The following is a 57,671-nucleotide window of genomic DNA, read 5'->3' on the forward strand; positions in this document are numbered from 1 at the left end:
CATCCGCCCGTTTTGAGGCTGATGATGCCCTCGACCTCGACCTCCGGTCCGCACCAGCGGAGCCGCACATCGTGCGCGAGCTCGAGCAGTTGCTCGAGCCGGTCGTCGCCGAGACGCAGTACCGCGAGGGTCTGATCCCGGGAGAGCCCGACGCCGCGATCGAGCACCTGCTCCCGCGCGTCGGTGAGTACATCGCTGGCGGCCGGCGTGGCGGCGGTCTCGACGGATGCCCGGTTCACTGGCTTATCCCCTTCGTCGTGACTGTGTTGCTGGTCCCGGACTCCCGGATCCCAGAACTTGAACGGTGTTCAGGACAGGCTAGCGCCCGGGATTGAACAGCGTTCAGGCCGGTGTAGCGTCTGAGGCGAGCAGCAGCGCCGGCGGGAGGATCGAATCGTGCAGTTACACCGGGACGACGTCGTGGACGGCGCCCTCGCCATCCTCGACCAGTACGGTCTCGCCGACCTCACCATGCGCCGCCTGGCCGGCACGCTGAGCGTTCAGCCCGGCGCGCTGTACTGGCACTTCCCCAACAAGCAGGCACTGCTCGGCGCGGTGGCCGACCGGATCCTGGCGCCGATGGACCGGCCCGTGGTCGCCACGGACTGGTCGGGTGCGCTCACCGAACTGGCCCACCGCCTGCGCGACTGCCTGCTGACCTATCGCGACGGCGCGGAACTGGTCTCGTCCACCTACGCCTCCCGCCTCACCACGAACAAGGGCCGCGAGCGTTTCAGCAGTGCCGTGATCCGCGCCGGAATGCCGCGCGACCAGGCCGAACTCGCTGCTTACACACTGCTCTACTACGTACTCGGCCACACCGTGGACGAACAGTCCCGGATGCAGATGGACTCCGCCGGGGCCCTGGCCGACCCGGCCGGCGAACCCGCGGACGCCACCGACCCGACGGCCCGGTTCGATTTCGGCCTGCAGCTGTTCACCGCCGGTATCCGTCACCGCCTGGGCGCCGACGCACACTGAGACCGCTCGGCGCGGGATTCCACCTTGAACGGTGTTCAAGTATGGTGCCCTCGTGACCTCCGATCCCCTGGCCTGGCTCGACGAACGTGCTGCCGCGCGGGAAACCGCCGGACTACGGCGCCGGTTGCGCCCACGCACGGCGGACTCATCGCTGCTGGACCTGGCATCGAACGACTACCTCGGGCTGACCCGCCATCCCGAGGTCGTCGCCGGGGCCGTGGAGGCGGTGCGCCGCTGGGGTGCCGGCTCGACCGGCTCCCGGCTGGTCACCGGGACCACAGCCGATCACGAACTCCTCGAAACCGAATTGGCCGAGTTCACCGGGTTCGCCGCGGGGCTGGTCTTCGCCTCCGGTTACGCCGCCAATCTGGGCGCGGTCACCGCCCTCGCCGGGCGGGGCGCGCTGATCGTCTCCGACGCCGGATGCCACGCCTCCCTGGTCGACGCCTGCCGGCTCTCCCGGGCCCGGGTCGCCGTCGCGCCGCATCGCGATACCGCCGCGGTGGCCCGCCTGCTGGGTGAACGAACCGAAGAGCGCGCTCTGGTGCTCACCGATTCGGTCTTCAGCGCCGACGGCGATCTCGCCCCGCTGGCCGAACTGCACCGCGTCACCCGGGCGCACGGTGCGGTTCTGCTGGTCGACGAGGCACACGGACTCGGCGTCCGGGGCGCCGGCGGCCGCGGGCTGGTCCACGAGCTGGGATTGTCCGGTGAACCCGACCTGGTGGTCACCGCGACCCTGTCCAAGGCGCTGGCCGCCCAGGGCGGTGTCGTACTGGGCGCCGAACGGGTTCGCGCCCACCTGGTCGACAGCGCGCGCACCCTGATCTTCGATACCGGATTGGCGCCCGCCGCGGTCGGCGCGGCCCGCGCCGCCTTGCGCGTGCTGCGCCGCGACCCCGGGCTCGCCGGTCGCGTGCTCGGAAATGCCGCCGGGATCGCCCGTATCGCCGGGGTGCCCGCCCCCGAATCGGCGGTGGTCCCGGTGGTACTCGGCGACCCCGCGATCGCCTACGCGACAGCGGAGGCCTGCCGCTCGCACGGTGTGCGGGTGGGCTGTTTCCGCCCGCCCTCGGTGCCCGAGGGCACCTCCCGGCTGCGGCTCACCGCGCGCGCCGACCTGTCCCCCGCCGATCTCGGCACCCTGGCGGCGGTGCTACGCCCGCTGCTGGTCCGGGCCCGGGACACCGTGGCGGCGCCGGTATGATGCCGCTGCTGATCACCGGAACCTCCACCGAGGTCGGCAAAACCGTGGTCACCGCCGCCCTGGCCGCCACCGCGCGCGCGGCCGGACGCACCGTCGCGGTATGCAAACCCGCCCAGACCGGGGTCGCGGCGGGAGAACCGGGCGATCTCGAAGTGATCGCCCGGCTCGCCGGGGTGACCCGGACCGTGGAACCGGCCCGCTACCCCGACCCGCTGGCACCCGATACCGCGGCCCGCCGGTGCGGCGCCCCGCTGCTCACTCTGGCCGAGACCACCGCCGCCCTGGCCGGTCTCGCGGACGCCGAGGTGGTGCTGGTGGAGGGCGCCGGCGGACTGCTGGTGCGGCTCGGCGAATTCACACTGCTGGATCTCGCCCGCGAACTGGCAGCCCCGGTGCTGGTGGTCACCGCCCCCGGCCTCGGGACGCTCAACCACACCGAACTCACCACCCGCGAACTGGATCGGGCCGGGGTGCGATGCGCGGGCCTGGTGGTGGGTGCGTGGCCCGAACAACCGGATCTGGCAGCGCGTACCAATCGCACCAACCTGCCGCGCGTTACCGGCGCCGACCTGATCGGCGCCGTCCCGGCGGGTGCCGGGTCCTGGCACCCGGGCCGGTTCGCGGCGGCGGCGCCGGGCTGGTTCGCACCGGGTTGGACGCGCCGGTATCTGGGCGCGGGCGATACCGATCACCGCGTTCCTCCGGTGACCGCCCGCGCCACTGCCTAGAGTTCGGCTATGGGCTCGCGACTTTCGGCCGACCGGCCGGCCCGGCCCGATCCGGCCGATGCCGCCACCGCCCCGCTGTGGCGGGCGGTCCAGGCATTCCGGCTGGTCACCCTGCTCTACGCGGTGGGCCAGCAGGCCGCGTCGGTGCAGTACTACCAGAATCAGCGGCTCAGCTGGCTGTTCATCGCGCTCATGGTGGTCTGGTCGGGCCTGTCGGCGCTGCTGCTGGCCCGGTGGCCCACTCCCGATACCGCCCGGATCCGGACCCTCGTCGTGCTGGGCGACCATATCGTGGTCGTCGGCCTCATCGCCGCGACCCCGCTGGTCGCCGATTTCGACTGGTATCACGGACATCAGCCGCTACCCACCACGATGTGGTCGGCGAACGCGGTGATCTCCGCGGCGATCCTGCGCGGACCGGTCGCGGGTGTCGCGTCGGGCCTGCTGATCGCGGCGGCGATCGTCACCATGCGGCAGCAGTGGGGTCAGGACCTCTGGGCCGACGCGACCGCGCCGGTCCTGGTCTCGGTGGGGCTGGCGCTGGGGCTGGCCGCGAGCACCGCACGCCGCGCCCAGGAACAGCTCCAGCACGCCGTCCGGCTCACCGCCGCCACCGAAGAGCGCGAACGGCTGGCCCGGCAGGTGCACGACGGGGTGCTGCAGATCCTCGCCTACATCAAACGCCGCGGCACCGAAATAGGTGGCCCGGCAGCGGAACTGGCGCAACGGGCCGGCGAACAGGAGGTCGCGCTGCGGCGGCTGATCTCCGAACAGGACGGCGGTGCGGATACCGGCGAGACCACCGTCGATCTGCGGCCGCTGCTCACCGCGCACGCCACCCCGGGGGTGGTCGTCTCGACACCCGGCGAACCGGTGCAGATCGGCCGGTGGCGGGCCCAGGAGATCGCCGCGGCGGTCGCCGCCGCCCTCACCAATGTGGAACTGCACGCCGGAACCGGGGCACGCGCCTACGTACTACTCGAGGACACCGGCACCGAACTCATCGTGAGCGTCCGCGACGACGGCATCGGGATACCTCCCGGCCGGCTGGCCGAGGCCGAGAACGAGGGCCGGATGGGTGTGTCGCGCTCCATCACGGGCCGGATCGCCGCGCTGGAGGGCCGGGCGGATCTGCTCACCGCCGGCGTCGTCGGAGAGGGGACGGAATGGGAGTTCCGAATCCCGCGACGGTGAGGTTCGCATGAGACGCCCGTCGGTGAAGTTCGCACGGGACGCCCGTCGGTGGCGATCGGGCGTGTCGCGCCGGCACCCGCACCCGGACCGGCCGCCCATGAGACAGCCGCTCTGGCACGATGGGAGCAACGCCTGATCCGGAAGGAGCGGCCACGGTGACCGAGGAACCGGCGGAAACGATTTCGGTGATGGTGGTCGACGACCACCCCATCTGGCGCGAGGGGGTCTCCCGGGACCTCGGCGAAGCCGGGTTCGTAGTCGCCGCCACCGCGGAGAACGCCGCCGCCGCGGTTCGCCGCGCCGCCGCGACCCGTCCCCGGGTGGTCCTGATGGATATGCAACTGCCCGATGGCAACGGCGCCGGAGCCACCGCCGACGTCCTGCGGGTTTCGCCGGAGAGCCGGGTGCTGGTGCTCTCCGCCTCCGGCGAGCGAGACGATGTGCTCGAGGCGGTGAAAGCCGGTGCCTCCGGATATCTGGTGAAAAGCGCGTCGGCCGACGAACTCATCGCCGCGGTCCGCGCCACCGCCGCCGGACAGGCGGTGTTCACCCCGGGGCTGGCGGGCCTGGTGCTGGGCGAATACCGCCGGATGGCCGCGGCGCCCGCCGATCCCGCCGCCCCGCACCGCCCCGCCCTGACCGACCGGGAGACCGAGGTCCTGCGTCTGGTGGCGAAGGGTTTGTCCGCGCGGCAGATCGCCACCAGGCTCGACCTCAGCCACCGGACGGTCGAGAACCACGTCCAGGCGACCCTGCGCAAACTGCAGCTCGCCAACCGTGTCGAACTCACCCGCTACGTGATCGAACAGGGCCTGGAGAGCTAGTCCGGGAGTAGTGGCCACCCCGACGAATCGGGTATATCCCGGCGGCGCAACCGGGTAGTCCTACTCATCTCTTCCGGACCCCGGCGGCAGACCATCGAGGTATGACGCCTTCGATCGACCCGGCGCTGATCGCCCGCCTCTCCGGCGCGCTGACCACCGCCGCCGGTGAATTCACTACTCTCGGCGACCGGTTGAGCCTCCTGGGCCGCGATCTGGAATCGCTGCGAGAACAGGTCACGGCCGACGACCGGACGCCCTCGGCCGCCGCCGGAGCCCCGGCGCGCGGCGCCTCGGACGCGGCCGCACACCGGGCGACACCGGACGAGACCGGCAGCGCCGATCGGCCGGAGCGGACCACGGCCTCGCCCACCGGCACCGCGCCGGATGCGACGCCGTCGCCCGGTGTGCGCGTCGGCGGGGTGCACACACCGGGTGCCCCGGGTGCGGCCGTACCGGATTCCGGAGCGGCCGCACCCGGGCAACCCACCCATGGCACCGACCCGCCGGCACCGCCCCCCGCCCCGACCCGGCCCACCACAGTGCCGTGGGGAGTGCCACCCGCGCCGGCGCAACCCGGCCCACCGTCGCCCGCTTCCACCCAGTTCTCCGGCATCGCCGGACGCCCCCATCCGCAACCCCGCCCGCCGCTCCCGTCGCGGGCACGTTATGAGGCCGCCATGACCACTCCACCGATCCCGTCCCGCACCTCTGCTCCCGGAAACGATCCCGGCGGACCGCCACCGACTCCGTGGTGGCAGCGGGAAGGAGTGATCAGCCGGATTCTCGCGGTCGCCGGAGTGGGCGTCACCCTCATCGGGGTGGTGATGCTGCTGGTGCTGGCCGCCCAGGCCGGTATCTTCGGGCCGATTCCCCGCGTCGTGGCGGGCGGTGTTCTCGCTGCCGCGCTGGTGGGCGCCGGTATGCGGGTTTATCACCGCGCAGGCGGACGGGTCGGCGGAATCGCCCTCGCGGCCACGGGATTCGCCGGCGCCTACCTCGATGTCATCGCGATGACCACGATCTACGATTGGCTGGCACCGGTTCCGGGTTTCGTCGCCGCCCTCGGAATCGCGGCGGCGGGGGTCGGCCTGGCGATGCAGTGGCGTTCGCAGGCGCTGGCCGTGCTGGTGGTCACGGGCGCGGCAGTGCTGGCGCCGATCGTCACCGTGGAACTGGCCCTGCCGGCCTTCCTGATCGTGCTCCAACTCGCCTGCGTCCCGGTGCAGTACCGGTTCGACTGGTCTTTCCTGCACGTCGTCCGCACCGTACCCGCGGTGCTCGCCACCCATATCGCCATCGTCGCCGCGGTTGTCGACTCTCCCGGCCGGGACCGTGCCGGATCGGTACTCGCCGCCGCCGTGGCGGTCGCGGCGGTCGGGCTGGTGGGCGCCATCGTGGTCGGGCGGCGTCGGCCCGGCGATATCGTGTCGGCGACGGCCTTCGCGCTGGCCACCACACCGCTGCTCTCCGCGCCCGCACTGTTCGATCGTCCGGCCTCCGTGGTGATCTCCGCGGCCTACGCGGCGGTACTCCTGACCGTCACCGCTGCCGCCCTGCTCCCCCGGATCCGGGAGATCGTGCGGATTCCGGGCCAGGTCACGGCCGTCGCCGCGATCGCCGGTTCCTTCGCGCTGCTGCAGACCTGCCTGACCGTCACCTCCGAATCGACGCTGCCGCTGGCACTGTTCCCGGTGGCGGCCTGCTGCCTGGCGATCGCCGGGCAGACCGGTCACAAGATCGCCGCGATAATCGGCGCGTGCTTCGCGATTCCGGGCGGGCTCGCCTTCCTCGCGATCGCCGGGCCGTACACCCTGACCACCGAATCGTCGGCGGTCCGGCAGCTGGGCTCCGGGACGGCGGCGTCCGCGATCGCCGGGCTCGGGCTCGTCGCGGTGGCGCTGTGGGCGTTGCTGCGGCCGTTCGCCGGGCGGCGCGGCGGCGATTCCGCCACCACACTGTCGTGGATCGTATTCGGGGTCGCCGGGCTGTACCTGGTCACCACGGCCGCGGTATCGGCCGGCGTCGCGGCCCGAGCCGCCGACGGGTTCCGCATCGGGCACGGCGTCGCCACCATCGCCTGGATGGCCACCGCCCTGGCCGCGCTCCTGTTCGGACTCCGTGCGATGAACGGTGATTCGGCGCAGACCGCCAAGGCCGCCCTGGCATCGGGCCTGCTGCTCACCGCGGCGGCCCTCGCCAAATTGTTCCTGTTCGATCTGGCCACCCTCGGTGGTGTGGTCCGGGTCGCGGCCTTCCTGGTGGTCGGCATCCTGCTGCTGGTCGCCGGAACCCGCTACGCCCGGGCCTTCGCCGAATACGGCTCCCACGACGACGAGCTCCGCTCCCCGGTCCCCCACTGACCCCGCCGACGTGACCCGGTAGCCGTCCCCTCCGGCGGCTACCGGGTCACGTCTGCCGCATGCGCCGGGTCCGCGCCGGTACGGGCCGCGGCCACCATCGCCCGGGTGATGGTGGCGATATCGGCGGTATCGGCGACGAACGGCGGCATGGCGTAGATCAACTCGCGGAACGGCCGTAACCAGGCGCCCGCCGTGATCGCCGCGTCCGTGGCGGCGCGCATATCCACCGGACGCGTCAACTGGATCACTCCGATGGCACCCAGCACCCGGACGTCGGCCACTCCGGGCAGATCGCGCGCCGGAGTCAGGCCCGCGCGCAGTTCCGTTTCGATGCGGCGCACCTCGCCCCGCCAGTCGCGCGACAGCAGCAGCTCCACGGAGGCCACCGCCACCGCGCAGGCCAGGGGGTTGCCCATGAAGGTCGGGCCGTGCATGAGTCCGCCGTGCGCGGCGCTCACGGTCGCGGCGATCCAGTCGGTGCACAGTGTCGCGGCAAGTGTCATATAGCCACCGGTGAGGGCCTTGCCCACGCACAGCACATCCGGCGCCACCTCGGCGTGCTCGGCCGCGAAAAGCGTTCCGGTGCGGCCGAATCCGGTGGCGATCTCGTCGAATATCAGCAGGACCCCGTATTCGTCGCACAGCCGGCGCAGCTCGGCCAGATACCGGGGGTCGTGCCAGCGCATCCCGCCCGCGCCCTGGACCACCGGTTCCACCACGATCGCCGCCAGTTCGGCCGCGTGCCGGGCCACCGCCGATTCCAGTTCGCGCACGTAGTCGTCGCGGTATTCCTCCGGCGGCGCGGAGACGAAGAGCTGTTCGGCCAGCACATCGGTCCACAGCGCGTGCATACCGCCCTCGGGGTCACACACGCTCATGGGCGTGAAGGTGTCGCCGTGATACCCGCCGCGCCAGGTGAGCAGCCGGCGCTTACCCGGCCGGCCCCTCGCACGCCAGTACTGCACGCACATCTTCACCGCGACCTCCACCGATACCGACCCGGAGTCGCAGAGGAACACCTTCTCCAGTCCGGCCGGGGTGTGCCGCACCAGCAGCTCGCACAGCCGCACCGCGGGTTCGTGGGTGAGCCCGCCGAACATCACATGGCTCATCCGTCCCGCCTGCGCCAGCAATGCCGCGTCGAGCACCGGATGCCGGTATCCGTGGATCGCCGCCCACCAGGAGCTCATACCGTCCACGAGTTCCCGGCCGTCGGCCAGGGTGAGCCGGGTTCCGGACGCCGCGGCCACGACGAGCGGTTCGGTGGTGGCCGGGAACCCCCCATAGGGATGCCAGACGTGCCGAGCGTCGAGCGCGGAGATCCGCGCGGCGGTAAGGGGTGCGGGGACTGCGGTCACCGGTGCTCCTCCACATCGCGGGCCGCGCGGGGAGCACGGCGTATTGAACAGTGTTCAAGTTACCCATTCCGCGACTCTCCCCTACACACCGGGGCCTGGCGCCCGGACCGGATCACCCACTCATCGCGTCATCGGACCCGTCGAGTACGGCGACCACCCCGGCCAGCAGCTCGCGCAGTCGCGCCACCCCGTCCGCGCCCACATCGGCGCGCACCCGCTCCTCGATTCCCGCGAGCCGGACCCCGGCCAGGCGCAGGGCGGCGTCTCCGGCCGGCGTACACACCACCCGCCGCGCCCGCCGGTCGCCGGGGTCCACCTCCCGGCGCACCAGCCCGGCCGCCTCGAGCCGGCCGACGAGTTCCCCCATGGACTGCTGGGTCATCCCGGCGGCGTCCGCCAGGTCCCCGACCCGCGAACCGGCCGGATCCAGATAACGGAAGACGGCGTAGTGCGCCGGGCGCAGATCGCCCGGCAACCGCGCACGCAATTCGGCATTCAGCTCGTCCTCCACCGCCCGGGTGGCCAGGACCAGCAATTTCAGCAGCGAGGGCATGGTTGACATTTTATGAAGGTTACCTTTCTAATTGAAGCATGACAGCCCGGGTCCTCACGTTCCGCAACGGCCACCGCATCACGGTGCTCGCTCGAGGCACCGACGAGGAGGGCCCCTATCTGAGGCTGCGGCACGAATTGCCCACGCCCGGCCGGCAGGCCGGTCCGCACTGGCATCCGGTGCTCGCCGAACGGTGGACGGTCCGGCAGGGCGCGCTGCGGTTCCGGATCGACGGACGCGATATCGAGGCCCACTCCGGCGATACCGTGCATGCCCCGGCCCGCGCCGTGCACGAATTCTGGAACCTGGCGACCGATACGGTCCTCGACCACGAGATCCGGCCGCCGCTGCGGCACTGGCAGATGTTCACCCTGTGGAGCGCCCTCGACGAATCGGGAGCAACGCTGGGTAGCGGGATACCACGCAACCCGCTGGCACTGGGCCTGCTCTGGGAACTCCAGGACGGCTACCTGGCCGGAATCCCCGCCGTGCTGCAGCGATGGATCCTGGGCGGTCTGGCGGCAATCGCCCGGCGAACCGGGTACGCACGCCGGTGGATCGCATAGTTCCGGGTGAACTGAACATCTGACCAACAGCCCCTGACCGATCGGCGCCGGAATCGCGCTAGGGTCATGTCCATGCACGCGTCCGATCCACTGCCCGAGGAAGCGGCACCGCCGAGAATCGCACCGGCCCGCGCCCGGCAACCGGACCCTGCCCGGTACCCACCCCGACTGCGGTAGTCCCGTACCCGGCCCGCCCTACCGGGCACTCACCTCCCCGCCGCGCCACCTCAGGACCCCACCGAGAAACCGTATGCCCGCAGACCCGCCGAGCCTTCGCCGCCCACCGCGCGCCACTCCGGTCCGCAGCACCTACCGGCTACAGCTGCGACCCGACGGACTCCCGTTCGCCCAGGCCGCCGCCATCGCGGAATACCTTCAGCAACTGGGTGTCTCACACCTGTACCTCTCCCCGGTCATGACGGCCGCGCGCGGCTCCGCGCACGGCTACGACGTCACCGACCCCACCACCGTCTCCCCTGCGCTCGGTGGCCCGCTGGGGCTGAAATCCCTGGCCGACGAAGTCCGCAATCGCGGCATGGGACTGATCATGGATCTGGTCCCCAACCATGTGGGAGTCGCCGATCCGCAGCAGAATCTGTGGTGGTGGCATGTCCTGCAGTACGGCCGCAAATCCCAGTTCGCCTCGTTCTTCGATATCGACTGGAGCCCCGGCAACGGCGTCGGCGGACGGCTGGCCCTGCCGGTGTTGCGCAGTGAGAACGACCCCGCCGCCCTCACCGTGGACCGATCCGGCCCCGAACCCCGGCTCGCCCTGCACGACCTGCGCTTCCCGATCGCCCCGGGTACCGACGGCGACAACGCGCTGCGTATCCACGACAAACAGCATTACCGGCTGGTGAGCTGGCGCTCCGGAATCTGCGGATACCGCCGTTTCCTGGCGGTCAACGGCCTCGCCGCACTGCGTCAGGAGGAGCCGCAGGTCTTCGAGGCCACCCACCGGGAACTGGCCGCCTGGTGCGAACACGATCTGATCGACGGTGTCCGGGTCGACCATCCCGACGGCCTGACCGACCCGGCCGGCTACCTCCAGCGGCTGCGCCAGCTGATCGGCCCCAATCGGCTGCTACTGGTGGAGAAGACCCTGGCCAACCGCGAACCCCTGGATCCGACCCTGCCCATCGACGGCACCACCGGTTACGAGAGCATCGCCGATTTCGGCGGAGTACTGCTCGAACCGGCGGGCGAACCGATCCTGACCGAACTGTCCCGCCACATCACCGGCCACGGCAGCGACCGGGTCTGGGTCGGGGAGAAGGAACACCGCATCAAACGGGCGGTGGCCGAGAGCATTCTCGGCCCCGAGATCCGCCGCCTGGTCGCCGCGATCAAACAGGACGCCCGGGCCGAGGACTTCGACACCATGGCGCTCACCAACGCCACCATCGAAGTGCTGTCCTTCCTGCCCGTCGCGCGCGCCGACTACGCGCCGCTGGCGGGGATGATCAGCGCGGTGCTGGCCGAAGTGGAGAAGCGCAATGCCGAACTGCGGGTCCCGCTGTCCATCCTGGCCACCGCGATCACCGCGGGCGGCGCCGCCTGGAACCGGCTCCATCAGGTGAGCACCGCGATCGGTGCCAAGGCCGTGGAGGACATCCTCTTCTACCGGGCGGTCCGGCTGGTATCACTGCAGGAAATGGGCGGCAACCCGGCCCGCTTCGGCCGCACGGTCAACGAATTCCATCTCGCCAACGCCTCCCGGGCCCGGCGCTGGCCGGCTTCGATGACCACACTGTCCACCCACGACACCAAACGCGGTGAGGATGTGCGGGCCCGGATCGGCGTGCTGTCCCAAGTCCCGCGGATGTGGGCCCGCGCGGTAACGCTGTGGCTGGAGAATCTCCCCCCACCCGACGGCGCGACCGCCCTGTTCCTGCTGCAGAACATGTTCGGTATGTGGCCGGCCGACGGCCGCCCGGCCCCCTCGGTTCCGGGGCTGCGCGAACGGGTGCACCGTTTCGCCGAGAAGGCGATGCGGGAATCCGGCGAGCACACCTCCTGGGAGGATCCCGACGTCGACTTCGAGAACGCGGTACATATCTGGCTCGACCAGGTGATCGACGGCCCGGTGGGCCGGCAGCTCACCGACCTCGCCCACGATCTCGCCCCGCACGCCTGGTCCGATTCGCTGGCACAGAAGCTGCTGCAACTGTGCGCGCCGGGGATTCCGGACATCTATCAGGGCTGCGAGCTGTGGGAGGATTCGCTGGTCGATCCGGACAATCGCCGTCCGGTCGATTTCGGTTCGCGCGCCGGACTGCTGCACACTCTCACCACCACCCCGCCGCTGGACATCACGGGTGCGGCGAAGATGTGGATCGTGGCGTACGCGCTCTGGCTGCGCCGCGAACGCCCCGAATGTTTCGTCGGCGGCACCTATACGCCCACCTTCGGATACGGCGAGCACGCCGACAAACTGGTGGCCTACGCACGCGGCCGGGTCGGCGCGGAACCCGAGATCATCGTGGCCGTCACCCGGCACAGTGTCGCGATCGGCGAAACCGGCTGGGGCGATACCTATATCGAGCTGCCGTCGGGGTCGTGGACCGACCGGCTCACCGGTCACACCTTCCAGAACCGCGCGCGCACCGAGAAACTCTTCGCGCGGCTCCCGGTCGCGCTCCTGGTCCGCTGAGACCGTCCGGAGCGCGCCGGGCGGAGCGCGTCAGGACGCGGTGGTGATCCGCGGGAAGGGATTCTCCGCCTCCAGCAGGAACGCCAGTTCCAGCAGGGTCCGTTCGTCCCCGTAGGCCCCGCTGAGCATGACCCCGACGGGCAGGCCCGACTCGGTGAGACCGGCGGGCACCGCGATCGAGGGCGAGCCGGTGACATTGTTGACCGGGGTGTAGCCCACGAAATTCGTCACCCGCTCCAGCAGTTCGGGGAATGGAACCGCCGGATTCAGATAGCCGATCTCCGGGGTGGTGTGGGTGAGCACCGGCGACAGGATCGCGTCGTGGCGGGTGAGTACGGCGTCGTAGTCGGCCCGGGCCTTGTTCAGCCGGTAGAGGGCGCCGGGGGTCGCGAACAGGCGCCGCCGGAAGGATGCCGCCAGCCCGCGGGTGAAAGGGTCGAGCCGGGAGGCGTCGAAGGAACGGCCGTGCCCGAGTTTGCCGGTGGTCCCGGACATCTGCGCGAGAAACGCCCAGTACTGCAGGAAATCCTCGACCAGGCTCGCCGCTACCGGCGTGGCGATCGGCTCCACGACATACCCGGCCTTCTCCAGGATCCCGGCGGTGGCCGTGACGGCCGCGGCGGTCGCGGCATCCGGTTCCCGCCCGTTGGCGGCCGTGGTGAGCAGGCCGATCCGCAGTGGACGGTCCGACGGCCCCTCGACCGCCCCGATCGGCGGGAGTTTCGGGTTACGCCAGTAGCGTTCGGCCGCGGCGTGATAGGCCGCCTGATCCCGCACCGAACGGGTCAGCACACCTTCGGAGACCAGTTTGATGGGCAGCTGCCGGGCCTGGGCGTTGTCCCGGTGCCGGAACCGGCTGGGCTTCAGCGATACCAGTCCGGCGCAGGCGGCCGGGATCCGCAGCGAGCCGCCGCCGTCGTTGCCGTGCGCGACCGGGACCACTCCCGCCGCCACCATCGCCGCCGAGCCGCCCGACGAACCGCCCACCGTGTATCCGGTGTCCCACGGGTTGCGGGTGGGTTCGCCGTGCTCGAATTCCGTCGTGGAGATGAACCCGAACTCGGGCAGGGCGGTCTTGCCGAGCACGGTCAGCCCGGTGCTCAGGAGTTGCGCGGTGAACCGGTCGTCCTTGTCCGCGGGACGCGGGGTGATCGCGGCGCTGCCGTGGCAGCTGGGCATTCCGGCCACATCGGCGTTGTCCTTCACGAAGGCCGGAACCCCGTACCACACCCCCGTATCGGTGCCGGCGATCCGCGGCCGCCGGGGGCGGTAGACGATCGCGTGCAGCCGCGAATCCACCGTTTCCGCGCGGGCGATCGCGGCGTCGGCCAGTTCCGCCGGGCTCACCGCCCCGGTACGGACCTGTTCGGCCAGCGCCACCGTGTCGTATTCACCCAGCGCGTCGTCGGTGAAGGCATGTACTCGATCGGTCATGAATGCGGCTCGCGTAGCTCTCGGGGCCCTGGATATCGACCCGGAGCCGGTTGGACAGGCGATCAACTCGGCTCAGCGTAGTACGCGTTCCCGCCTCACCGCAGGAACCGGCGGACATGCGCGCTACGCCCGCGCTCACCGCGCGGCGCGCCACCATCCCAGCGTCCACAACACCGCGCCGGCCGCGGCACCGAGCAGCACCCCGGCCTGCGCGGAACCGAGGATCACCACCGGCACCAGAAATACCAGCAGTCCCGCCCCGAGCGCCTCCAGCTTGTACAGCGGCCAGCGCGAGCCCGCGATATCGACCCCCGGCGCGGTGGAACCACCGGTCCGGATATCGACGGTAGGCGATGCGGTCATCTGTTCAGGCTACCCGTGACACCCGACTTCGGTCCATCGAACTTTTGTCTTCCCGGACACATACTCCCCGGTACACGTCCGCCCCGAACCGTCACGCGCACCGTCGCCGGCTCCGTCGCGGCGGGGTCCGGGAACAACACGGCGCGACCCGGGCGTTGCCCGTGACATGCCATTGACTGGAGAGTACGCACCGTCCACATCCGACTGGGCCCGCGAACAGGCCGAGCAGATCGAGAATTCCGGCGGCACCGAAGGCACCACCATGCAGGGGATGTCGGTGGTTGTCCTCACCTCGGTCGGGAACAAGACCGGCAAATTACGCAAGACCGCGCTGATGCGGGTCGAACACGACGGCGAGTACGCCGTCGTCGCCTCGCTGGGCGGCGCGCCCAAACATCCCGTCTGGTACTACAACCTCATCGCCGACCCGCATGTGGAACTGCGGGACGGCACCGTGTCCGGGGACTACACCGCGCGGGAGGTCTTCGGCGAGGAGAAGGCCGTCTGGTGGGAGCGGGCCGTCGCCGCCTACCCGCCCTACGACGACTATCAGCGCAAGACCGATCGGCAGATCCCGCTCTTCGTCCTGACCCCGCGCTGACCCTCCGGAGACTTACGCGCCGCCCGCGTCGCGGCGGGGCAGACCGTTGCCCCGGGGAACGAAATCCCAGTCCAGGGCCACCCGCCGCATGCCACCGGCGCGGCGGGTGGCAGCATGGAGCGGGTGTCCGATGTGCTCACTCACCTGCCAGAAGCCCGTCCTGCGTTGACCGCGGACGAGATCGACGCCGCAGCAAAACGCATCGCCGACATCATCGAGCCGACCCCGCTACAACTGTGCCCCCGCCTGTCTCAGCTGACCGGCGCGCGGGTGTACCTCAAACGCGAGGACCTCACCGTCGTGCGCTCCTACAAGCTGCGCGGCGCCTACAACCTGGTGGTGCAGCTCAGCGAATCCGAGCGGGCGGCCGGCGTGGTCACCGCGAGTGCCGGCAACCACGCGCAGGGCGTGGCCTTCGCCTGCCGGGCGATGGGAATCACCGGACGTATCTACGTCCCGACCACCACACCCAAGCAGAAGCGTGACCGGATCCGGGTGCACGGCGGGGAATTCGTCGAGCTCATCGCGGTGGGCGAAACCTTCGACGCCGCCGCGGCGGCCGCGGCCGCCGATGTCCGGCGCACCGGGGCCACCATCGTCCCCCCGTTCGACGACACCCGCACCGCGGCGGGTCAGGGCACCATCGCCGCGGAGATCCTCGACCAGCTGGAATCACCCCCCGATCTGGTGATCGTCCCGGTGGGCGGCGGCGGCTGCCTCGCCGGAATCGGCACCTATCTGCGTGAACGCTCCGCCTCGACCGGCATCCTCGGTGTCGAGCCGGCCGGGGCCGCCTCCATGACGGCCGCGCTGGTCGCGGGTGCGCCGGTGACGCTGCCCGACGTGGACCCGTTCGTCGACGGTGCCGCGGTGCGCCGGATCGGACAGGTGCCCTTCGACGCCGTCGCCGAATTCGGCGGGCGGGTGGTCTCCCATGGATCGTTGCCGCTGCTCACCGCGACCGAATCTCCCAGCGGCGCGGGTGCGTTCCGGCTGCTGCGGGTCGACGAGGGCGCGGTCTGCACCGCCATGCTCGACCTCTACCAGAACGAGGGGATCATCGCCGAACCCGCGGGCGCACTCGCTGTTACCGCGCTGCTCGAGACGGCGCCGGAGCCCGGGTCGACCGTGGTCTGCCTCATCTCCGGCGGGAACAACGACGTCTCCCGCTACGGCGAGGTGATCGAACGCTCGCTGGTGCATCAGGGTCTCAAACACTATTTCCTGGTGGATTTCCCGCAGGAACCCGGTGCGCTGCGCCGGTTCCTGGACGAGGTCCTCGGCCCCGACGACGACATCACGCTGTTCGAATACGTCAAACGCAACAATCGCGAGACCGGGGCCGCGCTCGTCGGCATCGAACTGGGCGAACGGGCCGGCCTGCCGTCGCTGCTGGACCGGATCGACCGGTCGCCGATCCGCTGTGAGCGGCTGGAACCGGGTTCACCCGCCTACCGCTATCTGACCTGAGCCTCGCCCCGGCCGGCCCGGAACGACCGGCCGGTCTAGGCAGCGACTTCCCGGGGCGCGGTGCGCCGCTCGATCCGCCGGGCCGAGCGTGCGCCTGCCATCACCAGCGGCAGCAGCCAGGCGAACGCGGGCTGATCCACCGCCAGGGTTTCCAGCGACAACCTGTTGTGCACGAACCCGACCGAAAGCCCGCTGTCGGGGTCCGCCCAGCCGAACGACCCGCCGAGCCCGATATGGCCGAACGCCCGGGGTGCGCCGACGGTCGGCATGGAGTGGTAGCCGAGATGCCAGAGCGGGCCCAGGTACATGAACAGGCCGGTATCCGGCCGATAGCGTTCGATCCGCCGGATGGCCTGGATGGCCGCGCCGGACAGGTAGCGCCGGCCGCCGGCCAGGCCGGCGCAGGCCAGCGGTTCGTACATGGCCGCCAGGCCGTTGGCGCTGCAGACCCCGTTGCCCGCAGGCATCTCGGTATCCAGCACCGGCGGGTTCGGGCCGGTCAGGATGGCTTCGGCGCCCGGGATGAACAGTGAGCGGCTACCCACGCCGAGGGCGCCCGGGATCCCCTGGAGCAGGGCCACCAGCCGCGCCCCGCGCGGGGTGCCCGCGAAGGAGAATCCGGTGCCGAAGCTCTCGGCGGCCATGGTGACCGATCCCGCCGGTGGGCGGCCGAGATGGATGCCCTCGATCCCGAGCGGTGCCGCGATCTCCTGCTGGAACAACTCCTTCATACTCGACCCGGTCACCGCCCGGGTCAGCCCGGCGACCAGCCAGCCGAAGGTGATGGCGTGATAGGCGGGGACCCCGAGGAGCCGGTCGGGTGCGGCGGCGGCCAGCCGTTCGGCCATGAGTTCGTGGTCGAGCATCTCCGACCCGTGCACCGCCAGCGACCCGACGCCGGACAGCCCCGCCGAATGGGTGAGTAGCTGCCGGACCGTGATGTTCTGTTTGCCGTTGCAGCCGAATTCGGGCCAGTATTCGGCCACCGGAGCGTCGTAGTCGAGGAGTCCGCGGTCGGCGAGCCGGTGCACGACGGTGGAGGCGATACCTTTGGTCGCCGAGAAGACCATTGCCCCGGTGTCCCGGGTCCAGGGTCTGTCGGGCGCGGATTCCCCGATCCACAGATCCAGGATCGGTTCCCCGTGCCGGTACACCGCCAACGCCGCGCCCACACCTTTGCGGCCACCATAGACCCTGGTGAGAGCGGAGGTCAGCCGCCGGAATTCTGGTCCGGCACTGCCGGCACAAGCGACGCTGCTCATCCTTACACAGTAAGGTCATCCGACGGTTTCCTGCAATGCCGTCCGGGACGGTGGCCGCCCGATGCCCGGCATCTACGGCCGGTGTGCGGGGTCGGCGAGATCATCGGTCGGCGACTCGCCGGTATACCCGAATGTGATTGTCCGAGACAGTCTCCGGTTCCGCAATCATCGGGCAAGCACGCGTTACGACCGGAAACCGCGCCGCCGCCGGTCCCGCTCCCGGACCGGAAAATCTCCGGCGAACGTACCGGGATGCAAATCCGACAGACGTCGCAGCCTCCGGAAAAAGCGATCCAGACGACGAAAAGATCGGGGATTTTACAATTCTCCGGCAGATGATCACTCTGGTTTCGAGGCGCCGGAATATTTCCTCCCGAAGCATCCGGGACTCCTCTGTTCCACTACGAATCCCATAAATGTCATTGCTGTTCACAGCACTGCATCGAACACCATCGATGCTGGGCGGGAAGCCGGGGAGCGAGGTGAAGTGTTCTCATTTCGGTTGAGCGACGAAAGCGTTACCGCGAGGCCGCGAAAAGGTCGCGAAACAAGAGCGGCCGGCATCATCGACAAGACTGGATAAACACCCTCACGGAAAATTTATTCTCCCTGATTTTCTCGTCGATATAGTGGCCCCATGACCTCATTGGAACCGCCGGTCGTGCGGGACCCGGAACGCGGTGACGCGCTACCGGTCGCCGACGCGACCCTCTACGCCGGCTGGTTTTCCTGTCTGGCCGACCCCACCCGGGTCCGCCTGCTGCATCAGGTCGCCACCAGCCCGGCCGGAATCCATATCGGGGAGATCGCCGAGGCGCTCGGCGTCGGGCAGCCCACCATCTCCCATCACGTCCGCAAACTCACCGACGCCGGTTTCGTCACCGTGCACAAAGAGGGCACGGCCACCCTCGTCACGGTGAACCCGCACCGGTGCACCGAACTCCCGCATACCGCCGATGCCGTGATGGGAATCCTCACCCCGCAACCGCCCTGCCCCGAGGACCTGCCCCACGATGTGACGGTGCGGGCCATGGCCGATACCGACTGGACGCCCGTCCGCGGTATCTACGCCGCGCGCGGCACCGCCTATCCGGCCGTCTTCGCCGCCGATGCCCCCGAGCCCGAGGCGCTCGATCGCCGATGGCTCCCGCGGCACCGCTGGGTCGCCGAGATCGACGGCCGGATCGCCGGCTGGGCCGCGCTCAGCCCGGTCTCCGACGAGGACTTCTACCAGGACGTCGCCGACAGCTGTGTGATGGTCACCGAGGCCATGGAAGGCCGCGGCGCCGGCGCGGCGTTACTCCGGCAGCAGGTGCTGGCCGCCGAAGACGCCGGTCTGCGGACCTTGCAGACCACCGTGTTCCCGGAGGACCGCATCGCGATCTCACTGCATCACGCGGCCGGGTTCCGCACCGTCGGCATCCGGGAACGGATCGGCCGGTTCGAGGGACGCTGGCGCGACGCCGTCCTGCTGGAACGGCGCAGCCCCTTGAACTGACCGCGGCCCTCGCGGCCCACTACGGGCCACTGCGCACCGGCCGCAGGAGCACCTTCAGCCACAACGTCGACAGTCCGCACAGCACACACAGCACCGCGACCACCGCGGTGAGCCAGTCGGTGAACGACAGTCCGCGCAACCCGGATTCGCCGTACTCCGCGAGCGGGTGCACACCGACCACCAGCATGGCCACGGTGCCGAACAGCGACACCAGCGAGGTAGGCACCCAGCGCAACCACCGGAACGGCAGCACCAGCGAATCCGGGGCGGCGCCGGAGAACACCAGCCCCACCCGCGACCAGGCCATCCCGTTGGGCACCAATACGGCGAGATCCACCGACAGCGCGACCAGTGCGACCGTCCACACCCCGAAAGGAATGTCCGAGACGGGCCACCGCAGCGGCAACAGAGCGCCGACCGCGAGGCCGAGCGCGAGCGCCAGCCCCACCCCCGACAGGACCGACCACACCACCGACCATTTCCACCGGGTGGCGGCGAGCGCGACCGTGTTGGCGCGCTCGGTCTGCGAACATGCCTCGTACCATCCCGGAGCACCCGCGGAAATCTTCATGGAGCCGCCCGTACCGTATCGTCCCTGCACCTGCGCCTAACCGGTACCCCGGCGGTCGCCTGCCCGCCGACTCTATCGGCCCGGGTACCGGTCGGCGACCCCGTTCCCCTCCGCCGGTGCGACCGCGATGCGCCCGCCCGCGTGCGTGCCATCGGGCGATCGGCGTACGTATCGCGCGCGGAGCGGCGATGATGTCACGGTGGAGCAGCTGTCCGGCACGCGCCGAGCCGACGAGATCATCGAGCGGATCGCCCACCGGTTCGCCGGCGAGCGCGACCGGTTCATCGAGGAACTGTCTGCTCAGATGCGTGGCCGGGTCCCCGTTCTGGACCGCGACCCACGGCTGCGGGAGTTGATGGAGGCCGGTACCGGCGACAACCTGACCGCCGCCCTGGAATTCCTGCGTGGCGACGACGACGAGGGCGACGGGGTGCGGGCCCCGGACCGGGCGGTGGTGTACGCCCGTGCCCTCGCGCAGCACGACGTACCGGTATCGGCCATGATCGCCGCGTACCGGGTCGGCCAGGCGGGTTTCCTCGATGCCGCGATGCGCTACGCGGTAGAACTGGGCGGTCTCGATACCACCCCCGTGATCGTCCGGATGGTGCACCGGACATCGCTCTACATCGACCGGGTCTGTGAGCAGGTCACGGTCGCCTACGAACAGGAGCGCGACCGCTGGGTGAGCAGCCGGAGCGGGTTGCGGCAGCAGTGGGTGACCCGGTTGCTGGAGGGCACCGCCGCCGATCTCACCGAAGCCGAACGGGTCCTGCAGTATCCACTCACCGGATACCACCTCGCGCTGCACGCCTGGACCGGCGCCGAACTCACCGCCGCCACCGCCGTCGCCGTTCTCGACCGGTGCCGGACCGCGCTGGCCGGGCACTTGGGCCGGGTGCGGGCGACGCTGATGGTTCCGGTGGACGAGCACGAGGTCCGGCTGTGGTTCGCGGTGGCCCGGCCCGTCATCGTCGATGCCGCCGCTGTCGAACGGGAACTCGACGAGCGGGATCTGCCGGTACGCGTCGCGGTCGGCGGATGTGCCCCGGGTATCGACGGGTTCCGGCGCGGCGTCCGCCAGGCCGAGCGCGTCCGGCACCTCGCCCTCGCGGGCGGTGCCGGCAGCGGGAAAGTGATCGCCTACGCCGATGTGGCGGCCACGGCGCTGCTGGCGCGCGATATCGAATCGCTGCGCGAATTCGTCGCCGAGACGCTCGGCGAGCTCGCGGTGGACAATCAGCGCAATCACTGGCTGCGGGAGACCCTGCGGGTCTTCCTCGCGCACAACCACAGTTACGCCGCGGCCGCCCAGCAGCTGGCCGTCCACCGCAACACCGTGCAGTACCGCGTGCGGCAGGCGTCCGGTCTGCTCGGCGGCGGCCGGGAAGCCCCCGACGCCGATCTGCATCTCCGTCTCGCGCTGCAGGCCACCCAGCGGCTGGGCGCCGCGATTCTGCGCCCGGAAGAACCGGTGCGCTGACGCGGGACCACCGTCGAAGGGGCGCGGTAGCCGCCGGAACCGGGCCCCTCCCGGGCTGTGCGCCGCGCACAAATGCTCGCCGGCCTTTCATGCCGCCGGAATATGGTCCGCGCCGACTGCGGCGACTTAGAGTTGGGCTATCCCGGAAACCGGCCATCACCTGCGGCGTTACCCGATTCCAGTGCCGTTGCCGGGCCTCCGGCCGGTCTCGCCGGACTCCCCCATCCCCAGTTGTCCAGGCGCGCCCGCGCGCGCCCGCCCCGTCAGGAGACGTTCGCTGTGTCCCCGATCAACACCGTTCTCGGCCCGGCCGATACCGCCGATCTCGGCACCACGCTCATGCACGAACACGTCTTCGTGCTCAGCTCCGATGTGCAGCAGAACTATCCGTCGGAATGGGGCTCCGACAGTGCGCGCATCGACGACGCGGTACGCCGCCTCACAGCCGCCTACGACGCCGGGGTGCGCACCATCGTCGACCCCACCGTGGTGGGCCTGGGCCGCTACATTCCCCGGATCGCCGAGATCGCCCGCCGGATCCCGCTACAGCTGATCGTCGCCACCGGCCTCTACACCTACGACGATGTGCCCTTCTATTTCCACTACCGCGGTCCGGCGCTGAACGCGATGGTCGGCGCCCAGGTCCCGGACCCGATGGTCGACCTGTTCGTCGCCGATATCCGCGACGGGATCGCCGGCACCGAGGTGAAGGCGGGCATGCTCAAATGCGCGATCGATGCCCAGGGACTGACTCCCGGCGTCGAGCGGGTGATGCGGGCGGTCGCCCGCGCCCACCACGAGACCGGCGTTCCGATCACCGTGCACACCCACCCGGATTCGGGGTCCGGTTTCGAGGTCAAACGGGTCCTGTGCGCCGAGGAGGGCGTCGACCCGGGCCGGATCGTGCTGGGGCACAGCGGCGACACCACCGACCTCGATTACCTCACCACTCTCGCCGACGCCGGTTTCGTGCTGGGCATGGACCGGTTCGGGATCAATCTCGACACCACATTCGAGGCCCGTGCCGATACGCTCATCGAGATGCTGCGCCGGGGGTACGCCGAGCGGATGGTGCTCTCCCAGGACGCCAACTGCTATATCGACTGGATGGAACCCTCGATGCGCGAGGCGGTGCTGCCGCAGTGGCATTACACGCATCTGTTCGAGGACGTCTTCCCCTATGTGCTCGACCGCGGCATCGAACCACGGCAGCTGCGAACCATGCTCGAGGACGTGCCGCGCACCTTCTTCGAGACGGGCACCACCGACGCGGCGGCGGCCGCGGACGGGCGCCTGGCCGAATCCGGCTCGCACTGAGCGAAACCGGGACCCGACCCCGATATCGCCTGTTCACCGTAGTTGCGCGGCGCGGCCACGGTAACGGGCACACCCGGGACTGTGCCCCGGCCATGGCCGCGCCGGGGGCTAGGGTTGTCGATCATGGCCGCTCTGCCCGCTCCGCGCGCCCGTGCGCTGCTCGCCGCGATACTGCTCGCCGTCGCCCTGCTGGCCACGGCATGCGGTGGCGGCGGCGATACCGCCACCCGCGATCTGTGCGCGCCGCCGGGCCCCGAGGCGGCCTCGGCCGCGCCGGAGAATCTCACCGCCCCGGGCGCCGGATCCGAGGACAGGTTCACCACCGAGACCACCGTGCCGGTGGACTCGGTCGATATCTCCCGGCTCGGCCTGCTCCGGCCCGGCGTGCTGAGCGTCGGCACCCTGTCGGACGCCCCGCCCAGTATCTGCGTCGACTCCCGCGGCGCCTTCACCGGTTTCGACAACGAACTGCTGCGCGCGGTGGCGGCGAAGCTCGGGCTGCAGGTCGAATTCTCCGGGACCGAATTCGCGGGCCTGCTGGCCCAGGTGGCCGGCGGGCGGTTCGACGCCGGCTCCTCCAACATCACCACCACCGACGCCCGTCGCGAACTGGTCGGATTCACCAACGGCTACGATTTCGGCTACTTCTCGCTGGTCGTCAAGGACGGCAGCCCGGTCCGTGGTTTCGCCGACCTCGGCCCGGGATCGCGGGTTGCGGTGGTCCAGGGCACCGTGCAGGACGAGTACGTGGTCAACGAACTCGGTCTGGACCCGGTGAAATTCCCGGACTACAACACCGCCTACGCCAATGTGAAAACCGGTCAGGTCGACGCCTGGGTGGCACCCTCGGCGCAGGCCGAAGGCGCAATCGCCCCCGGCGATGCCACCTCGGTGGTGGAGAACTCCTTCAGCCTCGACAATTTCGCGGCGTGGGCGGTCCCGAAGAACAACAAACCGCTCACCGACGCCCTCAACGCCGGACTCGACGCCGTGATCGCCGACGGCACCTACGCCCGCCTCTACAGCGATTGGGTACCCCGGGAACTGCCGCCCGGGTGGAAACCCGGGTCCAAGGCCGCGCCCGCCCCGCAACTCCCCGATTTCGCGGCCCTGGCCGCCGAACGCGGGCCCGAGGAGCAGGCGCAGCAGGCGCCGAAATCGACCCTGGAACAGCTGGGCGACACCTTCTTCGACTGGTCGCTGTATCGCCAGGCGTTCCCGGACCTGTTCACAACCGGCCTGCCGAATACGCTGATCCTCGCCCTCGTCTCCGGCGTTCTCGGCACAGTCCTCGGCATGCTGCTCGCGGTGGCCGGAATCTCGCGGACCCGCTGGCTGCGCTGGCCGGCGCGGATCTACACCGATATCTTCCGTGGGCTGCCCGCCGTGGTCATCATCCTGCTCATCGGGCTCGGGGTCGGACCGGTGGTCGGCAACCTCACCGGCAACAACCCGTACTGGCTGGGCGCGGTCGCGCTCGCACTGCTCGCCTCGGCCTATATCGGTGAGATCTTCCGCTCGGGGATCCAATCGGTGGAACCCGGCCAGCTCGAGGCGGCGCGGGCGATCGGCTTCGGCTACCGGCAGGCCATGACCCTGGTGGTGATCCCGCAGGGCGTACGCCGGGTGCTGCCGGCCCTGATGAACCAGTTCATCGCGCTGATCAAGGACTCCTCCCTGATCTACTTCCTCGGTCTGCTCGCCACCCAGCGTGAACTGTTCGCGGTCGGACGCGATCTCAACGCCCAGACCGGCAACCTGTCCCCGCTGGTGGCGGCCGGTCTGGTGTATCTGCTGCTGACCATCCCCCTCACCCACCTGGTGAACTACATCGACCGGCGGATGCGCACCGGGCGACCCGACCAGCCGGTCGACCCGGTCGAGCAGGCCACGATCACGGAAGGCCGGGGATAATATGAGCGCCGCACTGACCGGGACCGGACTCCATCTCCGGCTGGGCAACAACCAGGTGTTGCGCGGCGTGGACATCCACGTCGACGCCGGCCGGACCACTACGGTCATCGGACCGTCCGGCTCCGGTAAATCGACCCTGCTGCGGGTGCTGAACCGGCTCCACGAACCCGATTCCGGCGATATCCTGCTCGACGGCGAATCGGTGCTCACCGAGAACCCCGACCGGTTGCGCCAGCGCATCGGCATGGTCTTCCAGCAGTTCAACCTGTTCCCGCACCGCACCGTCGCCGACAATATCGCGCTCGGCCCGCGGAAACTGCGCGGTCTGTCCAAGGACGAGTCCCGCGCGCTGGCCCTGGAACAACTCGAGATCGTCGGGCTCGCCGGTAAAGCCGATTCGCGGCCCGCGAACCTGTCCGGTGGGCAGCAGCAGCGGGTGGCGATCGCCCGCGCGCTGGCGATGAAACCCGACATCATGTTCTTCGACGAGGCCACCTCGGCCCTGGACCCGGAACTGGTCAAAGGGGTGCTGGCCCTGATGTCCGAACTGGCCGCCGGCGGTATGTCGATGATCGTGGTCACCCACGAGATGGGCTTCGCGCGCAGCGTCTCCGACCACGTCGTCTTCATGGACGCCGGAGTCGTGGTGGAATCGGGTGAACCCGCCGCCCTCTTCGACAACGCCGAAACGCCCCGGCTGCGCAAGTTCCTCGACCAGGTCCTCTAGCACGGCGGACCGGCGCCACCCGTCGCAGTCCGTCCCGCCGCCCGTGCCCCAGCGCGCCGGTTTCCGTCGCGTCCGCCGAGGCCGATACTGGTCCTATGAGCGACGACGCGAAAGCGCCCAACCCCTACGGCACGCCTACCACGGACGGGCCCCGGTCCCCGGGCCGCACGCAGGCCTTCACCAACAAGATCGTCCGGACACTGCTGCGGGTACCCGGTTTGTCCACGGTGGTGGGCAAACGGCTGATGACGCTGCATGTGGTGGGCCGGAAATCGGGCCGCACCTATCAGATTCCGGTCGCCTACACACCGCACGGGTCCACGCTGCTGATCGGTACGGCTCTGCGCCCGTGGGTGAAGAACCTGAAACCGGGCACACCGCTGACCGTCACCCGCGGCGCCGGACCCGAGCGTTTCGACCCGCACGTCCATCGCGGCGAAGAGGATGTCATGCGCCTGTTCGCGGTCATCGCCCGCGACAACAAGACCAACGCCGGCTACAACGGGATCGGCTTCGATTCCACGGGCGAACCCGAGCAGGCCGATCTGTACCAGACCTGGCAGCAGGGCGGTGTGGTGATCGAGCTACGGCCGTTCTGAGGCGCGGCCGCACGCCGCGCACCCGCGGCGAGGTGTCAGCGCTGCCGCCAGCTCAGCGGACCCGGCAGGTCGACGCTGTTCTTCTTGGTACGGGAATTCCACGACCACGGGCCGATCTTGATACTCCACGAGGACAGACCCGCTTGGGTGAAATTGAGTTTCAACGGTCCGAAGGATTTGCGCTGGCGGTACTTGATGGGCATTGACGACCTCCCTGACTCGGTCCTAGAGTAACCAATCCGCGTGTCGTATAACCGATCCGTGTGTCACCCATGGCTTTCGCAGGTCAGGAGTGCCAGAGTAGAGGGCGTGGGAATCTACCGCGATCATTTCGTCCCGCGACTGGTCAATACGGCCTGCGGCGTGAAGGCCAACGAGCCGCTGCGCGAACGCGTCTGCTCCGGTCTATCGGGCCGAGTGGTCGAACTCGGCTTCGGCTCGGGTCTCAACGTGCCGTTCTACCCGGCTGCCGTCACCACGGTGAGCGCGGTGGAACCCGCCGATCTGGGCTGGAAACTCGCCGCCCGCCGACTCGCCGCGGCGAAGGTGCCGGTGGAGCGGGCCGGCCTCGACGGTCAGTCGCTCCCGTTCCCGGACAACAGTTTCGACACGGCACTGTCCACCTGGACGATGTGCACCATCCCGGATATCGCCGCTGCCCTCGCCGAGGTCAGGCGGGTACTGGTACCGGGAGGCACCCTGCACTTCGTCGAACACGGCCTGGCACCGGACCCGAAGGTCCAGCGCTGGCAGCATCGGCTCGATCCGATCCAGCAGCGCATCGCCGGCGGTTGCCACCTGAACCGCAATATCCGGGCTCTCCTCGAATCCGCGGGGTTCGGCATCCGTGAACTGGACGTTTTCAAAGGCGACGTCGGGCCCGCCTTCATCGATACCCAATCCCTGGGTGTCGCTGTCAGCCACTGAGGCCGAACCGCCCGGTCGGCTCAGCTCGCGAGACACCCCGGGCCGAGCAGTGCCTTCAGATCACCCATGAGCGCCGACGACGGTTCCACGCGCAGACTGTCGGCCAGTTTGAGCATCGTGGTCTTCTCCCGGGCACCGACATGGCGCAGATGCACATCGGAGGTACCGGGGTGCCGGGACAGCACCCGCTTCAGTTCGCCGATCTTGTCGGGGGTGCACATCCGGGTGGAGATGGTCACCGCGAGCGGTTTCGCCACCCCGATGGCCGACAGGTCCGGTACGGCGAGATCGTTGGCGATGAGCGAGATCCGGTCGTCGCGCATCGAGACCCGCGCCTTCACCAGGACGACCGCGTCCTCCACCACATCCATGCCGTACACCGAGTAGGCCTGCGGGAAGAACAGCACCTCGATACCACCGGTGAGATCCTCGATCTGGCAGGACGCCCACGCCAGGCCGTTCTTGTTGATCCGGCGGTTCACCGAGGCGAGGATACCGCCGACGGTGACCTGGGTGCCGTCCTTGACAGCGCCTTCCAGAATGGTCGGGATCTGGGTATCGGCCTGCGCCGCCAGCACGTGGTCCACGCCGTTGAGGGGGTGGCCGGAGACGTAGAGACCCAGCATCTCCCGTTCCAGCGCCAGCCGGTGCTTGCTCTCCCACTCGTCGTCGGGCACCTTGACGTCGAATACCGAGGACACCGATTCACCGCTGTCGTCGTCCATCCCGCCGAACAGATCGAACTGGCCGATGGCCTCGGCCTTCTTGGTGGACATGACCGCGTCGATGGCGTCGGAGTGCACCAGCATGAGCCCCTTGCGGGGATGGTTCAGCGAATCGAAGGCTCCGGCCTTGATCAGTGATTCGGTCACCTTCTTGGTGCAGGCCACCGTATCGATCTTGTTCAGATAATCGGAGAAATCGGTGAACTTCGATTTCTCGGTGCGGGCGTTGATGATCGAATTGACCACGTTCTGGCCGACATTGCGCACCGCGCCCAGGCCGAACCGGATATCGGCGCCCACCGAGGCGAAGTTGGTCTCCGATTCGTTGACGTCCGGCGGCAGGACGGTGATACCGAGTTTGCGGCAATCCGACAGGTAGATCGCGGCCTTGTCCTTGTCGTCGCCGACCGAGGTGAGCAGGCCCGCCATATATTCGGCCTTGAAGTTGGCCTTCAGGTAGGCGGTCCAGAAGGACACCAGCCCGTAACCGGCGGCATGCGATTTGTTGAACGCGTATCCGGCGAACGGGAGAATCGTGTCCCACAGCGCCTTGATCGCCGGCTTCGAGAACCCGTTCGATTGCATACCGGCCTCGAAACCCTCGAATTCGGCTTCGAGGACCTCGGCCTTCTTCTTACCCATGGCGCGGCGCAGGATATCGGCTCGGCCGAGCGAATACCCGGCGACCTTCTGCGCGATCTGCATGATCTGCTCCTGATAGACGATCAGGCCGAAGGTATCGGCCAGGATCTCTTTCAGGGGTTCCTCCAGCTCGGGATGGATCGGTTTGACCTGCTGGCGGCCGTTCTTACGATCGGCGTAGTCGTTGTGCGCGTTCATGCCCATCGGGCCGGGCCGGTACAGCGCGAGCACCGCGACGATATCCTCGAAACCGGTGGGCTGCATCCGGCGCAGCAGATCGCGCATCGCGCTGCCGTCGAGCTGGAAGACGCCGAGGGTGTCGCCGCGGGAGAGCAATTCGTAGGTGGCCGGATCGTCGAGCGGCAGATTGTCCATATCGAGGTCGATACCGCGATTGGAGGAGATGTTGTCCAGCGCGTCGCCGATGACGGTGAGGTTGCGCAGGCCGAGGAAGTCCATCTTGAGCAGGCCGATGGCCTCACACGACGGGTAGTCCCAGCCGGTGATGATGGCGCCGTCCTGCGCGCGTTTCCACAGCGGGATCGCGTCCATCAGCGGTTCCGAGGACATGATCACCGCGCAGGCGTGCACGCCCGCGTTGCGGATCAGTCCCTCGAGACCCCGCGCGGTCTCGTAGATCTTCGCGACATCGGGATTGCTGCCGATGAGTTCGCGGACCTCGGCCGCTTCCTTGTACCGCTCGTGCTCGGGATCCATGATCCCGGACAGCGGAATGTCCTTCGCCATGATCGGCGGCGGCAGGGCCTTGGAGATCTGGTCGGCGATGGCGAAGCCCGGCTGGCCGAACTGGACTCGCGCCGAATCCTTGATGGCGGCCTTGGTTTTGATGGTGCCGAAGGTGATGACCTGGGCGACCCGGTCACTACCCCAGCGGTCGGTGGCGTAGCGGACCATCTCACCGCGGCGGCGATCGTCGAAGTCGATATCGATATCGGGCATCGAGACGCGCTCGGGATTGAGGAACCGCTCGAACAGCAGCCCGTGCGGAATCGGATCGATATTGGTGATCCCCATGGCGTAGGCCACCAGCGAACCGGCCGCCGAGCCGCGGCCCGGACCGACTCGGATACCGACCTCGCGAGCGTGGTTGATCAGATCGCCGACCACCAGGAAGTAGGCCGGGAAACCCATCTCGATGATGACGTTCAGCTCGAATTCGGCGCGTTCGACATATTCGCGCGGCACGCCGTCCGGGAAACGACGCTCCAGGCCGCGGTGCACCTCCTTACGCAGCCAGCCGGACTGGTCCTCGCCCTCGGGGACCGGGAAGACCGGCATCCGGTCGCGGTGTTCCCACACCTCGGCATAGGACTGGACCCGCTCCCCGATCCAGACGGTGTTGTCGCAGGCACCGGGCACCTCGGCGTCCCACAGCGCGCGCATCTCGTCGGCCGATTTCAGGAAGTAGCCGTCGCCGTCGAATTTGAACCGGGTGGGATCGGACAGGGTCTTGCCGGTCTGGATACACAGCAACGCCTCGTGGTTGCTCGCGTGTTCCTTGGTGACGTAGTGGCAGTCGTTGGTGGCCAGCGGCGGAATATCCAGGGTCCGGCCGACCTCGAGCAGACCCTGCCGCACCCGCTTCTCGATGGAGAGACCGTGGTCCATCACCTCGAGGAAGAAATTGTCGCGGCCGAAGATCTCCTGCCATTTGGCGGCGGCCTCCAGCGCTTCCCGGTCGTGCCCGAGGCGCAGCCGCGTCTGGACCTCACCCGACGGGCAGCCGGTGGTGGCGATGATGCCCTCGGCGTGCGCGGCGATGAGCTCCTCGTCCATCCGCGCCCATTTGCCGAGCTGGCCCTCGATACTGGCCAGGGAGGACAGTTTGAACAGATTCCGCAGGCCGGTCGCGTTCTCGGCGACCATCGTCATATGCGTGTAGGCGCCCGAACCGGAGACGTCGTCGCTCTTCTGGCTCGGATCACCCCATTGGATTCGTTTGGTGTTGAACCGCGAACCGGGGGCGACGTAGGCCTCGATACCGATGATCGGCTTGATACCGGTCTTCTTCGCCGACTGGAAGAACTCGGCGGCGCCGTACATATTGCCGTGGTCGGTCATGCCCACCGCGCTCATCCCGAGGCGTTCGGCCTCGGCGAACAGCGGGGAGATCTTGGCTGCCCCGTCGAGCATCGAGTACTCGGTGTGGTTGTGCAGATGAACGAATCCGGACGAGGGGGCCAAGATCTGTCCTTCCTCCCAATGGGCTCGGCGGGGGTGGTGTAGCGAGTTTATGCGCACCCACCGACAGCTCCGGCGGCGGTTCGGCGTGCCTCCCGGTCCGGGCGTGTCGGCCGGGGTGTCCCGCCCGCACACCCCGATTCGATCACCGATCCGGCCCGGCACTGGTAGGGTCGGGCCGCGTCACGTACGAGGATGCGCCGCAGCGCTTCTCCGCCGGAGACCCGCCGGCGCGTCCGACGATCGACCCGCACAGTGCCCGATCGACCCAGCGAGGTGAACGATGACAGCACGGACGGCGCTCGCCCTGCCGGCCATCGCCGCGGCGATGACAGTGGCGGCGCTCACGGCCACATCGGCTCCGGCCGCCGCGACCGACGGCGGCTCGTTCGACACGGTGTACTCGCTCGCCCAGGGACCCTGTGTCGCTCAGCTCGACGCCTCGGTCACCGGTGACGCCTACCCCGAGCACGCCGCGTTCACGGTTTCGACGATCATGTTCGGCGTCGGCTCGTGCAGCCTGCCGGTCACGCTGAACTGGCGCAATCTGGACACCGGGGCCACCGGAGCGGTCACCAAGACCGCGAACGGTCCCGGGCACTGGATGAACGATGGCCGCTCGGCCCTGTTCCGGCCCGGTATCGGCCGGTTCACCGCGACCGTCACCGTCGGCGCCGCCCATGTCCCCGAGCCGGGGTCGGTGGACTTCACCGTGACCAAGTACCAGGGGTGAGCGCCGGCACTCCGCGATCCCACCGATAAACGGGCACGGCGCAGCTCCGTTCGGCGACGGTGCCGCACGCCCGTCCCACCGGGTCCGCTCCGGCCCTCGGCCCGCACCGGGTCGCCGGCCCGGGCCGGTTATCGCCTCCGGAGAAGGTTTCCCGCGGCAATGGCGGTTGCCGCGGGAAGCGTGAGACGATGACCGGCCCCGGCCGGCGAGCTGTTCGCGGGCGGGGCCCGGGCTCACCGCGTATGGAGAGCCGGAACGAGCGGCGAGCAGGCGGGACGATCCAGGTGGTGAACGAGGTGAACCGGCGGCCTCGCGGCGAGAGGACACCGAGGGCGCGATGACCGCGGCCGTGCTCACTGCCGCGGCCGCGGCGGTCGTGCTCGCGGCCGCCCTGCTCATCTGGGCCCGGCCCCGCCGGTTGGTCACCACCCCCGCCGAACGCGCGGTCCACGCCGCCCTGCACACCGCGTCACTGGCGGCGCGGTCGCTGCGCCGGGGGCTGACGCCGGAATCCGCGCTGGACGCGGCACCCCACCTGCGGACCCTCGTCGGAGCCGAGGGACTGGGAGTGGCCGGCCCGGAGGGCGAACTCCTGGCCTGGGACGGGACGCACCGGGGTCTCACCGGCGAGTTCACCGAGGCGGCCGAACGCGCACTGGCCGGCGAACGACCGGTGCTGGTCCACGTTCCCGATCCCGAGCGTCCGGGACGCACCCTGGTAGCCCAGCCGCTGCTCACCGACAGCGGTGTGGTGGCGGGAGCGCTGGGTATGGTCACCGGCACCCGGCCGGGTCCCGGTACGCTCGGCGCGTTGTCCGAGGTGGCCCGGTATGCCTGCGGCCAGCTCGAACTGGCCGAACTCGACGCGTCCCGGTCCCGGCTCGACCGTGCCGAGGTGCGGGCGCTGCGGGCCCAGATCAGCCCGCATTTCATCTACAACGCGCTCAACACCATCGCCTCGTTCGTGCGCACCGATCCGGCCCGGGCCCGCGAACTCATCCTGGATTTCGCCGATTTCACCCGGTATTCGTTCCGCGCCGCGGGCGAATACACGGTACTGGCCGACGAACTGCGCAATATCGAACGCTATCTGGAACTGGAACGGGCCCGCTTCGGCGACGCCCTGCAGGTCCGCCTGCGGATCGCCCCCGAGGTACTGCCGGTGACCCTGCCGTTCCTGGCCTTGCAACCGCTGGTGGAGAACGCGGTACGGCACGGTCTCGCGGGTACGCCCGGCGGCGGCACGGTGACCATCGAGGCGCGTGACGCGGGAACCGACTGTGTGATCAGCGTCGAGGACGACGGCGCGGGCATGGATCCCGAGTTGCTGCGGTCGGGATCGCTGGACGCGTCCGGCACCGGACCCGGCGCCGGACGGGAGGCCGCGCATATCGGGCTGGCCAATGTCGACGACCGGCTGCGCGCCGCGTTCGGCAACGACTACGGCCTGATCGTGGACACCGCGCCCGGGGCGGGGACGAAGGTGAGTATGCGGGTGCCCAAGTTCCGGGCCGGTATCCGTCCGTGAAACGACAACGGCCGGCCCCCGCTCACCCTCACAGAGCGGGGACCGGCCGGCGCGTGCACCGGCCCCGGGTGGCGCCGCGGCGCCGCCCGGGGTTTCCGGATCAGTGCACTACAGCCTTTTCCGCGCCGACGCCGGTCAGCGACCGGACTTCCATTTCCGCGGCCTTCACCGGATCCTCGGCGTCCTTGCCACCGAGGTAGGTGCCCACCACGCCGAGCACGAAGGCCAGCGGGATGGAGACGATGCCCGGGTTCGACAGCGGGAACCAGTCGAAGTCCAGATCCGGCAGCATGGCCGTGGACGATCCCGATACCGCCGGGGAGAACACGATCAGCACGATGGTGGAGATCAGCCCGCCGTACATGCTGAACAGCGCGCCGGTGGTGTTGAACCGCCGCCAGAACAGCGAATACAGGATCGTGGGCAGGTTCGCCGACGCGGCGACCGCGAAGGCCAGTGCCACCAGGAACGCGATGTTCTGGCCGTTGGCGAGGATGCCCAGGCCGATGGCCAGGATGCCGATCACCACCGCGGTGATCCGGGAGACCCGGACCTGCGCGTTGTCGTCGACCTTCCCGCCGCGGATCACATTGGCGTAGATATCGTGCGCGAACGAGGCCGAGGCCGTGATGGTCAGACCTGCCACCACCGCGAGAATTGTCGCGAACGCCACCGCGGAGATGACTCCGAGCAGGATCACCCCGCCCAGCTCGAATGCCAGCAGCGGTGCCGCGGAGTTCTGCCCGCCGGCCGCGCCGAGGATGCGATCCGGGCCGACGATCGCGGCCGCACCGTAACCGAGCACCAGGGTGAACAGGTAGAAGGCGCCGATCAGCACGATCGCCCAGACCACCGAGCGGCGGGCTTCCTTGGCGGTCGGCACGGTATAGAAGCGCATCAGCACATGCGGCAGACCGGCGGTGCCGAGTACCAGTGCCAGCCCCAGCGAGACGAAGTTCAGTTTCGACATCTCACTGCCGCCGTACTGGGCGCCGGGCGCCAGGACATCGCGGGCGGCGACCTTCTCGCTCTCGGAACCGGTGATCGCGCTCTGCGCGCCGCCCAGGATCTCCGAGATATCGAACCCGAATTTCGCCAGCACCATCACCGTCATCACCGCAGCGCCGGCGATGAGCAGGACGGCCTTGATGATCTGCACCCAGGTGGTGCCCTTCATACCGCCCACCAGCACGTACACGATCATCAGCACACCGACCACGGCGATCACCACGGCCTGCCCGGTCTTACTGGAAACGTCCAGCAGCAGGGCCACCAGACCACCGGCGCCGGCCATCTGCGCGAGCAGATAGAACAGCGAGACCGCCAGGGTGCTGATCGCGGCCGCGGTGCGGACCGGTCGCTGTTTCAGCCGGAAACTGAGCACATCGGCCATGGTGAATTTGCCGGTGTTGCGCAGCATCTCGGCCACCAGCAGCAGCGCCACCAGCCAGGCCACCAGGAAGCCGATCGAGTACAGGAAGCCGTCGTAGCCGTAGACGGCGATCGCGCCCGCGATACCGAGGAAACTCGCGGCGGACAGATAGTCGCCGGCGATGGCCACACCGTTCTGCGGGCCGGTGAAACCGCGGCCGCCGGTGAAGTAGTCGGTGGCGCCGCGCGTGTTACGGCCCGCCCAGAACACCACGATCATGGTGACCACGACGAACAGGGCGAAGATACCGATATTGGCGGCGGGGTTTCCGACGGTGGTGTCGGCCGCGTAGAGCGTGGTCACGATCCGCTTCCTTCCAGTTCGGCACGCAGCGCCGCGGCCCGCGGATCCAGTTCGCGGTTGGCGAACCGGACATAGAGGCCCGTGATGAGGAAGGTCGAGACGAACTGGCCCAGGCCCAGCAGAAGTCCGACGTTCACCTCACCGAAGACCTTGGTGCCCATGAAATCGTGCGCGTAGGCACCGAGCAGCACGTAGCCGAGGTACCAGATCAGGAACAGCGCGGTCATGGGGAAGATGAAGCGGCGCAGCCGGGTGCGGAGTTCCTGGAACTCCGGACTGGCTTGCGCGGCGACGAAATCGGCGGGCCCGGTGGGCTGCCCGCCGCTGTCGTCGAGATCCGTATCGGTCATGCCGGGTCCTCGCAATATGATGTGTGTTACCTGCCCGAAACTAGCGAGGCCGAATGGTTCACCGATAGATGTGATCCGCATCACTCGCCGAACCGGCGCGGCTGTGCGGTGAGCGGTCGCTGGGCCGCGACGAACGGTCGGGTCCGGAACCCGCTCGGCTACCCCTGTGGACGCGCTCCGGGCTCCCGGTCCGCGCCCATTCCGAGCCGCTCCGGCGCATGCATCCGCACGAATGCCCGCGCCACCCCGGACGATCCGGTGGTGAACCGGCTGACCAGTACCATCGACCCGAAGGCCAGCGGAACCGCGACTGCCGCCGGATACCCGAGCAGCGCGGCGGGCCAGCCTCCGGCCAGGGTGTCGGAAACTCCGCCCAGCACCGACACCACGGTCGCCCCACCCGCGACCAGACCGCCGGTCACCAATCCGGCCGCCGCGCCCGCCGCGGTGAGTCCACGCCACCAGATCCCCAGCACCAGCAACGGACACAGCGTCGCCGCCGCGAGCGAGAACGCCAGACCGACGGTCCGGGAGAGGTCCAGCGACACCACGAACAGTGAAACGCCCAGCGGGACCGCGCCCGCCGCCAAGGCGGCGACCCGGAAGTCCCGGATCCGCCCGCGCAGCACATCGGTGCTCAGCACCCCGGCGATACTCACCACCAGTCCGGACGAGGTCGACAGGAAGGCCGCCATGGCCCCGGCCGCGACCAGTGCGGCCAGCAACTGTCCCGGGAGTCCGGCCAGCGCCGAGGACGGCAACAGCAGCACGGCCGCGTCCGAGGTGCCGGTTATCAGCAGCTGCGGTACGTAGAGCCGGGCGAACACCCCGAGCAGGACCGGGAACAGATAGAAGACCCCGACCAGCGCGATCACCGTGAGTGCGGTGGACCGGGCGGCACGACCGTCGCGGTTGGTGTAGAAACGCACCAGCACATGCGGCAGGCCCATCGTGCCCAGGAAGGTCGCGATCATCAACGAATACACCTGATAGCGCGGGTGCGGGCCGGCGAAACCGCCGCCGGGCAGCAGCCAGTGGGCACCGTCGGCCGGGGCACCCGCCACCACCGGGACCGCCGCGCCGGGTTCGAGTACCAGCCGGGTGTCGCGGGCGAGTTCATGGGTGCCCACGGTCAGCAGGACCGGCCCGTCGACCGGCTGATCGCCGAGCACGCCGTGCACCGTGACCCACTGCGGTTCGGCCAGCTGCACCAGCACCGGCGTGGCCACCTCCACCGTGGTCCGTTCGCTCACCGTCGGCGGGGCCGGTGCGCCGATCCCGCCGCCCGGCCCGGGATGGCCGTCGCCGAAGAAATGCAGCACCAGTACCAGTGCCGGCAGCGCCACCGCGGTCAGTTTCAGCCAGTACTGGAACGCCTGGACAAGGGTGATCGACCGCATCCCGCCGCCCATCACGTTGGCCACGACGATCGCCGCGATCGCCACCGCACCCACCCAGCCCGGCACTCCCAGCAGGATGTGCAGGGTGAGGCCGGCGCCCTGGAACTGCGGGATCACATACACCGCGCACACCAGCACCACCACCAGTGCCGCGAGCCGGCGCACCCGGGGCGAACCGAGGCGGAACTCGGCGAAGTCGGGCACCGTGTAGGCGCCCGAACGCCGCAGCGGGGCGGCCACGAACAGCAGCAGTGCCAGATAGCCCGCGGTGAAACCCACCGGGTACCAGAGCGCGTCGGCGCCGTATTTGGCGATCAACCCGGCGACACCGAGAAACGAGGCGGCCGACAGATACTCCCCGGAGACCGCGGCCGCGTTCCAGCGCGGGCCCACACTGCGCGAGGCCACCAGGAAGTCGGAGGTCGTCCGCGCCCAGCGCACGCCGTACACCCCCAGGGTCACCGTCGCCACGGCCGCCGCCAGCAGCGCCGCCACCGTCAAACCGGACGCGTTCACGCGGCGCTCCCCCGAACGACCCACCCGGCGCGCGCTCGGGCGTTCCATGTCGCAACCCCACCGGATCGCACCGCGGCCGCCCCGCCGGCGCGCACCACCTCCCGCACGTCAATCCCCGGTGAGTTCGAGGAAATCGTTTTCGTTGCGCTCCGAGAGCCGCAGGTAGACACGGCCGGTGAGCCACAGCAGCGGATAGGCGGCCCCGCCCAGCACCAGCCACGGCAGCCGGATCCCCAGCACCACCGTTTCGGCGACCGCGCGTACCTCGAACAGCAGCGGCAGCGCCGCCAGCAGGACCGCGATCACCAGCCCGCAACTCAGCGCCAGTCCCAGCTGGGCCCGGATCAGACCACCGATCAGCGCCTCCCCGATCTCGGTCTGCTCGGCGACCTCGGACCGGGTCCGGACCCGGCGCGCACCCCGGCGTTCGGCCAGCACCACCCGCTCCCGCGGCGGTTTCGGCGGCGGGCCGATCATCGCCGCTCCGGCGGTGTATGCGGTCCGTGCACCAGACGCTGCTTCAGTTCGCGGACCTGACGTCGGCTCACCGGCAGTTCCACCGGACCGGCCCCGCGCAGGCAGACCCGCGTCGACGAGCCGACCGTGCGCAATCCGGTCACCCGGCCCAGTGCCACCAGATAGGAGCGGTGCACCCGCAGGAAGCCGTCCCGCCAGCGTTCCTGTAGCGCCGAGAGCGGAATGCGCACCAGATGGGAACCGGTGTCGGTGTGCAGCCGGGCATAGTCGCCCTCGGCCTCCACCCAGCTCACCTGGGAGCGATGCACCAGTGTCGTCACCCCCGCCAGCTCGACGGGGATGACCTCGTTGTTGCCGACCGGATCCGCCTCGGCCCCGGGCCGCGCCCGATGGGCCGCCACCCGGCGCAGCGCCGCGCCCAGCCGTTCCTGCCGGACCGGTTTGAGCAGGTAGTCGACCGCGCCCAGATCGAACGCGGCCACCGCGTGATCCTCGTGCGCGGTGACGAACACGATCGCGGGCGGATTGGCGAATTCCCCCAGGACCCCGGCCAGTTCCATCCCGTCCAGGCCGGGCATGTTGATATCGAGGAACACCGCGTCGGCGCCGTGGGATCGCAGGATCCGCAGCGCGGCGGTCGCGTCCCCGGCGCCGTGCACCTCGGTCACCGACGGTTCGCCGCGCAACAGATAGAGCAGCTCGTCCAGCGCCGGCTGCTCGTCGTCCACGGCCAGCACCCGCATCCGCCAGACCCTTCTCCTGCTTCCCAGATCCGCATCATCGTAGTCATCCCACGACAGGCGTGGGTGCGGGACGGGTGCCGTGGATCAGGATCCGAGCTGGTCCATCCGCCGCCGCATCTCCTCGGGGTCGATATCCTCGACATGGGTCGCGACGGTCCACTGATGTCCCCAGGGGTCGGCGAACGACGCGGTGCGGTCGCCGTAGAACTGGGTTTGCGGGGCGCTGATCTCGGTGGCGCCGGCGGCGAGAGCGGCCGCGTGGGCGGCCTCGGCATCCGGGACGTAGCAGTACAGGTTGACGGGCGTACCGCCGATGGAATGCGGATCGCGGAAGGCCATATCGGGCGCGGGGTCGCCGAGCATCAGCACCGAATTGCCGATCAGCAGTTCACAGTGCAGCACGGTGCCGTCGGGTCCGGGCATCCGCATCCGCTCGGTGGCGCCCAGCACCGATTTGTAGAACTCGACCGCGTCGGACGCGCCCGCGATCGCCAGACCTGGCGAAATGGTCGGATAACCTTCGGGTACAGAGCTGACATCGGACATCGCAAGACCTCCGGGTCTCGGGTCGGTTGCCGGACACCTCGAGCCTATGCCCCGGCCGCCCGCCCGTGCGCGCGTCCGGTCAGCCGCCCCAGCTGACGTTCGTTTCGATGACCTGCCGCAGGGCCGTGGCGGTGCGCGGGTTGCGGTAGAACTGGTGACCGCCGATGCTGATCGACCCGGCGATCGGCAGCGGCAGGCCCAGGTCCACGGTGACCTCGCCGCTGCCCTGCATCGCGTAATCCTCGATATCGAGTGTTCCGGCCTCGTTGGGGAGGTCCCAGATATCCGATTTCGGGGTCTGCGTGACGTCCAGCCGGATTGTCAGCCGGCCGCCGTCACGGGCCAGGAGGGTCGCGGTGGTGACCTGGTCCAGATCGACGCCGCCGCCGACGGTCTGCTGCACCCGCCAGACCGCGCCCACCCCGACGGGTTCGTCCGGGAACGTCACCGACCGGTAGACGGCCTGATAGAACGCCTGCTCCAGGGCCGCTCGTGCGGAGTTGGACGTATCCGGTGCGGGCGCCAAGCGCAGGGCGGTGATACCACCGAGTTCGCTCATCTCGAAACCGGCGTGCGTACCGTCGGCGGCGGTGAGGGCCTCCGACAGCGCCGGATCCGGGGTGGTGACCGAGCCCAGGGTGAGTTCGACCCCGCCGGAATCGGTGGTGGCGGTCATCGGGATCGTCAGGGCCGGGCTCGAGAAATCGCGCACCTGCTGGTTGTCGATCTGCTGCTGGATCCGGTGGTCGGTACGCAACGTGACCGCCTGGACGGTGCCGTCGTAGTAGGAGGGACGCAGCGTCGAACGGGGTTCGCTGCCCGGATCGACCGTGGTGACGACCGCGGCGGCGATCGGCACGGTGACCTCGTTCCCGATGCCCAGCGGTTCGGTGCCGTCCGATTCGGCCGTCGATTCCCCGCCGTCGGCGCATCCGGCGCCGAATGCGGTGAGTCCCACCGCGAGAACCAGCATCAGCACTCTGGACCGCGCCACCCGGGGCGTGGGAAACGAACACAACACCGTCACGCCCGACAGCCTACGAGGCCTACCTGAGGAAGACCTGGGACATCGCGGATCTCCGCGGGCGGGTCCCGCCGGTATCGGCCGGAGCCGGTCGCGACGCGCCGCCCCGCGGGCCCCGGAGTCCGCTCGCGGGTGCCCACGGTGCCCGGCCCGGCCCGCTCGAGAGATGATGGTCGGCGTGAGTGACGACCGGCCTACGCCCGAGCAGGACCCCGACGACGCCCCCGGCGCCGACGCCCCCCGCGGGACGGCCGGCACCCACGCCTCCCCCGGCACGGCGAACACCGACGCTCCCGGCGGCACCGGCGCACAGCCCCGGACCCGGCTGCGGCTGCTGCTGACGATCGCGGTGACCCTGTTCGTCCTCGATCTGGTCACCAAGGTGGCCGTGGTCGCCTGGATCCGGCCCGGTGAACGAGTGCCGGTCATCGGGGATTTCGTCGAGCTGGTGCTGGTACGCAATCCGGGCGCCGCCTTCTCCATGGCCACCGGGATGACCTGGCTGCTCACCCTCATAGCGGCCGCCGTGGTGATCGGGGTGCTGCGGATCGGGCGGAGTCTGCGGTCCCCACTGTGGGCCGTGGGCCTGGGCGGAGTCCTCGGCGGCGCGCTGGGCAATCTGATGGACCGGCTGTTCCGTGAACCCGGCCCGATGCAGGGCCATGTGGTGGATTTCGTGTCCGTCGGCTGGTGGCCGGTGTTCAACGTCGCCGATTCGTCGATCGTCTGCGGCGCGATCCTGCTGGTCGTGCTCACCCTCTTCGGATACGAACCCGACGGCACCCGCTACCAGCGGGAATCGGCCGGAAAAGCCCCGGCCCCCACACCCACCGGAGAAGACGGGGCCACGCCCACCGACCCACCCGGACCCGATCGCGACGACTCCCCGCAGAACCGGGCCGCCGGAGCCGGAGGCGCTGCCGCATGAGGGAAACCCGGACCATGCCCGTCCCGGACGGGCTCGACGGTATGCGCGTGGACGCCGGGCTGTCCCGGCTGCTCGGCCTGTCCCGGACCGCGGTGGCGACCCTGGCGGAGGAAGGGTCGGTCCAGCTCGACGGCACCCCCGCCGGGAAATCGGATCGGCTCACCGCCGGCGCCTGGCTCGAAGTGGTCTTCCCGGAACCCCGGCGGGAGCTGACGATCGAGGCCGAACCGGTCGAGGGTATGAAAATCCTCTACGCCGACGACGATATCGTCGCGGTGGACAAACCGGTCGGCGTGGCCGCGCACACCGGGGTCGGCTGGAGCGGTCCCACCGTGATCGGCGGGCTGGCCGCCGCCGGCTACCGGATCTCGACCTCCGGCGCGCACGAACGCCAGGGCATCGTGCACCGTCTCGACGTCGGTACCTCCGGGGTCATGGTGGTGGCGCAGTCCGAGCACGCCTACACCGTGCTGAAGCGGGCGTTCAAACAGCGCACGATCGACAAGCGTTATCACGCGCTGGTCCAGGGCCATCCCGACCCCAGCAGCGGCACCATCGACGCGCCCATCGGCCGGGCCCGGGGCGGCGACTGGAAATTCGCGGTCACCTCGGATGGCCGCCCCAGCGTCACCCACTACGACACGGTGGAGGCATTCCAGGCCGCGAGCCTGCTCGATATCCATCTGGAAACCGGCCGCACCCACCAGATCCGCGTGCATTTCTCCGCGATCCGGCATCCGTGCTGCGGTGACCTCACCTACGGCGCCGATCCCCGGCTGGCCGAACGGCTCGGACTGCAACGCCAGTGGCTGCACGCCCGGTCGCTGGGCTTCCAGCATCCGGCCGACGGCCGCTACCTCGAGATCACCAGCGAATACCCGGACGACCTCACCCACGCGCTGCGCACTCTGCGCGACGCCTGAGCACCGGCCGTGAGCGACCAGGACCCGGCGCCGGCGTCCGACCCCGCCCGGGGCGGCCGGCGCTGGTCCCGGGGCCTCGGCTACGGGGCGGCGGTGGTGCTGTGCGCCGCGCTCGCCGTGGTGCTGGGCGTCGCGAATCCGCCCCGCGACGAAGGCGTATCCACCGACCGGCTCGGCCCGGAACCCGGTGACACCGTCGCCGGATACCTCGATCGGGCGCGCGATTCGCTGGCCGGCCCCGACGACGGTGACCGCTGGGCCCTCGTCTCCTTCGGCGACTATCGCACCGCCGGCGAGCTGCCCGCCGCGACCACCGGGGTCCGCGTGGGTCAGGCGCTGTATCAGGTCCCGGTGCCGCGGGTCGCCACGCCCCTGGTGGCCGTGCAGGTCCCCGGCGGTGACACCGCCCTGCGGCGTTCCGGTACCGACGCCGCCTGGCAGCTGACCGACCGGCTCCGGTACACAGTCCCGGATACTCGCCCCGCACAGATCCTCGAGGTCGCGGCGAACCGGCTGCGGGCCGGCTGCGCCTGCGCCCCCGGCGTGGTCGTCCGGGCGCCGCTCGGCCGCTTGCGTGAGCTCGCCGATCGGCCGGGAATCCGCGCCGTCCAGGCACTCCCGGCCGATGCGGTGGCGGGACGGTTCGCGGTGGCGCCCCTGCTGCCCGATACCGGCGATCCGATCGTCCCGCCCGCCGACGACGGCCCGGTCCCGGCCGGCTGACTCAGAAGTCCGGCGTCACGCTCAGAAGTCCAGTGTCACCACGCCGTCGAGATACCGGTGGCAGCGCCCTGTCAGCAGCACCCGGTCGCCGGCCAGTTCCACGCCGAGCGTGCCGCCGCGCCGAGACAATTGGCGGGCGGTGAAGCGGGTTCCGCCCAGTTCCGCCGCCCACAGCGGCGCGAGCTGCGCATGCGCGGAACCGGTCACCGGATCCTCGGGGACCCCGACGCCGGGGCCGAAGAAACGGGAGACGAAATCGACCTCGTCACCCCGGGCGGTGACCACGACGCCCCGGGGTACCGGTGGAAAGGCGCTCAGCGCCGGGGCCAGGTCGCGGACGCGGCGCTCGCCGTCCACGACGATCACCACATCGGCACCGGTATAGGCCGCCAGCGGTTGCACCCCCAGCGCGGCGAGCAGCGCGGGATCGGGATCGGCCGGCGACGACGCCACCGCGGGGAGATCCAGGATGTACTCGTCGTCATCGGTACGGTCCACCGGCAACCAGCCGCTGCGGGTGAAGAAGGCCACCCGATCCAGCCCCGGCTCGATATCGGTGAGGATCTGCGAAGCGGCGGCCAGGGTGGCGTGTCCGCACATCTCCACCTCTGTCGCCGGAGTGAACCAGCGGAGGTGGTAGGCGGGACAATCGCCGGGCGGCGGCCCGGCCTCCGGGGGTAACCGCGAGGTATAGAAGGCGGTCTCGGCGAGGTTGTTCTCCTCGGCGACCTGTTGCAGCACGGTATCGGGCAACCAGGTGGGCAACGGCATCACCGCTGCCGGGTTACCGGAGAACGGTGCGTCGGCGAACGCGTCGATCTGGTGCAGCAGAACCTCCATGCCATGAAGGTACTCCAGACTTGAATATGCGCCCCGCACAAGCCATCTCGCGCTCCTCGCGGGCCGGTCAGGACGGGGTCACGGCGTGTTCCCCCGGTTCCCGGCCGGCCGCGCGGGGGTCGCGGCTCAACCGGGCGGAACCGGCGGCCGCCACATCGCCCACAGGTCCGGACCGCCATCGGGGACGCTGATCGTGGCGGTGACCTCGAACCCGAACCTTTCGTAGTAGGGAACGTTGGATTTATTGCTCGATTCGAGATAGGCGGGCACCCCGTCCCGATCACACCGGTCCAGCCGGGACCGCAACAGCGCCTGCCCGTAACCGGCTCCGCGTACCGAGGGGTCGGTGCCGAGTACCGCCAGATACCAATGTGGCTCGTCCGGATGCACCCCGGACATGGTGTCCGCCAGCCGTTTACCTACGAGCAGCCGAGTGCCGAAGGCACGCACCATCTGCGGAAACATCCTGAGTTCGGACCTGGGCGAGGGCCGCCAGTTCCCGGGCGGATCCCAGAGCGCGGCCCCGCCGATCCGGCCGGACCGATCGACCGCGATATCCACCCCGCCGTGGGCGAAGTGCTGATGGCGGGTCTGGGTGGCGAAGAACCGCGGCGCGCCGGCCGCCCGGCGGCGGGGATCGGGTACGACCCACGACATCACCGGATCCTCCTGGAACGCCGCGCCGAGGGTTCGCGCCAGCGCATCGATATCGGCGCGCTGCGCCGGACGCACCTCGAAGGATTCCGCCACGTCTTCGTCCTCTCCTGGTATGCGGGTGCCCCGCCCACCCGGACCATCGCCGGGCCCCTCCGAGATCCTATGTCCGATCGGCTGTCCCGGCTCCCGGCGGCTCGGCTACCCGGACTCGCCGGGCGCCGCCGGGACCAGTTTGTGCGATTCGCCGCGCAGGGTGGCGCTCACCCACCAGGCCACCTCCACCAGGACGATCCCCACCGCCCCGCATATGAACGCGGCGGTGGTGAGTGCGGCGTTCGACGGGTCGAGGGCGAAGAACTCGCGGGTGAACGGCACCGTGAACAGAATCAGGTACGCCGCCACCGAGACCGCCAGCAGCACGATCTTCCACCAGTTGTAGGGCCGCGCGACGATCGCCAGCACCCAGACCGCGATCATGATCAGGGTGATGAGCGCGGTGGTCCCGGCCTGTATCTTCTGCTGTTCGCTGGCCTCGGGCCCGGCGTAGGCGATCAGGTACGCCACGAACGTCGCCGCCCCGATCACCACGCCCGAGGGAATCGCCAGCCGCATCACCCGCCCCACGAAACCGGTACGGGCCCGTTCGTTGTTCGGCGCCAGCGACAGGATGAACGCCGGGATGCCGATGGTGAACCAGGCCGCGATCGTCACATGGCGGGGCAGGAACGGGTAGCCGATGGGTTCGTAACCGAAGATCTGCGAACCCACCCCCGCGACGCCCACCAGGAACGCCAGCAGAACGGAGTACACGGTTTTGGTGAGGAACAGATTCGAGACCCGCTCGATATTGCCGATCACCCGCCGGCCCTCGCCCACCACGTACGGCAGGGTGGCGAATTTGTTGTCCAGCAGCACGATCTGCGCGACCGCGCGGGTGGCGGGGCTGCCCGCACCCATGGCCACACCGATATCGGCGTCCTTGAGCGCGAGCACGTCGTTCACGCCGTCGCCGGTCATGGCCACGGTATGCCCACGGGACTGCAGCGCCGCCACCATGGCGCGCTTCTGATCCGGCCGCACCCGGCCGAAGGTGGTCTTGTCCTCCAGTACCGCGGCCAGTTCCGCACGGTCCTCCGGCAGGGTGCGCGCGTCGACCGCCCGGTCGCCGCCGGGCAGGTCCAGCGAGGCGGCGACCGCGCCGACCGAAACGGCGTTGTCGCCGGAGATCACCTTGATGTCGACGTCCTGGCTCGCGAAATAGTCCAGGGTGTCGCGGGCGTCCGGCCGCACCTTCTGTTCGAGCACGACCAGCGCCACCGGGGTGAGGGCGCCGGGCGCGTCCGGGGCGTCGACCGCCCGGTCCCCGCGGGCCAGCAGCAAGACCCGCAAACCGCTCGCGCCGAGTTCCTCGGCGGCGCGCGCGTCGGCGGATCCGGAATCCAGCAGGACGTCGGGAGCGCCCAGCAGCCAGTCGCCGTGCTCGCCGTAGGAGAACCCGCTCCATTTCTTGGCCGAGGAGAACGGCGCCACCGCGGTGTACGTCCAGCCGGGGCCGTCCGGCAACGCTTCGGCGACGGCCTGCACACTCGCGTTCGGCCGGGGATCGTCGGCGGCCATGGCCGCCAGCGCCTGCCGGGCCCGGTGTTCCGCGTCGGCCGCGGTCTCCAGCATCCGGAGTTCGGCCAGCCGCATACCGTTCTCGGTGAGCGTGCCGGTCTTATCCGCGCACACCACGTCCACCCGCGCCAGACCCTCGATCGCGGGCAGTTCCTGGACCAGGCATTTGCGCTGCCCCAGCCGGACCACGCCGACCGCGAAAGCGATCGAGGTCATCAGCACCAGACCCTCCGGCACCATCGGGACCAGGGCGGCCACCATCCCGGTGACCGCCGGCCGCCAGGATTCGCCGCTGGAGACCAGCTGGTTGTAGATGCTCAGCGCACCCGCCGGAATCAGCAGATAGGTGATGACCTTGAGGATGGTGTCGATACCGTTGCGCAGTTCGGAGTTCACCAGCGTGAACTTGCTGGCCTCCTCGGCCAGTTTGGCGGCGTAGGCGTCCTTTCCGACCTTGGTGGCCCGATAGGCGCCCGAACCGGACACCACATAGCTGCCGGACAGCACCTGGGCACCGGATTCCTTGGCCACATCGTCGGCTTCGCCGGTGAGCAGCGATTCATCCACCTCGAGCAGTTCGGCCTCGGCGACCACACCGTCGACCACGATCTGGTCGCCGGGTCCGAGTTCGATCAGATCGTCCAGCACGACCTCGCTGGGCGCGATCTGCTGGGCGTGACCGTCCCGGCGGACCGTGGGCCGGGCCTGCCCGACAATGGCCAGCCGGTCGAGGGTCCGTTTGGCCCGGACCTCCTGGATGATGCCGACCGCGCTGTTGGCCACGATCAGTAATCCGAACATCCCGTCGATCACCGAGCCGGTGGCCATGACCAGGACGAACAGCACACCGAGGATGGCGTTGATCCGGGTGAACACATTCCCCCGGACGATATCGCGCACCGAGCGACTGGCCCGGTCCGGCACATCGTTGGTGAGACCGTCCCGGCGCCGTTGGGTCACCTCGTCCGCGGTGAGGCCGGCCGATCGGGCCGCCTGCACAGTTGTCGACATGGCAGTCAGCGTAGCCAGCCGGTCGGTCGCGGACCTACCAGGCGACGTTGATCGGACCGGGTGTCCAGGTTCCGGAGTGCTCCGCCCGGGTCACCCGCGGCCGCGCCGGCACCGTACCGGGATCCCGCGGCAGGAACTGCTGCAGCTGCCCCCAATCCCGGTCCCAGTCGTTGTCCAGGTAGGTCGGCAGCGTCCGGGCGTGCAGCAGCAGATCGGTCCAGCCGAGCGGGCCGCCGCCGTCGTGGTTCTGCCACAGGTTGGTGTCGTGGGCACCGACCCGGTCCGGCAGAATCCGGTACTTCGGTGTTTCGGCGATGCCGATGCGGTGGTCGAACGGGCGCTGGCACGGGAATTGCAGGCCCACCGCCCAGTCCAGCAGGACCGGATCCTCGGAACCGACAACGGTGTTCAGGTCCTGGGTCTGCGGGATCCGGGGCGGGGTGAAGGCCAGCCACTGGCGGGGATCACGATCCCGGTCGGCGGCGACGATGCGCACCGTATCGGCGTCGGCGTAGGGCGCGAGCGGCACCCGGAGATTACGCCAGGACGGGGCCGGCCCGATATCGATCGGATTGACCCGGCGCAGCGGGACCGGTTCGGCCGCCGACCCGCCCGCGGCGGTGGTGGAACCGAATTCGAGTTCGAGCGACTGCCCGTGGGTGACCACACCGTCGGCGTCACGGGACCAGATCCGTCCGGCGGCGCTCAGCGCGAGGATCTCCGCGCGTTCGGCCACCGGCGGCAGCCGGTACCACCCGCTGGTCAGTTCGGCGGGTCCGTCCGCGTGATAGCTGCCCTGGACCGGGGTGGCCGGGTCGAGCCCGAACGGCAGTGCGGGACCAGCGGTTTCGGTGGCGACACCGTCACCGGAGCCGCCCGACCCCACCGAATCCGCGATCGCGGCGTCGGCGCCCTCCTCGGCGTCGGCGCTCAGATCGGCGGCCACCCCGGTGGGCGTGAACCCGGTGCCGGTACCGGCCAGCGCGGCGCCGGCGTCGCCGGACAGCGGCGTCAGCCCGCCACGATTGGGATCGGTCTCCACCAGCACCTGCGGGGCCAGCCCGCAGGTGTTCCCGGCGAGCGCACCGAGGTTGGAACTCGCCAGCGAGAAGGCCGGGTACTGGGTCACCGCCCCCTTCGCGAAGGACGCCACCTCGAACAGCACCATGAACGCGGCGGCCACCGCCAGCGGCGGCACCTTGACGAATCGCCAGCCCCAGCGCGAGATCCGGTGATGACCCCGATCCGGGGCCCGGACATGCCACCAGGCGGCCAGCGCCAGCAGCAGCACCGCGCCCAGCAGGAAGATCTTGTTGACGGCGAACCCCGCCACGGACGGCAGTTTGTCCCACCACGGGATGCTGTAGGAGGAGACGTACCACCAGCCGTTCGGCCCGGAGAACACCAGCGCCAGCAGGAACGCCACCGCCGCGGCGAACAGCGCCCGGTTACGCGGTCCGCGCATCACCCGCGGTCCGACGGCGACCGCGGTGAGCACCGCCACCGCACCGGCCAGTCCCGCGAAGACACCGAGATGATGGGTCCATTTGGTGGGTGTGGTCATCATCAGCGCCATGGCGCCGACGGTGACCCCGAGGATCCGGCGGGAGGGGCCCAGCGCGGCCGTCGGGATCTTGCCGCCCTTGTGCAGCAGGGTGAGCAGGCAGACCACCAGACCCGCCACCATCACGAAGATGCCGAAGCGGCGGGCCACCGAACCGTCCACGGTGCCCATGAAAAGGTACTGGTAGCGCAGGTATTCGTCGTACCAGAGCACATGCGGCCCGGCCAGTTCGTGGACCCGGCGCATCTCCTGCATCGCGCTGAACGGCTGGTCCGCGAACGCCACCACCAGGACCAGGACCCCGGCGGCGGCCAGAGGCAGCAGCTGGGCGAGCCAGCCCAGCCGCGGCGCCCGCGCGGCGACGGTTTTGAACAGTGGGCGCAGTCCGGCGAGCAGGGCGGCGACGCAGATGACGCCGTGCGGCCCGGCGGTACAACTGAACGCCGCGATCAGAATGGCCACCGCGAACGGCAGCAGCCGCCGGGTGGCGATCCCGCGCTCGACCGAACACCAGGTCAGCAGCACACCCAGCGCGACGATGGGTTCCGGGCGCAGTCCGTTGTTGTACGGCAGCCAGACCGCCAGGAAGACCAGCGCACCGGTCCAGGGCACGAATCGGTTGCGGTGCAGGGCGGCACCGAATCGCGGCACCACCTCGCGGCTGATCACCAGCCAGGCCAGGATGCCCGCGAGCAGCGACGGCAGCCGCACCCACGGGCTGGCGGTGCTCAGCTGGGCCATCTGGCCGATGAGGTCGTAGTACGGGGTCCCGACCGGATTCTCCGGGACCCCGAAGTACCGGAAGTAGTTCGCCATGTACCCGGCGGTCAGCGAGGTGCGGCCCATACCGAACTGGTAGCCGTCGTCGGAGGTGGTGGCACCGATGAAATGCCACAGGACCAGGGTGCCCAGCACCACGCCGTCGATGGGGCGGAAGGTCCACCAGCGGGCCGGCAGGAACCGGCGGGCCCGGCGGCCGTCGGTGGAGTCCAGGCGGTGCAGCGCGAGCAGGGCGATGAGGGTCGCCAGTACCGCCGACCAGATAGCCACCTGTTTGATCGGAGTGGGCGAGGAACTGAACCGGCTGTCGACTTCGGCGGTGACACTGGTTCCGGCGGGGTCGTCCAGATCGCTGAACACTCCGACCAGTTGCGGCCGGAAGTCCCCGCCCAGTACAACCGGTTCCCGGCCGGTGAGCGTGGCCACCGATTCGGTCATCCCGGCGCCGACGGTGAGCGCGCAGCCGGGCGCGAGCTCGGCGACGGGGACGCTGAACAGCGATTGGTTGCGCAACACCACGTCGAGACGCGATCCCGACTCCGGTGTCGCGGGCCGGACGCGGGCCACGAAACCGTAGCGTTCGAGGTCGGGGGCACCGTCCGGCGCGGTCGCGGTCAGCACTCCGCCGCCGCGGGCGTCCAACTGCAGAATCGCCGCGCACGGCACGGTCGCGTCGAAGCTCAGCGGCGCGTAGGCGACCAGCGGGGCTTCGACGGAAGCGGTGGAATCCGTCTGTGGCCAGGTGAGGGTCGCCTCGTCCACCTGCACCGGCAGGAACGGCACCGCCACCGCCAGCACCGCACCGATCAGGGCCGATACCAAGGCCACCGGCCGGGCCCAGCCGCCTCTCGATCGCGGTCGCGGACTTATCGAGATCTTCGCCGGCTCGGGCGCCGCCACCACAATCGTGTCAGCCACGGGGCGCAATCCTAGCGGGACGCCGTCGCGGCCCCTCGAGTGCTGTCACGGTCACGACGATGCCGCCGCGAACGAAACCGGCCGGTCTGCCCTGGGCAGACCGGCCGGAACGCGGAACCACGGATCAGGCGACGCAGGCCGGCGACTGGACCTGGGCCTGAGCGAGCATATTGCAGGCCCAGGTCTGCTCGACCTTCCACACGCCGTTCTCGGCGACGAACGGCACATCGACCACATTCTGGGTATCGCCCAGTTTGAAGTTGGCCTTCGCGTTCAGGGTGTCGGCGAAATCGTTGACCTCGGTGACCTCGATGGTGGCGCCGGAATCGGCGTAGAACTGCGCCAGTTTGCCCGGCAGTTCCGGATCGGCCTCGGCGCCCTGCACCATCTCCAGCTTCTCCTCGTTCGGAACGGCCGGATCGAGCGCGCGCTGGAGCTGGGTGTTCAGATCGGCGGCGGTGGGCACCGGAGGCAGATCGTCGGCCGCCTCGGTGGTGGCCGCCGCCGCGGAGGTGGTCTCGCCCTTGCCGCCCGAGTCGGAATCATCGCTACCACACGCCGTAAGGGTCAACGCGGCCACGGCGGCCAGGCCGGCGATCGCGATACGTCCGGTCTTGCGAAGCTTCAACTGCTCGTCCTTTGCGTTCGAGGGTTCGGTGTCGTGCGCGGTGGCAGCACCACCGGAACCGGCGACGCTGCGCGGAACCAACCTACCCGGCGGTCTGTCACGACAGGCTGCCGAGCGGGTCCGCCGGGCGCAACTCCGTATTGTCGGCAGCGAACGTACGCGCGATACCGGGCCCTGTCGAGCGGGTCTCGAACCGGACGGTCACCCGGCCGTGCCCCGCTCCCTGCACCCACCCGTACCCGAATTCGGGGTGCCGCACATCGGTTCCCGACCGCCACGATGGGACCTCACCTGCGGCGTTGCGCGAATCCACCGACGCAGCGGTGGATTGTCCACGCGTCGCGGGACCGGCCGCGGCGGCCGCGGCAGCGGGATCGGGTCTTACCGAATCCACAGAACTCTCTTCATCGCCCGCCAGAGAAGGCGACGCCCCTGCCGACCCTGTCTCCCGGTCCCCGGCAGCCGGGGCGGGATCGTTCTCGCCGGTCTCGCCGGCGGCCCCACCGGGCGGGCCGGTCACACCGGGCGCCCGCACCGGGTCACCGTATCCCCTTGTATCGCCGATCATCTCGTCCGCACCCGAGCCCACCGCGGCCGATACCCCGGCAACCCCGCTCTCGGGTACGCCCAGCCGATCGAGGTCGGGAAACAGCGATTCCTGCCGGATCGCCGACAGCCCCGCGTATCCGACGCCCACCAAGCGGACCGGTCCCAGTTCCCGCGGATCCAGCGCGGCACGCTGGGCCGCCGCCGTGAGCGTGGCCAGGTCCTCGGTGGCATAGGCGAGAGTGGTGGAGCGCGTGGTGATGCTCATATCGGCCCGCCTGAGTTTCAGCACCACCGTGCGGGCGGCCCGGCCGTCGCGGAGCAGGCGGCGATGGGCGGCGGCGGCCATCTCGGTGATCGCCGGACGCAACCCCTCCAGCGTGACGATGTCGTGCTCGTAGGTGGTCTCGGCGCTGATCTGCTTGGCCTCCGCACGTTCGGCGACCGGGCGGTCGTCGATCCCCCGAGCCAGCCGGTGCAGTGCCGCGCCGACGCTGCCACCGAGTATGGACACCGCCTCCACCTCGGGCAGGGCGGCGAACGCACCCACCGTCTCGATGCCGAGGATACGCAGCCGGCTCTCGGCCACCGGCCCGATACCCCACAGTTTGCGGACCGGAAGGCCGGCCAGCAGCGCCTGCTGTTCAGCGGGTGCGATCACCCGGATACCGTCGGGTTTGGCCAGCCCCGAGGCGATCTTCGCCAGCTGCTTACCCGATCCGGCGCCGATCGAGGCCACCAGGCCGGTGCGCTCGCGAACCTCCTCGCGCAGGCGCGCGCAGTAGGACAGCACCGCGTCGGGCCCCGTCCCCGCCAATTCCTCGGGCTCGGCGAACGCTTCGTCGAGCGACAGCGTCTCCAGCACGGGGATCCGGGCCCGCAACGTATCGAACACCCGGCCGCTGAGCAGGCTGTACAGCGCTCCCCGGGGCGGCACCACCACCGCCGGCGCCCCGACCAGCCGCCGCGCCTGCTGCATCGGCATCGCCGATCGGGCGCCGAAGACCCGTGCCTCATAGCTGGCACCGGCCACCACCCCGCGGGCTCCGGTGCCGCCGACGAGTACCGGCCGTCCGCGCAGGGTCGGCCGGGTGAGCTGTTCGCACGACGCGAAGAAGGCGTCCATATCGATATGCAGCACCCAGCGCCGGGAAGTCCGTGCGACGGGCGACGGTGCGGCACCCGGATACCGGCCGCTCACCACGGGACGGACCGCCGTTCTCCCGGCGGCGCGCACCACCGCCGCCGCCCCCGTCCCCGGGCGCGGCTGCTGGTGTCCATGACCGCAGAATCTACGCGGCGGCCCCGACAGGTCCGGGCACCCGCGCCCGGACCTGTCGGGGTACCCCGCGCCGGCGACGCGGTTACCGGCCATTTCGCGGGCACACGGCGTGCCGCGATCCGACGGCGCCGGGGTCTCGTATGTGATGATCGGACGATGAAGATCCGCAAGGCCGTGATCCCCGCTGCCGGTATCGGTTCCCGACTGCTGCCGCTGACCAAGGCGATTCCCAAGGAGATGCTGCCGGTCGGCGACAAGCCGGTGATCGAGCACACCGTGCGCGAGCTGGTGGCCTCCGGGATCACCGATATCACCATCGTGGTCAGCGGCGGTAAATCGCTGATCCAGGACCATTTCCGGCCCAATCCGGCATTGGTCGCGCAGTTGCGCGCGGACGGCAAGAGCGCCTATGCGGATGCCGTCGAAGAGGTCGGCGAATTATCTCGGCTGGGACATATCACCTACCTGGACCAGCACGGGCCCTACGGCAACGGAACGCCCGTGCTCAACGCCGCCCGGACCGCCGCCGACGAGCCGATGCTGGTGCTGTGGCCCGACGACGTCTTCGTCGCCGAGATTCCGCGCGCCCAGCAGCTGGTCCAGGCCTACGAATCCACCGGCTGCCCGGTACTGGCCCTGATGCCGATGAACCCGAACGAATCACAGCGCTACGGCGTCCCCGTCGTGCGTGAGGATCTGGACGACGGGCTGCTGCGGATCTCCGGACTGGTGGAGAAGCCCAAACCGGCCGACGCGCCCTCGGCCTATGCCGCCATCGGCGGGTATGTGGTGACGCCCGGCATCATCGACGAGCTGCGCACCCAGACCGAGAAGTGGTACACCCACCGCACCGGTGAGGTGTATCTGACCGATTCCATCAACGCCTACGCTGCCAACCACGCCGTCTACGGGCAGGTCATCCAGGGCCGCTGGTACGACACCGGCAACCCGGGCGACTACCTCATCGCGCAGTTCGCCTCGGCACTGGCCCACCCCGACTATGGGCCACTGCTGCGCCGTCAAGTGGACTGACGGCGACACGGCATCCGGCTCAGAACCGCCGGATGCTGAAGATGTGGAACTGGTCGATCGGCGTGAGCCCGACCGGAACTCCGGCGCCGTAGGCGTTGAGCACCTGCCCGACACCGGCGTAGATGCCCACGTGGGAGGCGTCCGCGTTGATGATGATCACATCACCGGGCGAGAGTGCGTAGCGCGGTACCGAGGCGCCCACCTTCGCCTGCTCCCAGGTGGTGCGGGGCAGCATTACCCCGACCTGCCGGAAAGCCCACTGAACGAGGCCGGAGCAGTCCCACGTATTGGGACCCGTCGCACCCCATTCGTACATTTTGCCGGTCTGTGACGTTGCCGCCGCCAGCGCGCCCAGACCGTTACTGGTCGGCAGGGGCAGCCCCGCGGATCCGCTGGCGCTGAGCGATCCGGATCCGGAGGACGATCCGGTAGCGGAGCTACCCGGCTGCGCCCAACCCGGCGCCGCCGCCAGTGCGGAGACGGCCGATGCGAGAACCAAGCCGGCGATACCCCGGCGCAGTGCGATTCCGATCACGTGCCCACCCTTCTTGCCGGTCGATACGCGGGAGCCATACGGCGCCCGGTTAACTCGCGGCATCCGCCGTTGGACGGTATGCCGCGGACCACTGGCATAGCGTCGGCGAAGGAGCTCCGACGCGACTTGACTCAGGTAGAGACGAACGAAATTATCACCGTCCCGTTACGGCCGTCGCCGGTCGCAGCGGTATCGTGATGAATTCTGCCGGGCCGGTAAGGCAGCCGACAAGGCCCTGGCTAACTCTCAGCATGTGATCTAAATCACAAAGATGTTTACTGTGTCTGAGTTGCGATGTCGTTCAGAGTCTTCAACACCGCATCCTTGGTAGCCGGTGGCGACTCCACGAAGACCCCCACCTGCCATACCGGCTCACCCCCGGGTTCCGCGGCGACATAGCGGCTGAAGTCGACCGTGTACTTACCCTCGGCGTTCGACGCGGTCTCCACATACGCGGTGCGATCGTCGAACTGCCGGGCCTGTCCCGGTTCGTCGAACCATTCCGAGTCGAACGTGCTCCGGGTGGCGGCATCGCAGGTCGCCGGGCATTTACGCAGGACCAGGTTGACCCGCTGCCCCGCAGCGGAATTGCCTTCGTCGACACAGCCCCAGGCCTCGGCATCCGGGATCTTGTCGATGGAGCCCTTCATACATCCCCAGGACCCGGGCGCGCGAAACGCGAACGGCCAGCCCCGGAAAGCCATCGTGAAGGTGTCCTCCCCGGCCTGCCAGGCCGGGCCGAGCACCGCGACCGGTGCGAGGCCCTCACGCAGCGCCGGCTCATCGCCCGCGGGCGCCGCGCCGGTGGTGGTCGTCGTGCTCGAGGGCGCGGGCGCCGAGGTGGTGGCCCGGCCCGATTCCCTGGTCTGCGAGGAAGTTCCGGCGACGGAGGCCGCCGCGTCGTCCCCGGACCCCTGGGACCTGAGCACCACCAGGCCCACCACACCGACCAGCACCAGGACCACCACGGTCGCCAGTACCGCGATCAACGGGCCGTTGTTGTTCTTCTGCGGCGGCCCGCCGTGGCCGCCGTATTCCAGTGGCGGCACCTCCCACGCCCCTTGCTGCGGGGGCGGCGGGGGAACCTGTCCCGGCTGCTGTCCCCACGGCATTCCCGGACCGGGCTGCCCGCCCCCCTGCTGTCCCTGATGCCCCTGCTGCCACTGTCCCGAGGGTGTGTTCTTCTGCTGCCCCTCAGGGGAATGCCGCCACCACTCGTCGGGATTGTCCGAACCCATAGGACACCACCCTAATGCGCGGCGGCACGGTGGTCATGGCCGCAGCCTCGCGGGCACGACCGGCGTCACCCGCGCCGGTCACGCGGTAGCCGCCGGCCGGGAGAACCCGGCCGGCGGTACCCGTCAGCCCGCCTTCTGGATCCGGGCCCGCACCCCACCGGTCAACTCGGCGGCCGCCGGCCCGGCGGCGCCGAATTCCAGCTCGACGGCCAGGATCTCACCGGCGATCAGCTCCCGGTGCGTCCGTGCCCACTCCTGCCGGTCGGCGGGGACCTCGAGGGTCGCGGTGACCCGATCGGAAACCTCGAGCCCGAGCGATTTCCGGGTCTCCTGCAGGTCCCGGATGATGTCGCGGGCCCAGCCCTCGGCCTCCAGCTCCTCGGTGACCACCGAGTTCAGCACCACCAGACCGGTATTACCGGGCAGCGCCGCGGTGGATTCCGGTTCCGCCGCCACCAGACGCTGGGTGTATTCCTCCGGCAGCAGGTCGATACCGGCCGCACTGACCACGCCGTCGGCGTTCTCCGACCAGTCTCCGGCCTTGACCGCCTTGATCACCTGCTGGACGTCCCGGCCCAGCCGGGGCCCGGCCGCGCGCGCGTTGACCGCCAGTTCGAAGCGGCCGTGCACGGCGACATCGGTGGTGAGGTCGACCTTCTTGACGTTCACCTCGTCGGCGATGATGTCGGCGTAGGGCCGCAGGCGCTCGGCGTCGGACGCCGCGATCGTGACCTCCGCCAGCGGCAGCCGGACCCGCAATTTCTGTGCCTTGCGCAGGCTCAGGACCGTCGAGCACACCGTACGCGCCTCATCCATCGCCGCCACCAACTCCGGATCGCGCGGCAGCACATCGGCCTCCGGCCAGTCCGTCAGATGCACCGAGGACCCACCGGTGAGCCCACGCCAGATCACCTCGGTGACCAGCGGCAACAGCGGCGCGGCCAGCCGGGTGACGATTTCGAGCACCGTATGCAGGGTGTCGACCCCGTCGCGGTCCTCGGCCCAGAACCGTGAACGCGACCGGCGGACATACCAGTTGGTGAGCGCGTCGGCGAAGGCCCGCAGTTCCTCGCAGGCGCCGGCGATATCGAACTCGTCGAGCGCGACGGTCATCGCATCGCGGGTCTGCGCCAGTTTGGCCAGGATGTAGCGATCCAGCACATTGGGGGAATCGGTACGCCAGACACCGGGTTCGGCGGCGTAGAGCTGCAGGAAGGTCCAGGCGTTCCACAGCGGCCGCAGTGCATGGCCGACACCCTCACGGATACCGCGCTCGGTGACGATCAGGTTGCCCCCGCGCAGGATCGGCGAACTCATCAGGAACCAGCGCATGGCATCCGAGCCGTCCCGGTCGAACACCTCGTTCACATCCGGGTAGTTTCGCTTGGACTTGCTCATCTTGAGCCCGTCGTCGCCGAGCACGATCCCGTGCGCGACCACATTCTTGAACGCCGGGCTGTCGAACAGCGCCGTGGACAGCACGTGCAGGTTGTAGAACCAGCCGCGGGTCTGCCCGTTGTACTCGACGATGAAGTCGCCCGGGAAGTGGGAGTCGAACCACTCCTTGTTCTCGAACGGGAAATGCACCTGCGCGTAGGGCATCGAGCCCGACTCGAACCAGCAGTCCAGCACCTCCGGCACCCGGCGCATGGTGGACTGCCCGGTGGGATCGTCCGGGTTGGCCCGGGTCAGTTCGTCGATCGCGGGGCGGTGCAGGTCCGTGGGCCGCACCCCGAAATCGCGTTCCAGCTCATCGAGCGAACCGTAGACATCGATCCGCGGGTACGCCGGATCGTCGGACATCCACACCGGGATCGGGCTGCCCCAGTAGCGGTTCCGGCTGATATTCCAGTCCCGGGCGTTCTCGAGCCATTTACCGAACTGACCGTCGCGGATGTGCTCGGGCACCCAGGCGATCTGCTTGTTCAGCTCCACCATCCGATCGCGGAACTGCGTCACGGCCACGAACCACGAGGGCACGGCCATGTAGATCAGCGGCTGCCCGGAGCGCCAGCTGTGCGGATACGAGTGGTCGATGGTCTCCTGCCGCAACAGCTTGCCCGCGGCCTTGAGGTCCTTGATAATGACCGGATTGGCGTCGAACACCATCAGGCCCTCGTACGGCGGCACCATGGAGGTGAACTTGCCGCCCGGATCGAGCGGCTGCACCAGTTCGATGCCGTTCGCGCTGCAGACGTCCATATCCTCCTCGCCGAAGGCGGGCGCCATATGCACGATCCCGGTACCGGACTCGGTGGTGACGTAGTCGGCCGAGAGCACTCGATGGGCGTTCGGATGCCCGGCGAAGAAGTCGAACGGCGGCGCGTAGCGCAGGCCGACCAGCGCGGCGCCGTCGAACTCTCCGAGGACCTCCGCCTGGTCGCCGAGCTCACGCGCGTAGTGCGCCACCCGTTCGGCCGCGAGCACATAGCGTTTACCGTCCACGCCTCGTACCTGGACGTAGCGGACATCCGGGTGCACGGCCACGGCGAGGTTGGAGGGCAGCGTCCATGGCGTGGTGGTCCAGATCAGCGCGTTGGCGCCGTCCAGTGTGTGCAGCGGATGATCCTGCGGAACCGACAGCACCATATCGACGGTGACCGCCGGGTCCTGGCGCATCCGGTAGGCGTCGTCGAGCCGGGCCTCCTGATTCGACAGCGGCGTCTGCTCGTACCAGCTGTACGGGAGCACCCGGAAGCCCTGATAGATCAGGCCCTTGTCGTACAGCGACTTGAACGCCCACATCACCGACTCCATGAAGTCGAGATCGAGTGTCTTGTAGTCGTTGTCGAAGTCGACCCAGCGCGCCTGCCGGGTCACATATTCGCGCCATTCGCCGGTATAGCGGAGCACCGACGACTTGCATGCGGCATTGAATTCCGCGAGCCCCATCGAGTCGATCTGTGATTTGTCCGTGATACCGAGCTGCTTTTCCGCTTCGATTTCCGCCGGCAGCCCGTGAGTATCCCAGCCGAAACGTCGTTCGACCCGCTTACCGCGCATGGTTTGGAACCGCGGGATGACATCTTTGACATAGCCGGTCAGCAAATGACCGTAATGTGGCAGCCCGTTGGCAAACGGGGGTCCGTCGTAGAAGACGAACTCCTCGGCCCCGGCACGGTTGTCGATACTGGCCCGGAACGTCCCGTCGGCGGCCCAGGCGTCCAGTACGGCCCGTTCCAGCTCGGGAAAGGACATACCGGACCCACCGCCGAGGTCGACGCGGGGGTATGCGCTGCTG

48 protein-coding genes (2 of these 48 running past the window's edge) are annotated in these 57,671 nt (G+C 69.6%); 23 read left to right on the forward strand and 25 right to left on the reverse strand.

Features of this window, described 5'->3' with window-relative positions:
• Positions 1 to 239: the 5' end (the start) of a biotin synthase BioB gene (gene bioB / locus AB0F41_RS12815; protein ID WP_357423120.1), read on the reverse strand. The gene continues 796 nt to the left of window position 1, outside the view; 239 of the gene's 1,035 nt are visible here — the first part of the coding sequence; its start codon is at positions 237 to 239; its stop codon lies beyond the left edge, outside the window.
• A gap of 157 nt (positions 240 to 396) precedes the next feature.
• Here bioB and AB0F41_RS12820 point away from each other — a divergent pair, with 157 nt between their 5' ends.
• From AB0F41_RS12820 to AB0F41_RS12845, 6 genes are all read left to right on the forward strand, one after another.
• Complete coding sequence (locus AB0F41_RS12820; RefSeq protein ID WP_357423122.1) at positions 397 to 981, forward strand: TetR/AcrR family transcriptional regulator C-terminal domain-containing protein; 585 nt, start codon at positions 397 to 399, stop codon at positions 979 to 981.
• A gap of 52 nt (positions 982 to 1,033) precedes the next feature.
• Complete coding sequence (locus AB0F41_RS12825; RefSeq protein ID WP_357423124.1) at positions 1,034 to 2,188, forward strand: 8-amino-7-oxononanoate synthase; 1,155 nt, start codon at positions 1,034 to 1,036, stop codon at positions 2,186 to 2,188.
• Positions 2,185 to 2,916: a dethiobiotin synthase gene (gene bioD / locus AB0F41_RS12830; RefSeq protein WP_357423126.1), complete on the forward strand. Its 732-nt coding sequence runs from the start codon at positions 2,185 to 2,187 to the stop codon at positions 2,914 to 2,916. Before AB0F41_RS12825 ends, bioD begins: the two co-directional genes overlap by 4 nt.
• A 9-nt stretch (positions 2,917 to 2,925) precedes the next feature.
• The gene (locus AB0F41_RS12835) at positions 2,926 to 4,110 is read left to right on the forward strand and encodes a DUF5931 domain-containing protein (protein WP_357423128.1); all 1,185 of its coding nucleotides are present in this window, start codon (positions 2,926 to 2,928) and stop codon (positions 4,108 to 4,110) included.
• Between the two features lie 188 nt (positions 4,111 to 4,298).
• The gene (locus tag AB0F41_RS12840) at positions 4,299 to 4,934 is read left to right on the forward strand and encodes a response regulator transcription factor (RefSeq protein ID WP_357423241.1); all 636 of its coding nucleotides are present in this window, start codon (positions 4,299 to 4,301) and stop codon (positions 4,932 to 4,934) included.
• 101 nt (positions 4,935 to 5,035) lie between these two features.
• On the forward strand, positions 5,036 to 7,294 hold the full coding sequence (locus AB0F41_RS12845; RefSeq protein ID WP_357423130.1) for a DUF2339 domain-containing protein: 2,259 nt from the start codon (positions 5,036 to 5,038) through the stop codon (positions 7,292 to 7,294).
• 38 nt (positions 7,295 to 7,332) lie between these two features.
• Here AB0F41_RS12845 and AB0F41_RS12850 read toward each other — a convergent pair whose 3' ends face one another.
• Both AB0F41_RS12850 and AB0F41_RS12855 read right to left on the reverse strand, forming a co-directional pair.
• Positions 7,333 to 8,652: an adenosylmethionine--8-amino-7-oxononanoate transaminase gene (locus AB0F41_RS12850; RefSeq protein ID WP_357423132.1), complete on the reverse strand. Its 1,320-nt coding sequence runs from the start codon at positions 8,650 to 8,652 to the stop codon at positions 7,333 to 7,335.
• A gap of 112 nt (positions 8,653 to 8,764) precedes the next feature.
• Positions 8,765 to 9,205, reverse strand: coding sequence for a MarR family transcriptional regulator (locus AB0F41_RS12855; RefSeq protein ID WP_357423134.1), 441 nt, complete (start codon positions 9,203 to 9,205; stop codon positions 8,765 to 8,767).
• Between the two features lie 38 nt (positions 9,206 to 9,243).
• Between AB0F41_RS12855 and AB0F41_RS12860 the strand changes: the two genes are divergently transcribed.
• Positions 9,244 to 9,771: a cupin domain-containing protein gene (locus tag AB0F41_RS12860; protein ID WP_357423136.1), complete on the forward strand. Its 528-nt coding sequence runs from the start codon at positions 9,244 to 9,246 to the stop codon at positions 9,769 to 9,771.
• A gap of 250 nt (positions 9,772 to 10,021) precedes the next feature.
• Positions 10,022 to 12,424: a malto-oligosyltrehalose synthase gene (treY, locus tag AB0F41_RS12865; protein WP_357423138.1), complete on the forward strand. Its 2,403-nt coding sequence runs from the start codon at positions 10,022 to 10,024 to the stop codon at positions 12,422 to 12,424.
• A 30-nt stretch (positions 12,425 to 12,454) separates the two neighbouring features.
• On the opposite strand, the gene AB0F41_RS12870 is transcribed toward treY, so the two are convergent.
• A complete protein-coding gene (locus AB0F41_RS12870; protein ID WP_357423140.1) occupies positions 12,455 to 13,858 on the reverse strand; it encodes an amidase in 1,404 nt (467 codons plus the stop codon).
• Between the two features lie 135 nt (positions 13,859 to 13,993).
• The gene (locus AB0F41_RS12875) at positions 13,994 to 14,221 is read right to left on the reverse strand and encodes a hypothetical protein (RefSeq protein WP_357423142.1); all 228 of its coding nucleotides are present in this window, start codon (positions 14,219 to 14,221) and stop codon (positions 13,994 to 13,996) included.
• Positions 14,222 to 14,387: 166 nt separating this feature from the next.
• On the opposite strand from AB0F41_RS12875, the gene AB0F41_RS12880 reads away from it, so the two are divergent.
• Positions 14,388 to 14,822: a nitroreductase family deazaflavin-dependent oxidoreductase gene (locus AB0F41_RS12880; RefSeq protein WP_357423144.1), complete on the forward strand. Its 435-nt coding sequence runs from the start codon at positions 14,388 to 14,390 to the stop codon at positions 14,820 to 14,822.
• Between the two features lie 114 nt (positions 14,823 to 14,936).
• Positions 14,937 to 16,292 (forward strand): threonine ammonia-lyase IlvA, encoded by a 1,356-nt coding sequence (ilvA, locus tag AB0F41_RS12885; RefSeq protein ID WP_357423146.1) that lies wholly within the window; start codon positions 14,937 to 14,939, stop codon positions 16,290 to 16,292.
• A gap of 35 nt (positions 16,293 to 16,327) precedes the next feature.
• Here ilvA and AB0F41_RS12890 read toward each other — a convergent pair whose 3' ends face one another.
• Entirely contained in the window at positions 16,328 to 17,554 is a 1,227-nt protein-coding gene (locus tag AB0F41_RS12890; protein WP_357423148.1) for a serine hydrolase domain-containing protein, read from the reverse strand.
• Between the two features lie 637 nt (positions 17,555 to 18,191).
• Between AB0F41_RS12890 and AB0F41_RS12895 the strand changes: the two genes are divergently transcribed.
• Entirely contained in the window at positions 18,192 to 19,052 is an 861-nt protein-coding gene (locus AB0F41_RS12895) for a metalloregulator ArsR/SmtB family transcription factor (RefSeq protein ID WP_357423150.1), read from the forward strand.
• A 19-nt stretch (positions 19,053 to 19,071) separates the two neighbouring features.
• On the opposite strand, the gene AB0F41_RS12900 is transcribed toward AB0F41_RS12895, so the two are convergent.
• On the reverse strand, positions 19,072 to 19,623 hold the full coding sequence (locus AB0F41_RS12900; protein ID WP_357423152.1) for a hypothetical protein: 552 nt from the start codon (positions 19,621 to 19,623) through the stop codon (positions 19,072 to 19,074).
• A gap of 199 nt (positions 19,624 to 19,822) precedes the next feature.
• Between AB0F41_RS12900 and AB0F41_RS12905 the strand changes: the two genes are divergently transcribed.
• From AB0F41_RS12905 to AB0F41_RS12925, 5 genes are all read left to right on the forward strand, one after another.
• Positions 19,823 to 21,103 (forward strand): helix-turn-helix domain-containing protein, encoded by a 1,281-nt coding sequence (locus AB0F41_RS12905; RefSeq protein ID WP_357423154.1) that lies wholly within the window; start codon positions 19,823 to 19,825, stop codon positions 21,101 to 21,103.
• A gap of 279 nt (positions 21,104 to 21,382) precedes the next feature.
• Positions 21,383 to 22,420, forward strand: coding sequence for a phosphotriesterase-related protein (locus tag AB0F41_RS12910; protein ID WP_357423156.1), 1,038 nt, complete (start codon positions 21,383 to 21,385; stop codon positions 22,418 to 22,420).
• Positions 22,421 to 22,543: 123 nt separating this feature from the next.
• Positions 22,544 to 24,334 (forward strand): ABC transporter substrate-binding protein/permease, encoded by a 1,791-nt coding sequence (locus AB0F41_RS12915; RefSeq protein WP_357423158.1) that lies wholly within the window; start codon positions 22,544 to 22,546, stop codon positions 24,332 to 24,334.
• A 1-nt stretch (position 24,335) separates the two neighbouring features.
• Entirely contained in the window at positions 24,336 to 25,061 is a 726-nt protein-coding gene (locus AB0F41_RS12920; protein ID WP_357423160.1) for an amino acid ABC transporter ATP-binding protein, read from the forward strand.
• A 95-nt stretch (positions 25,062 to 25,156) separates the two neighbouring features.
• The gene (locus AB0F41_RS12925) at positions 25,157 to 25,660 is read left to right on the forward strand and encodes a hypothetical protein (RefSeq protein ID WP_357423162.1); all 504 of its coding nucleotides are present in this window, start codon (positions 25,157 to 25,159) and stop codon (positions 25,658 to 25,660) included.
• A gap of 35 nt (positions 25,661 to 25,695) precedes the next feature.
• Here AB0F41_RS12925 and AB0F41_RS12930 read toward each other — a convergent pair whose 3' ends face one another.
• Positions 25,696 to 25,863 carry a DUF4236 domain-containing protein gene (locus AB0F41_RS12930; RefSeq protein WP_357423164.1) on the reverse strand — a complete coding sequence of 56 codons (168 nt, stop codon included), beginning with the start codon at positions 25,861 to 25,863 and terminating at the stop codon, positions 25,696 to 25,698.
• A gap of 106 nt (positions 25,864 to 25,969) precedes the next feature.
• On the opposite strand from AB0F41_RS12930, the gene AB0F41_RS12935 reads away from it, so the two are divergent.
• Entirely contained in the window at positions 25,970 to 26,587 is a 618-nt protein-coding gene (locus AB0F41_RS12935) for a class I SAM-dependent methyltransferase (RefSeq protein ID WP_357423166.1), read from the forward strand.
• A 20-nt stretch (positions 26,588 to 26,607) separates the two neighbouring features.
• Here the strand turns inward: AB0F41_RS12935 and dnaE are convergent, their stop codons facing one another.
• Positions 26,608 to 30,159 (reverse strand): DNA polymerase III subunit alpha, encoded by a 3,552-nt coding sequence (gene dnaE, locus AB0F41_RS12940; protein ID WP_357423168.1) that lies wholly within the window; start codon positions 30,157 to 30,159, stop codon positions 26,608 to 26,610.
• Between the two features lie 280 nt (positions 30,160 to 30,439).
• On the opposite strand from dnaE, the gene AB0F41_RS12945 reads away from it, so the two are divergent.
• Positions 30,440 to 30,889 carry a hypothetical protein gene (locus AB0F41_RS12945; protein ID WP_357423170.1) on the forward strand — a complete coding sequence of 150 codons (450 nt, stop codon included), beginning with the start codon at positions 30,440 to 30,442 and terminating at the stop codon, positions 30,887 to 30,889.
• Positions 30,890 to 31,226: 337 nt separating this feature from the next.
• Positions 31,227 to 32,417 carry a histidine kinase gene (locus AB0F41_RS12950; protein ID WP_357423171.1) on the forward strand — a complete coding sequence of 397 codons (1,191 nt, stop codon included), beginning with the start codon at positions 31,227 to 31,229 and terminating at the stop codon, positions 32,415 to 32,417.
• 100 nt (positions 32,418 to 32,517) lie between these two features.
• Here the strand turns inward: AB0F41_RS12950 and AB0F41_RS12955 are convergent, their stop codons facing one another.
• The 7 genes from AB0F41_RS12955 to AB0F41_RS12985 form a co-directional block, all read right to left on the reverse strand.
• A complete protein-coding gene (locus tag AB0F41_RS12955; protein ID WP_357423173.1) occupies positions 32,518 to 34,152 on the reverse strand; it encodes a cation acetate symporter in 1,635 nt (544 codons plus the stop codon).
• On the reverse strand, positions 34,149 to 34,502 hold the full coding sequence (locus tag AB0F41_RS12960) for a DUF485 domain-containing protein (RefSeq protein WP_357423175.1): 354 nt from the start codon (positions 34,500 to 34,502) through the stop codon (positions 34,149 to 34,151). The genes AB0F41_RS12955 and AB0F41_RS12960 overlap by 4 nt, the downstream gene beginning before the upstream one ends.
• Positions 34,503 to 34,660: 158 nt before the next feature.
• Positions 34,661 to 36,466, reverse strand: coding sequence for a cation acetate symporter (locus AB0F41_RS12965; protein ID WP_357423177.1), 1,806 nt, complete (start codon positions 36,464 to 36,466; stop codon positions 34,661 to 34,663).
• Positions 36,467 to 36,526: 60 nt separating this feature from the next.
• Entirely contained in the window at positions 36,527 to 36,895 is a 369-nt protein-coding gene (locus AB0F41_RS12970; protein ID WP_357423179.1) for a hypothetical protein, read from the reverse strand.
• Entirely contained in the window at positions 36,892 to 37,638 is a 747-nt protein-coding gene (locus AB0F41_RS12975) for a LytTR family DNA-binding domain-containing protein (RefSeq protein WP_357423181.1), read from the reverse strand. The genes AB0F41_RS12970 and AB0F41_RS12975 overlap by 4 nt, the downstream gene beginning before the upstream one ends.
• A gap of 84 nt (positions 37,639 to 37,722) precedes the next feature.
• Complete coding sequence (locus tag AB0F41_RS12980) at positions 37,723 to 38,184, reverse strand: VOC family protein (protein ID WP_357423183.1); 462 nt, start codon at positions 38,182 to 38,184, stop codon at positions 37,723 to 37,725.
• A 79-nt stretch (positions 38,185 to 38,263) separates the two neighbouring features.
• Complete coding sequence (locus AB0F41_RS12985; RefSeq protein WP_357423185.1) at positions 38,264 to 39,211, reverse strand: hypothetical protein; 948 nt, start codon at positions 39,209 to 39,211, stop codon at positions 38,264 to 38,266.
• 166 nt (positions 39,212 to 39,377) lie between these two features.
• Between AB0F41_RS12985 and lspA the strand changes: the two genes are divergently transcribed.
• Genes lspA through AB0F41_RS13000 form a run of 3 tightly spaced genes read left to right on the forward strand, consistent with a single transcriptional unit; the run spans position 39,378 to position 41,782 of the window.
• Positions 39,378 to 40,136 carry a signal peptidase II gene (gene lspA, locus AB0F41_RS12990; RefSeq protein ID WP_357423243.1) on the forward strand — a complete coding sequence of 253 codons (759 nt, stop codon included), beginning with the start codon at positions 39,378 to 39,380 and terminating at the stop codon, positions 40,134 to 40,136.
• Positions 40,133 to 41,059, forward strand: coding sequence for an RluA family pseudouridine synthase (locus AB0F41_RS12995; protein ID WP_357423187.1), 927 nt, complete (start codon positions 40,133 to 40,135; stop codon positions 41,057 to 41,059). The genes lspA and AB0F41_RS12995 overlap by 4 nt, the downstream gene beginning before the upstream one ends.
• A 9-nt stretch (positions 41,060 to 41,068) precedes the next feature.
• Complete coding sequence (locus tag AB0F41_RS13000; protein ID WP_357423189.1) at positions 41,069 to 41,782, forward strand: hypothetical protein; 714 nt, start codon at positions 41,069 to 41,071, stop codon at positions 41,780 to 41,782.
• Between the two features lie 21 nt (positions 41,783 to 41,803).
• Here AB0F41_RS13000 and AB0F41_RS13005 read toward each other — a convergent pair whose 3' ends face one another.
• From AB0F41_RS13005 to AB0F41_RS13030, 6 genes are all read right to left on the reverse strand, one after another.
• Entirely contained in the window at positions 41,804 to 42,622 is an 819-nt protein-coding gene (locus tag AB0F41_RS13005) for a PhzF family phenazine biosynthesis protein (protein ID WP_357423191.1), read from the reverse strand.
• A gap of 126 nt (positions 42,623 to 42,748) precedes the next feature.
• Entirely contained in the window at positions 42,749 to 43,372 is a 624-nt protein-coding gene (locus tag AB0F41_RS13010) for a GNAT family N-acetyltransferase (RefSeq protein ID WP_357423193.1), read from the reverse strand.
• A gap of 105 nt (positions 43,373 to 43,477) precedes the next feature.
• A complete protein-coding gene (locus AB0F41_RS13015; RefSeq protein WP_357423195.1) occupies positions 43,478 to 45,907 on the reverse strand; it encodes an HAD-IC family P-type ATPase in 2,430 nt (809 codons plus the stop codon).
• Positions 45,908 to 45,941: 34 nt separating this feature from the next.
• A complete protein-coding gene (locus tag AB0F41_RS13020) occupies positions 45,942 to 49,127 on the reverse strand; it encodes an arabinosyltransferase domain-containing protein (protein ID WP_357423245.1) in 3,186 nt (1,061 codons plus the stop codon).
• A 166-nt stretch (positions 49,128 to 49,293) separates the two neighbouring features.
• Positions 49,294 to 49,797 carry a hypothetical protein gene (locus AB0F41_RS13025; protein ID WP_357423197.1) on the reverse strand — a complete coding sequence of 168 codons (504 nt, stop codon included), beginning with the start codon at positions 49,795 to 49,797 and terminating at the stop codon, positions 49,294 to 49,296.
• Positions 49,798 to 49,894: 97 nt separating this feature from the next.
• Complete coding sequence (locus AB0F41_RS13030; protein WP_357423199.1) at positions 49,895 to 51,544, reverse strand: DNA polymerase IV; 1,650 nt, start codon at positions 51,542 to 51,544, stop codon at positions 49,895 to 49,897.
• 237 nt (positions 51,545 to 51,781) lie between these two features.
• On the opposite strand from AB0F41_RS13030, the gene AB0F41_RS13035 reads away from it, so the two are divergent.
• Positions 51,782 to 52,657 carry a UTP--glucose-1-phosphate uridylyltransferase gene (locus tag AB0F41_RS13035; protein ID WP_357423201.1) on the forward strand — a complete coding sequence of 292 codons (876 nt, stop codon included), beginning with the start codon at positions 51,782 to 51,784 and terminating at the stop codon, positions 52,655 to 52,657.
• Positions 52,658 to 52,676: 19 nt separating this feature from the next.
• On the opposite strand, the gene AB0F41_RS13040 is transcribed toward AB0F41_RS13035, so the two are convergent.
• The 3 genes from AB0F41_RS13040 to ileS form a co-directional block, all read right to left on the reverse strand.
• Complete coding sequence (locus AB0F41_RS13040) at positions 52,677 to 53,192, reverse strand: NlpC/P60 family protein (RefSeq protein WP_357423203.1); 516 nt, start codon at positions 53,190 to 53,192, stop codon at positions 52,677 to 52,679.
• 275 nt (positions 53,193 to 53,467) lie between these two features.
• Positions 53,468 to 54,430, reverse strand: a complete 963-nt coding sequence (locus AB0F41_RS13045; protein WP_357423205.1) for a hypothetical protein — start codon at positions 54,428 to 54,430, stop codon at positions 53,468 to 53,470.
• Positions 54,431 to 54,553: 123 nt separating this feature from the next.
• Positions 54,554 to 57,671, reverse strand: partial view of an isoleucine--tRNA ligase gene (gene ileS, locus AB0F41_RS13050; protein ID WP_357423207.1) — the 3' portion only. It continues 20 nt past the right edge of the window; only the last 3,118 of its 3,138 coding nucleotides appear in the window; its start codon lies off the right edge, out of view; it ends in the stop codon at positions 54,554 to 54,556.

This window comes from Nocardia sp. NPDC024068, from assembly GCF_040638875.1.
Lineage (GTDB): Bacteria > Actinomycetota > Actinomycetes > Mycobacteriales > Mycobacteriaceae > Nocardia.

Coding starts and splice junctions, on each gene's coding strand:
- bioD (WP_357423126.1), top strand. CDS start 2,185: ATGATGCCGCTGCTGATCACCGGAACCTCCACCGAGGTCGGCAAAACC.
- AB0F41_RS12835 (WP_357423128.1), top strand. CDS start 2,926: ATGGGCTCGCGACTTTCGGCCGACCGGCCGGCCCGGCCCGATCCGGCC.
- AB0F41_RS12840 (WP_357423241.1), top strand. CDS start 4,299: ATGGTGGTCGACGACCACCCCATCTGGCGCGAGGGGGTCTCCCGGGAC.
- AB0F41_RS12845 (WP_357423130.1), top strand. CDS start 5,036: ATGACGCCTTCGATCGACCCGGCGCTGATCGCCCGCCTCTCCGGCGCG.
- AB0F41_RS12855 (WP_357423134.1), bottom strand. CDS start 9,205: ATGCCCTCGCTGCTGAAATTGCTGGTCCTGGCCACCCGGGCGGTGGAG.
- AB0F41_RS12860 (WP_357423136.1), top strand. CDS start 9,244: ATGACAGCCCGGGTCCTCACGTTCCGCAACGGCCACCGCATCACGGTG.
- treY (WP_357423138.1), top strand. CDS start 10,022: ATGCCCGCAGACCCGCCGAGCCTTCGCCGCCCACCGCGCGCCACTCCG.
- AB0F41_RS12870 (WP_357423140.1), bottom strand. CDS start 13,858: ATGACCGATCGAGTACATGCCTTCACCGACGACGCGCTGGGTGAATAC.
- AB0F41_RS12875 (WP_357423142.1), bottom strand. CDS start 14,221: ATGACCGCATCGCCTACCGTCGATATCCGGACCGGTGGTTCCACCGCG.
- AB0F41_RS12880 (WP_357423144.1), top strand. CDS start 14,388: ATGCCATTGACTGGAGAGTACGCACCGTCCACATCCGACTGGGCCCGC.
- ilvA (WP_357423146.1), top strand. CDS start 14,937: ATGGAGCGGGTGTCCGATGTGCTCACTCACCTGCCAGAAGCCCGTCCT.
- AB0F41_RS12890 (WP_357423148.1), bottom strand. CDS start 17,554: ATGAGCAGCGTCGCTTGTGCCGGCAGTGCCGGACCAGAATTCCGGCGG.
- AB0F41_RS12895 (WP_357423150.1), top strand. CDS start 18,192: ATGACCTCATTGGAACCGCCGGTCGTGCGGGACCCGGAACGCGGTGAC.
- AB0F41_RS12900 (WP_357423152.1), bottom strand. CDS start 19,623: ATGAAGATTTCCGCGGGTGCTCCGGGATGGTACGAGGCATGTTCGCAG.
- AB0F41_RS12915 (WP_357423158.1), top strand. CDS start 22,544: ATGGCCGCTCTGCCCGCTCCGCGCGCCCGTGCGCTGCTCGCCGCGATA.
- AB0F41_RS12920 (WP_357423160.1), top strand. CDS start 24,336: ATGAGCGCCGCACTGACCGGGACCGGACTCCATCTCCGGCTGGGCAAC.
- AB0F41_RS12925 (WP_357423162.1), top strand. CDS start 25,157: ATGAGCGACGACGCGAAAGCGCCCAACCCCTACGGCACGCCTACCACG.
- AB0F41_RS12930 (WP_357423164.1), bottom strand. CDS start 25,863: ATGCCCATCAAGTACCGCCAGCGCAAATCCTTCGGACCGTTGAAACTC.
- AB0F41_RS12945 (WP_357423170.1), top strand. CDS start 30,440: ATGACAGCACGGACGGCGCTCGCCCTGCCGGCCATCGCCGCGGCGATG.
- AB0F41_RS12950 (WP_357423171.1), top strand. CDS start 31,227: ATGACCGCGGCCGTGCTCACTGCCGCGGCCGCGGCGGTCGTGCTCGCG.
- AB0F41_RS12960 (WP_357423175.1), bottom strand. CDS start 34,502: ATGACCGATACGGATCTCGACGACAGCGGCGGGCAGCCCACCGGGCCC.
- AB0F41_RS12965 (WP_357423177.1), bottom strand. CDS start 36,466: ATGGAACGCCCGAGCGCGCGCCGGGTGGGTCGTTCGGGGGAGCGCCGC.
- AB0F41_RS12970 (WP_357423179.1), bottom strand. CDS start 36,895: ATGATCGGCCCGCCGCCGAAACCGCCGCGGGAGCGGGTGGTGCTGGCC.
- AB0F41_RS12975 (WP_357423181.1), bottom strand. CDS start 37,638: ATGCGGGTGCTGGCCGTGGACGACGAGCAGCCGGCGCTGGACGAGCTG.
- AB0F41_RS12980 (WP_357423183.1), bottom strand. CDS start 38,184: ATGTCCGATGTCAGCTCTGTACCCGAAGGTTATCCGACCATTTCGCCA.
- lspA (WP_357423243.1), top strand. CDS start 39,378: ATGGTCGGCGTGAGTGACGACCGGCCTACGCCCGAGCAGGACCCCGAC.
- AB0F41_RS12995 (WP_357423187.1), top strand. CDS start 40,133: ATGAGGGAAACCCGGACCATGCCCGTCCCGGACGGGCTCGACGGTATG.
- AB0F41_RS13005 (WP_357423191.1), bottom strand. CDS start 42,622: ATGGAGGTTCTGCTGCACCAGATCGACGCGTTCGCCGACGCACCGTTC.
- AB0F41_RS13015 (WP_357423195.1), bottom strand. CDS start 45,907: ATGTCGACAACTGTGCAGGCGGCCCGATCGGCCGGCCTCACCGCGGAC.
- AB0F41_RS13035 (WP_357423201.1), top strand. CDS start 51,782: ATGAAGATCCGCAAGGCCGTGATCCCCGCTGCCGGTATCGGTTCCCGA.
- AB0F41_RS13045 (WP_357423205.1), bottom strand. CDS start 54,430: ATGGGTTCGGACAATCCCGACGAGTGGTGGCGGCATTCCCCTGAGGGG.